General features: G+C 31.0%; 56 protein-coding genes, 1 rRNA gene, 2 riboswitches and 1 other annotated feature (1 of these 60 running past the window's edge). Of the genes, 9 read left to right on the top strand and 48 right to left on the bottom strand.

Features of this window, described 5'->3' with window-relative positions; genetic code table 11:
• On the bottom strand, positions 1-1,072 hold the 5' portion of the coding sequence (locus OCU55_RS21405; protein WP_261854324.1) for a multidrug efflux MFS transporter. It extends 119 nt beyond the left edge of the window; only the first 1,072 of its 1,191 coding nucleotides appear in the window; it begins with the start codon at positions 1,070-1,072; its stop codon lies beyond the left edge, outside the window.
• 233 nt (positions 1,073-1,305) lie between these two features.
• Between OCU55_RS21405 and OCU55_RS21400 the strand changes: the two genes are divergently transcribed.
• The gene (locus tag OCU55_RS21400; RefSeq protein ID WP_261854323.1) at positions 1,306-1,863 is read left to right on the top strand and encodes a TetR/AcrR family transcriptional regulator; all 558 of its coding nucleotides are present in this window, start codon (positions 1,306-1,308) and stop codon (positions 1,861-1,863) included.
• Between the two features lie 287 nt (positions 1,864-2,150).
• Here the strand turns inward: OCU55_RS21400 and OCU55_RS21395 are convergent, their stop codons facing one another.
• Complete coding sequence (locus OCU55_RS21395) at positions 2,151-2,807, bottom strand: uracil-DNA glycosylase (RefSeq protein WP_261854322.1); 657 nt, start codon at positions 2,805-2,807, stop codon at positions 2,151-2,153.
• Between the two features lie 222 nt (positions 2,808-3,029).
• On the opposite strand from OCU55_RS21395, the gene OCU55_RS21390 reads away from it, so the two are divergent.
• Together OCU55_RS21390 and OCU55_RS21385 are read left to right on the top strand one after the other, a co-directional pair.
• Complete coding sequence (locus tag OCU55_RS21390; RefSeq protein ID WP_261854321.1) at positions 3,030-3,905, top strand: PHP domain-containing protein; 876 nt, start codon at positions 3,030-3,032, stop codon at positions 3,903-3,905.
• A gap of 181 nt (positions 3,906-4,086) precedes the next feature.
• Positions 4,087-4,602 (top strand): hypothetical protein, encoded by a 516-nt coding sequence (locus OCU55_RS21385; protein WP_261854320.1) that lies wholly within the window; start codon positions 4,087-4,089, stop codon positions 4,600-4,602.
• Positions 4,603-4,749: 147 nt separating this feature from the next.
• On the opposite strand, the gene OCU55_RS21380 is transcribed toward OCU55_RS21385, so the two are convergent.
• The 3 genes from OCU55_RS21380 to OCU55_RS21370 form a co-directional block, all read right to left on the bottom strand.
• Positions 4,750-5,451, bottom strand: a complete 702-nt coding sequence (locus tag OCU55_RS21380) for a LiaF transmembrane domain-containing protein (protein WP_261854319.1) — start codon at positions 5,449-5,451, stop codon at positions 4,750-4,752.
• Position 5,452: 1 nt separating this feature from the next.
• Positions 5,453-5,908, bottom strand: coding sequence for a LytTR family DNA-binding domain-containing protein (locus OCU55_RS21375; protein WP_261854318.1), 456 nt, complete (start codon positions 5,906-5,908; stop codon positions 5,453-5,455).
• A 254-nt stretch (positions 5,909-6,162) separates the two neighbouring features.
• Positions 6,163-6,426: a hypothetical protein gene (locus OCU55_RS21370; RefSeq protein WP_261854317.1), complete on the bottom strand. Its 264-nt coding sequence runs from the start codon at positions 6,424-6,426 to the stop codon at positions 6,163-6,165.
• A gap of 152 nt (positions 6,427-6,578) precedes the next feature.
• Here OCU55_RS21370 and OCU55_RS21365 point away from each other — a divergent pair, with 152 nt between their 5' ends.
• The gene (locus OCU55_RS21365; protein ID WP_261854316.1) at positions 6,579-7,121 is read left to right on the top strand and encodes a tyrosine-type recombinase/integrase; all 543 of its coding nucleotides are present in this window, start codon (positions 6,579-6,581) and stop codon (positions 7,119-7,121) included.
• Positions 7,122-7,218: 97 nt separating this feature from the next.
• Here OCU55_RS21365 and OCU55_RS21360 read toward each other — a convergent pair whose 3' ends face one another.
• From OCU55_RS21360 to OCU55_RS21295, 14 genes are all read right to left on the bottom strand, one after another.
• On the bottom strand, positions 7,219-7,653 hold the full coding sequence (locus tag OCU55_RS21360; RefSeq protein WP_261854315.1) for a ParB N-terminal domain-containing protein: 435 nt from the start codon (positions 7,651-7,653) through the stop codon (positions 7,219-7,221).
• A gap of 21 nt (positions 7,654-7,674) precedes the next feature.
• The gene (locus OCU55_RS21355) at positions 7,675-8,622 is read right to left on the bottom strand and encodes a phosphotransferase family protein (RefSeq protein ID WP_261854314.1); all 948 of its coding nucleotides are present in this window, start codon (positions 8,620-8,622) and stop codon (positions 7,675-7,677) included.
• 246 nt (positions 8,623-8,868) lie between these two features.
• On the bottom strand, positions 8,869-9,132 hold the full coding sequence (locus OCU55_RS21350) for a CD3324 family protein (RefSeq protein ID WP_261854313.1): 264 nt from the start codon (positions 9,130-9,132) through the stop codon (positions 8,869-8,871).
• Between the two features lie 635 nt (positions 9,133-9,767).
• A complete protein-coding gene (locus OCU55_RS21345; RefSeq protein WP_183277052.1) occupies positions 9,768-11,258 on the bottom strand; it encodes an NCS2 family permease in 1,491 nt (496 codons plus the stop codon).
• 311 nt (positions 11,259-11,569) lie between these two features.
• Positions 11,570-11,672, bottom strand: a riboswitch (purine riboswitch).
• Positions 11,673-11,867: 195 nt separating this feature from the next.
• Positions 11,868-12,329, bottom strand: coding sequence for a YdeI/OmpD-associated family protein (locus OCU55_RS21340; RefSeq protein WP_261854312.1), 462 nt, complete (start codon positions 12,327-12,329; stop codon positions 11,868-11,870).
• Between the two features lie 74 nt (positions 12,330-12,403).
• Positions 12,404-14,644 carry an RNA polymerase recycling motor HelD gene (gene helD, locus OCU55_RS21335; RefSeq protein ID WP_261854311.1) on the bottom strand — a complete coding sequence of 747 codons (2,241 nt, stop codon included), beginning with the start codon at positions 14,642-14,644 and terminating at the stop codon, positions 12,404-12,406.
• A 185-nt stretch (positions 14,645-14,829) separates the two neighbouring features.
• On the bottom strand, positions 14,830-15,909 hold the full coding sequence (locus OCU55_RS21330; protein ID WP_261854310.1) for a helix-turn-helix transcriptional regulator: 1,080 nt from the start codon (positions 15,907-15,909) through the stop codon (positions 14,830-14,832).
• Between the two features lie 265 nt (positions 15,910-16,174).
• Positions 16,175-16,828 (bottom strand): YczE/YyaS/YitT family protein, encoded by a 654-nt coding sequence (locus OCU55_RS21325; protein WP_261854309.1) that lies wholly within the window; start codon positions 16,826-16,828, stop codon positions 16,175-16,177.
• A 21-nt stretch (positions 16,829-16,849) separates the two neighbouring features.
• Positions 16,850-17,287 carry a MarR family winged helix-turn-helix transcriptional regulator gene (locus OCU55_RS21320; protein ID WP_261854308.1) on the bottom strand — a complete coding sequence of 146 codons (438 nt, stop codon included), beginning with the start codon at positions 17,285-17,287 and terminating at the stop codon, positions 16,850-16,852.
• 204 nt (positions 17,288-17,491) lie between these two features.
• The gene (locus tag OCU55_RS21315) at positions 17,492-18,034 is read right to left on the bottom strand and encodes a ribonuclease FAU-1 family protein (protein WP_261854307.1); all 543 of its coding nucleotides are present in this window, start codon (positions 18,032-18,034) and stop codon (positions 17,492-17,494) included.
• Between the two features lie 285 nt (positions 18,035-18,319).
• Complete coding sequence (locus OCU55_RS21310; protein ID WP_261854306.1) at positions 18,320-18,670, bottom strand: PqqD family protein; 351 nt, start codon at positions 18,668-18,670, stop codon at positions 18,320-18,322.
• Positions 18,660-20,579 carry an OPT family oligopeptide transporter gene (locus OCU55_RS21305; RefSeq protein ID WP_261854305.1) on the bottom strand — a complete coding sequence of 640 codons (1,920 nt, stop codon included), beginning with the start codon at positions 20,577-20,579 and terminating at the stop codon, positions 18,660-18,662. Before OCU55_RS21305 ends, OCU55_RS21310 begins: the two co-directional genes overlap by 11 nt.
• 305 nt (positions 20,580-20,884) lie before the next feature.
• Positions 20,885-22,609, bottom strand: coding sequence for an NAD(P)/FAD-dependent oxidoreductase (locus OCU55_RS21300; RefSeq protein ID WP_261854304.1), 1,725 nt, complete (start codon positions 22,607-22,609; stop codon positions 20,885-20,887).
• A 305-nt stretch (positions 22,610-22,914) separates the two neighbouring features.
• On the bottom strand, positions 22,915-23,772 hold the full coding sequence (locus OCU55_RS21295; RefSeq protein ID WP_261854303.1) for a hypothetical protein: 858 nt from the start codon (positions 23,770-23,772) through the stop codon (positions 22,915-22,917).
• 280 nt (positions 23,773-24,052) lie between these two features.
• On the opposite strand from OCU55_RS21295, the gene OCU55_RS21290 reads away from it, so the two are divergent.
• A complete protein-coding gene (locus tag OCU55_RS21290; protein ID WP_261854302.1) occupies positions 24,053-25,450 on the top strand; it encodes a DUF4317 domain-containing protein in 1,398 nt (465 codons plus the stop codon).
• A gap of 245 nt (positions 25,451-25,695) precedes the next feature.
• Here the strand turns inward: OCU55_RS21290 and OCU55_RS21285 are convergent, their stop codons facing one another.
• The 6 genes from OCU55_RS21285 to OCU55_RS21260 form a co-directional block, all read right to left on the bottom strand.
• On the bottom strand, positions 25,696-26,067 hold the full coding sequence (locus OCU55_RS21285) for a DUF1304 domain-containing protein (RefSeq protein ID WP_261854301.1): 372 nt from the start codon (positions 26,065-26,067) through the stop codon (positions 25,696-25,698).
• 13 nt (positions 26,068-26,080) lie between these two features.
• A complete protein-coding gene (locus tag OCU55_RS21280; protein ID WP_261854300.1) occupies positions 26,081-26,830 on the bottom strand; it encodes an MBL fold metallo-hydrolase in 750 nt (249 codons plus the stop codon).
• A gap of 343 nt (positions 26,831-27,173) precedes the next feature.
• Positions 27,174-28,265, bottom strand: a complete 1,092-nt coding sequence (locus tag OCU55_RS21275) for a vWA domain-containing protein (protein ID WP_261854299.1) — start codon at positions 28,263-28,265, stop codon at positions 27,174-27,176.
• A gap of 300 nt (positions 28,266-28,565) precedes the next feature.
• Positions 28,566-30,323: a leucine-rich repeat protein gene (locus tag OCU55_RS21270; protein WP_261854298.1), complete on the bottom strand. Its 1,758-nt coding sequence runs from the start codon at positions 30,321-30,323 to the stop codon at positions 28,566-28,568.
• 421 nt (positions 30,324-30,744) lie between these two features.
• Complete coding sequence (gene mscL / locus OCU55_RS21265; RefSeq protein WP_261854297.1) at positions 30,745-31,149, bottom strand: large-conductance mechanosensitive channel protein MscL; 405 nt, start codon at positions 31,147-31,149, stop codon at positions 30,745-30,747.
• A gap of 193 nt (positions 31,150-31,342) precedes the next feature.
• Positions 31,343-31,492 (bottom strand): hypothetical protein, encoded by a 150-nt coding sequence (locus OCU55_RS21260; RefSeq protein ID WP_261854296.1) that lies wholly within the window; start codon positions 31,490-31,492, stop codon positions 31,343-31,345.
• A gap of 68 nt (positions 31,493-31,560) precedes the next feature.
• Here OCU55_RS21260 and OCU55_RS21255 point away from each other — a divergent pair, with 68 nt between their 5' ends.
• Positions 31,561-31,767: a hypothetical protein gene (locus tag OCU55_RS21255; protein ID WP_261854295.1), complete on the top strand. Its 207-nt coding sequence runs from the start codon at positions 31,561-31,563 to the stop codon at positions 31,765-31,767.
• 22 nt (positions 31,768-31,789) lie between these two features.
• Here OCU55_RS21255 and OCU55_RS21250 read toward each other — a convergent pair whose 3' ends face one another.
• The 5 genes from OCU55_RS21250 to OCU55_RS21230 form a co-directional block, all read right to left on the bottom strand.
• Positions 31,790-32,188, bottom strand: a complete 399-nt coding sequence (locus OCU55_RS21250) for a Uma2 family endonuclease (protein WP_261854392.1) — start codon at positions 32,186-32,188, stop codon at positions 31,790-31,792.
• A 52-nt stretch (positions 32,189-32,240) separates the two neighbouring features.
• Positions 32,241-33,326 (bottom strand): serine hydrolase domain-containing protein, encoded by a 1,086-nt coding sequence (locus tag OCU55_RS21245; RefSeq protein WP_261854294.1) that lies wholly within the window; start codon positions 33,324-33,326, stop codon positions 32,241-32,243.
• A gap of 226 nt (positions 33,327-33,552) precedes the next feature.
• Entirely contained in the window at positions 33,553-34,590 is a 1,038-nt protein-coding gene (locus OCU55_RS21240) for a DUF4179 domain-containing protein (RefSeq protein ID WP_261854293.1), read from the bottom strand.
• A 13-nt stretch (positions 34,591-34,603) separates the two neighbouring features.
• Positions 34,604-35,137 (bottom strand): sigma-70 family RNA polymerase sigma factor, encoded by a 534-nt coding sequence (locus OCU55_RS21235; protein WP_261854292.1) that lies wholly within the window; start codon positions 35,135-35,137, stop codon positions 34,604-34,606.
• Between the two features lie 315 nt (positions 35,138-35,452).
• Positions 35,453-36,286 carry a GNAT family N-acetyltransferase gene (locus tag OCU55_RS21230; protein WP_261854291.1) on the bottom strand — a complete coding sequence of 278 codons (834 nt, stop codon included), beginning with the start codon at positions 36,284-36,286 and terminating at the stop codon, positions 35,453-35,455.
• Between the two features lie 332 nt (positions 36,287-36,618).
• Here OCU55_RS21230 and rsmH point away from each other — a divergent pair, with 332 nt between their 5' ends.
• Entirely contained in the window at positions 36,619-37,683 is a 1,065-nt protein-coding gene (rsmH, locus tag OCU55_RS21225; protein WP_261854290.1) for a 16S rRNA (cytosine(1402)-N(4))-methyltransferase RsmH, read from the top strand.
• 147 nt (positions 37,684-37,830) lie between these two features.
• On the opposite strand, the gene OCU55_RS21220 is transcribed toward rsmH, so the two are convergent.
• Positions 37,831-38,613 (bottom strand): HAD family hydrolase, encoded by a 783-nt coding sequence (locus OCU55_RS21220; protein WP_261854289.1) that lies wholly within the window; start codon positions 38,611-38,613, stop codon positions 37,831-37,833.
• Positions 38,614-38,778: 165 nt separating this feature from the next.
• Here OCU55_RS21220 and OCU55_RS21215 point away from each other — a divergent pair, with 165 nt between their 5' ends.
• Positions 38,779-39,543 (top strand): DeoR/GlpR family DNA-binding transcription regulator, encoded by a 765-nt coding sequence (locus OCU55_RS21215; protein WP_261854288.1) that lies wholly within the window; start codon positions 38,779-38,781, stop codon positions 39,541-39,543.
• Between the two features lie 202 nt (positions 39,544-39,745).
• On the opposite strand, the gene OCU55_RS21210 is transcribed toward OCU55_RS21215, so the two are convergent.
• The 11 genes from OCU55_RS21210 to OCU55_RS21160 all read right to left on the bottom strand — a co-directional run bounded on the left by OCU55_RS21210 (position 39,746) and on the right by OCU55_RS21160 (position 50,133).
• Positions 39,746-40,273, bottom strand: a complete 528-nt coding sequence (locus OCU55_RS21210; RefSeq protein WP_261854287.1) for a GNAT family N-acetyltransferase — start codon at positions 40,271-40,273, stop codon at positions 39,746-39,748.
• Between the two features lie 46 nt (positions 40,274-40,319).
• Entirely contained in the window at positions 40,320-40,829 is a 510-nt protein-coding gene (locus OCU55_RS21205) for an HAD domain-containing protein (RefSeq protein ID WP_261854286.1), read from the bottom strand.
• A 181-nt stretch (positions 40,830-41,010) separates the two neighbouring features.
• Complete coding sequence (locus OCU55_RS21200; RefSeq protein WP_261854285.1) at positions 41,011-41,361, bottom strand: DUF2200 domain-containing protein; 351 nt, start codon at positions 41,359-41,361, stop codon at positions 41,011-41,013.
• Between the two features lie 133 nt (positions 41,362-41,494).
• Positions 41,495-43,126 carry a methionine--tRNA ligase gene (metG, locus tag OCU55_RS21195; protein ID WP_261854284.1) on the bottom strand — a complete coding sequence of 544 codons (1,632 nt, stop codon included), beginning with the start codon at positions 43,124-43,126 and terminating at the stop codon, positions 41,495-41,497.
• A gap of 239 nt (positions 43,127-43,365) precedes the next feature.
• Positions 43,366-43,631 (bottom strand) — a binding site (T-box leader).
• Positions 43,632-43,875: 244 nt separating this feature from the next.
• Positions 43,876-44,307, bottom strand: a complete 432-nt coding sequence (gene pth2 / locus OCU55_RS21190; protein WP_261854283.1) for an aminoacyl-tRNA hydrolase — start codon at positions 44,305-44,307, stop codon at positions 43,876-43,878.
• A 391-nt stretch (positions 44,308-44,698) separates the two neighbouring features.
• The gene (locus tag OCU55_RS21185) at positions 44,699-45,568 is read right to left on the bottom strand and encodes a methionyl aminopeptidase (protein WP_261854282.1); all 870 of its coding nucleotides are present in this window, start codon (positions 45,566-45,568) and stop codon (positions 44,699-44,701) included.
• Positions 45,569-45,589: 21 nt separating this feature from the next.
• Positions 45,590-46,270, bottom strand: coding sequence for a DUF5680 domain-containing protein (locus tag OCU55_RS21180; protein ID WP_261854281.1), 681 nt, complete (start codon positions 46,268-46,270; stop codon positions 45,590-45,592).
• A gap of 262 nt (positions 46,271-46,532) precedes the next feature.
• Positions 46,533-46,904 carry a nuclear transport factor 2 family protein gene (locus OCU55_RS21175; protein ID WP_261854280.1) on the bottom strand — a complete coding sequence of 124 codons (372 nt, stop codon included), beginning with the start codon at positions 46,902-46,904 and terminating at the stop codon, positions 46,533-46,535.
• 31 nt (positions 46,905-46,935) lie between these two features.
• On the bottom strand, positions 46,936-47,409 hold the full coding sequence (locus OCU55_RS21170; protein ID WP_261854279.1) for a flavodoxin: 474 nt from the start codon (positions 47,407-47,409) through the stop codon (positions 46,936-46,938).
• A 545-nt stretch (positions 47,410-47,954) separates the two neighbouring features.
• Positions 47,955-48,800: a sialate O-acetylesterase gene (locus OCU55_RS21165; protein ID WP_261854278.1), complete on the bottom strand. Its 846-nt coding sequence runs from the start codon at positions 48,798-48,800 to the stop codon at positions 47,955-47,957.
• Between the two features lie 355 nt (positions 48,801-49,155).
• Entirely contained in the window at positions 49,156-50,133 is a 978-nt protein-coding gene (locus OCU55_RS21160; protein WP_261854277.1) for an alpha/beta fold hydrolase, read from the bottom strand.
• 220 nt (positions 50,134-50,353) lie between these two features.
• On the opposite strand from OCU55_RS21160, the gene OCU55_RS21155 reads away from it, so the two are divergent.
• Positions 50,354-50,947: a TetR/AcrR family transcriptional regulator gene (locus tag OCU55_RS21155; protein WP_261854276.1), complete on the top strand. Its 594-nt coding sequence runs from the start codon at positions 50,354-50,356 to the stop codon at positions 50,945-50,947.
• Between the two features lie 163 nt (positions 50,948-51,110).
• Here OCU55_RS21155 and ade read toward each other — a convergent pair whose 3' ends face one another.
• The 6 genes from ade to rrf form a co-directional block, all read right to left on the bottom strand.
• Positions 51,111-52,856 carry an adenine deaminase gene (gene ade / locus OCU55_RS21150; RefSeq protein ID WP_261854275.1) on the bottom strand — a complete coding sequence of 582 codons (1,746 nt, stop codon included), beginning with the start codon at positions 52,854-52,856 and terminating at the stop codon, positions 51,111-51,113.
• 411 nt (positions 52,857-53,267) lie between these two features.
• Positions 53,268-53,367: riboswitch (purine riboswitch) on the bottom strand.
• A 243-nt stretch (positions 53,368-53,610) separates the two neighbouring features.
• Complete coding sequence (locus OCU55_RS21145) at positions 53,611-54,285, bottom strand: methyltransferase family protein (RefSeq protein ID WP_261854274.1); 675 nt, start codon at positions 54,283-54,285, stop codon at positions 53,611-53,613.
• Between the two features lie 160 nt (positions 54,286-54,445).
• Entirely contained in the window at positions 54,446-55,261 is an 816-nt protein-coding gene (locus OCU55_RS21140) for a MerR family transcriptional regulator (protein ID WP_261854273.1), read from the bottom strand.
• Positions 55,262-55,520: 259 nt separating this feature from the next.
• The gene (locus OCU55_RS21135; protein WP_261854272.1) at positions 55,521-56,117 is read right to left on the bottom strand and encodes a GNAT family N-acetyltransferase; all 597 of its coding nucleotides are present in this window, start codon (positions 56,115-56,117) and stop codon (positions 55,521-55,523) included.
• A 45-nt stretch (positions 56,118-56,162) separates the two neighbouring features.
• Positions 56,163-57,035, bottom strand: coding sequence for an AraC family transcriptional regulator (locus OCU55_RS21130; RefSeq protein ID WP_261854271.1), 873 nt, complete (start codon positions 57,033-57,035; stop codon positions 56,163-56,165).
• Positions 57,036-57,578: 543 nt separating this feature from the next.
• Positions 57,579-57,671, bottom strand: a 5S ribosomal RNA gene (gene rrf, locus OCU55_RS21125); the annotation flags it as partial.

Raw genomic sequence — 57,671 nt, 5'->3', positions numbered from 1 at the left:
CTAAGACTGAGCCTCCAAAAATGCCCAAATAACCGGCAGATATGGTAAATCCAAAAACTCTACCTGTAATAGAATTTGGAGTGATCTTTTTAACTAATGTATTTATAGATGGATTTAATCCACCAAAGGTAAGTCCTAATAAAAAACGTAATCCCATTAGCTGCCAAGGATTTTTTACAAAAGCTTGCGGCACGTAAATAAGTCCTGCTACTAAAAGCGCCCATAATATAACTTTATGTGCACCTATTTTATCAGATAACTTTCCTAATCTTGGAGCAGAAATTACATTTGCTAGTCCTGAGGCTGAAAAAGCTAGTCCTGATACCAAAGCAATATGATTTGTATCCCTACTTAATTGTGTAACATACACTGTTATAATTGGTTCTATAGTATATAATGCTAAAGTCGTAATAAAAAATGTCACTGATAAAGTTATAGTTAGACTTTTCTCAGGCACACTATTCCATATCTCTTTTGCACTAAGAGCCTTTTTATCACCACGTACAAAATCTTCCTTTACAAATAGAAACGTTGCTATAAATGCAATTAGCAGCATCGCTCCAGTTATAAAAAAAATAGGCTGTAGCCCAAAAGTATCCCCTATTAAACCTCCTATGGTTGGCCCGATAAGTGATCCAGCAATACTAGCAGTTGAAAGCGTTCCTAATGCATACCCAGCATTTTCTTTATCTGTCTGAGTAGCTATAAGCGTAGTGCAGGCTGTACTATACCCTGTTATTGCGCCTTGTAGCAGCCTTAACCCAATAAGTACATATACATTTGGGGCAAATCCCATTAAAGACACTATCACGGCCATTCCAAGACTAGCCCTTAAAAGCATAGGCTTTCTCCCAAACTTATCTGCAGCATTACCCCAAACAGGTGAAAAAATAGCTGAAATTATGTAGGTTATACCAAAAGCAATTCCTGAAAGCTTTGCAATTGAAGAACCATCAGAAATTCCAAGATGCTTTATATAAATAGGCATCACTGGTGCGATTTGACTCATCCCTATCCCTGTAACAAACATCCCAAACCAGCAAACTATTAAATTCTTTTTCCATAGTTTCATAAGATTCCTCACCTCTTATAAATTAAATTATTATATCTTTTAATTTGTTAATATTTTTTATACAAATGATTCACATGCATGTTTTTTTGTATTAACTTTACATTATTATTATAAACTATAATTTAAAGTTTGTAAACTGTATATTATAGTTTATTAACTGTACATTATAGTTTACAAACTCACTTTTAAATGCTAAACTATTTTTAAAGTAGAATTTATAGGGAGTGATATCAGTGCAAAAACGAAATTTGACTAAGGAAAAAATCATTCAAATAGCTTTTTCATTAGCAGATGAAATAGGTCTCAATCAAGTTACTTTTCAAAAAATTGCAGAAAAACTCGATATAAAATATCAATCATTATACAATCACTTTGATAATATGGATGATCTTAAAACAAAAATGACAATATACCTTTTTGGTGAGTTAAATTCCAAGCTGATGAATAGATTAATTGGAAAAAGTGCTGATGTAGCTATACGAGAGTTTGCTTATGTATATAAAGATTTTGCTTTTGAAAATAAAACTGCTTATGAACTTTTTATAACCATTCCAACTTTAGCTAATGAAGAAACTTACCGTTTAGCTAAAGAAACCAATAACATCATTCGCCAGATTTTATCTTCTTATATAAATGACGAAACACAGGTTGTACATAAAAGTAGAGAACTAAGAAGCATTTTGCACGGTTTTGTTTCCCTGGTACTTCTTGGTTATTTCCACGGTGATGCTAATTTAGATGATAGCTTTGATTTGATGATAGATGATTTTATATTATCCCTTTCAAGATAATTCTCATAAATTGATGAATACTAAATCCAGGAATCCTTTGGCTATGTTTAAGAAAATTGTTGAAATTGATTGGTTATACAGGAGACGCTATATGAGCGAGCAACTAGAATTAAATGATTTTTTCAGATGGAATGGCGTTAAAAAACTGTACTGTTCGAACGTAGTGAGTTTACAGTTTTAGCCATGTAATATGACAAAATCATATTAATTCTTTGCGTAAGCTCATTAAAGCGTCGGATGATTAACCATTCAATTTCAACACGGTGCTTTAACAGCGCCTAAACTTTTTATATCCTAAAGTATTCATTCATAACTTCTTTTATTGCTTTTATCCCCTTCTCAAACTCATTTTTCCCTCCCTGTGCAGGGTGCCTTACTTTGATGCAGCTAATCCCAAGTTTATTGAGGCTTTCCTCTGCCTTGTTTCCCATAGCAACTACCTTATTTATATTAAACATTTCAATAATCTTAATAAGTGCCTTCTCTCCTATTTGCAATTCTTTTTTTATGGGAGTCCTATTACTTTCCTCATTCCCTTCTTTATAAGGATGGAAAGGAAAAGCATTCCACGCTAACATAATTAGATCATATTTTACAAGAGTACTCCATATTATTGTTGAGGTTGCTTCTTTAAGCAATTTATCATTTTCTGATACTAACCTATATCCTTTTTCCTTTCCAAATAAATCTAGTCCATTTACATTATTCATAAGTAAATGCTCGCTAGTAAAGGGAACTCCTGTAAGACGGCTACCTCTGTACCCCACTGCTTCTCCAACAAGTATTATTTTAGGCTTTATTTTTCCCATCTGTTGTAAATATATTAATAGGTTATCTCTTCTTATATAGCTTTCTTTAAAATCATATGAATATTGATTATATACATTTGGTGTAACTTCCGTGTTTGCTAGCTCTTCAATAAATGCCCTGAAATTATCTATCATTTCTTCAATCCTTCTTTTTATTAACTAAACTATATATCATTTATAGTATTTCTCATTTTAAAGTATTTACGTATACTTTTTTCGCATTTTTATTTGCAGGAAGTTCCAAGCTTAACCTTATACTCTTTAAGTTAGAAACAAAAAATCTTTAGTTGTTGCCTTTAGCATATAAAATTAGATAGAATATATAGTATCTAAATGGAAATAAGGAGCGATATTACTATGATAGATCTACATATTCACACTACAACATCTGATGGCTCTGATGAACCTAAGGAAATTCTTATCAAGGCCCAACAATTGGGATTAAAATACATATCTATTACAGATCATGATTCAATAGGAGCCTATAAAAAACTGAAAGATATTAATATTCATAACTACTATAAAGGAGTACTTATTCCTGGTTGTGAATTTTCTGTTGTACATAATGGAAAGCCAATAGAGATATTAGGTTATGGCATAGACTTAGATGTAATAAACTCAACTGGAATTGTTTCAGATGATAAGTTTTACGAAAGAGAAAATGCTTACCTAAAAAAATTGATGGAGGTATGTCGAAACCTTAATCTTAAATATAGTAAAAACTTATCAATTAAGGGAAAATACTTTGCTACTCAGATAATGCATGCAGATTTAAAGAAATATGCTAAAAATGAAAACCGTGTTGATAAAACTGTATGGGAAAGTCTAAATTCATTTTACAGAACTTGTGTAAATAATCCTGATAGTCCATTTTTTCTAAACCAAATGAAAGATTATCTCACTGTACCAGAAGCTGCAGCTCTCATAAAAAAGGCTGGCGGAAAATCATTTCTCGCTCACCTTTATGGGTATTTTGTAGAAGATCATGCAGATTTTCTAGATTCTATAGTATCGTTAAATGTTCTTGATGGTATAGAGTGCTATCATTCACTTCATTCAATGAAAAGAACGAAATCTTTGCTCAAATATTGCGGTAATAACAATATTTATTCATCAGGTGGAAGCGACTATCATGGAACACTGAAGCCTAATGTTAAACTTGGAGAAAGCATATCAGATGTAAAAATCCCCTATGATATATTGAAACCATGGCTTCCAAGTAATTTGCTATAGAAAAATTAGAGTTATTTATGGGACATTTCAACCTATTATGTATAAAACAGATTTTAAAATTGATTCATTACTTTTTACTATCTTACTTAAGATAATCTTTAGCTTATTTTCTTAGTAAAAGTAGCACTTATCATCTTCAAAGAATATCATAAACTAAAATAATTATACTAAGAGGGGCCTCGTGAATTTTAATGGATGGAGCAACTTCGAAGATTTTGCAAGAGCTTGTGGTTATACTTCCTCCAGCAAATGCGGAAATAATAGCTCAAGTAACAATGGTACAACAAATGAATCTAATAGTTGGGCATGCCATGATATTCCAAATGGATTTCAAGGTTTAAATCCTGAACTATTCGTTACAATTGGAACAATACTCGGAGAAATAATGGCAGGCAATATTCCTTTTAATATTCAAAATGCATTAGGAAATTGGTTTGAATTACTTGGCCAAGTGATATTAACATATAACGCACAACAGCAGTATTTTCAAGGAGGGCCCGGATTATATTACGATCCTAAAAATTATAATATAAATAATCAATATTGTAATACATCACAAAGTAATTCTTCAAATACATCGAATCAAGGAAACTCTAAGAATAATCATGCTGAAGCGAATAAAATAAAAGAACTTGAAACTCATATTAAAGCTTTGATGGAAGAAATAGAATTAATCAAAAACAAAATGAATATTTAGCATAAGTTTTTGACAATTTTGATGGAAATATCGGATATGCTTAAAAATATTATTGAAATTGAACTAAATAAAAGGACTTACTTTAGCTCAGTAAGTCCTTTCATATCTATAATTCTAAAAATACTTTTTATTTTGCTCCAGTTTTACTTATATATAAATTATTTCAACTCCTGAAAAACTAATATCACCAACTAAAGTTAAAGTATTTGTTGTCACCTTATCACTTTTATTTTTTTCATCAATAGCACCAAATAAACCATTAGTTTTATCAACAACATTCCAAGTTTTAGGGACATATAATTCAACTCCTGAAAAAGAAGCATTAATTCTAACTACAGCATTGTCATTGCGCATAACTGCATTATCAAAATACACCTTCAGAGCTCCAAAAGAACAATTAAAATCTGCTTTTTCAAAATCATCTGCATTTATATATTTTGTAGTAGAATTAAATGAATTTCTAAATATAACATGACTTTCATCTTCTACATCGATTTCTTCAAACTTATTATCCTCATGATGATATTTAGTATGCTGAACCCATTTGTTATGATTATGAAAGATCATAGAAAGACCAATGCTGCCAAGCAATGCTGCAATCAATACAGTCCATGGTGTGATACTTGTAATCCCCAATTGTTCATCGTATATTATGCAAAGAAATGCTATAGGGAACAGAACCCCCGGAAAATTCATATGAAACAAACTTTTCACAATTACTACTACAAAGAAAACTGTTAACAACAAGCTAAATATATTTACATTAGGAAACAGTCCAAGCTTACTTATAACCAAGAAAATCCCACCTAATATAAATGCTAACCCCCAAAAAACCCTTTCTTTTCTCATCTTATTTCCTCTTTTCTAATAATTTAATTTTTAATGGTTTATAGTAATACCTCGAAACATATACTTGTTTATGTGTATTTTGAAATTCAACTTTACTTGATGATGATATGCTTTTTGTTATGGAGTAAATATGATTTGTATTTAAAATCGTTGATTTTGAAACTCGCATAAAATATCCTGGTAAGAATTCCTCAAGTTCATAAAGCTTATATCTTACATTGTATATATTATCAATGGTATGTGCACAAATCGAACTTTCTTCTGTTTCAAAAAACAAAATTTCCTCGAGTGAAAGATAATACTCAGTTTCGCCTCTATAAAAAATTATCTTTTTATTCTGCGACAAAATTTCATCTAGAGCAATTTGGATATTTTTAATCTCTTCACTTAGTTGATTACACTTTATAATCACTTCGTTTTCTTCAATTTTATTGTCTATCTCAATTCGTATTCTCATATTTTCACTCCCCACATTTTTTATTATATTCACTATATTTTTCATTGTAAATATAACTTAAGTAAGTGGTTGGTTATTGCTTGTAAGTGGTCTTACTTCTTACCTTTAAATACATCAGTTTATAAAAAACTAATGCATAAAAACAAAAGCGCCATTAAGTTTTTAGCTTATGGCGCTTTTACTTTCATTTTAATAATAAGAGCTATCAATCATATAGGATACTATTTCTCAGAAGCCCTCTCTGAAAAATTTATTCAATCTTTAATTGTCTTACTTACCTTTTTTCCTATATTCGTAATACAATCCTCAAATATAATTCTAAATATAAATTCAGTACTGTTATTACTTTTCTTTTTAATACTTATATTGTCTTTGCTTCTAAACTTTTTCATAAATATAATTATTAGTTTGCTAGTATTTTGGATTACTGAAGTTACCTCTCTCTTTTTCTTAAAGGACATCTTGCTTGATTTCTTATCAGGAAGAGTCTTTCCTATTGATCTATTACCAAAATTCATATAACGATATAGTCTACTAAATAAAGCAAGTTATGTTTTTAAATCAACTTATTTTTATAAATCATTAGTATAATACTTAAAAGTAGTATATGATTAAAGGATATGGCAGCCATAAAGTTCTAATTGAGCTTCCATTGAGAGGAAGAAACAATATGAAACTAATTCAGCCAATAAAGGATACTAACTTAATTAATACACTAAAATCAGAATTGCTTAAGGTCGGATATAAAAATTATTTACTATTTGATATAGCAATAAATACAGGCTTAAAGATTGCAGATATAATAAATCTTACAGTTTGGGATGTGAAAAACAAATCTCAAATTGAAGTTAAGGAAGTTGGAACCGGCAAGCGATTGAAATATGCAGTGTCTCCTGAAATTAACAAAGAAATTCAGGAGTTTATACTTGGTATGTCTGCAGGACAGCTTCTTTTTCCAAATAAAAAAGGTGGGAAAAATCCTATAACAAACAAGTACGCCCACAATTGCCTGAATGAAATAAGCGAAAAACTTGGTCTAGATAATATCGGTACCCATACACTCAGGAAAACCTTTGGGTATCATCATTATATAAAGCATAACGATATCAGCTTTCTGCAGAATTTATTTAGTCACTCAACCCCTGATATGACTCTTAGATATATTGGTATTGCTGATATTGAAGCCACCAACATTGAAGACTTTTTTCAATAATTATAATATAGCTTCTTGCATAAGTATAAGAATTTTATAATTATAAATAGCTTTAACCAATAAATATCATTGATTAAAGCTATAAATTAACCTTATCCTATTTAAAATCATTAATATTATCCTGACAATGAGTATTCCAAATAATAACCCAGCATTTCTCAATACCTTCTCTGTTCATAGCTTCAAGTCTATGATTTCCATCGTTTACTTTGAGTTCTTTTCCTTCATGTTGTGCTATTAAAGGTGGCATCTCCCAGCCATTACGAATAAGCTGCCTAAATTTATTTATTTCAACCTCCCATTCCTCTGGTGCATTAAAATACTCCATATTATCTTCTGGACCACAGCATCTTTTTAATTTATCAAGACTTATAAGTAAAGGCCCTGTCCAATTCCTTTTCTCTAGCTTTAGTCCTTCTGAAAAAGGAACATTATCTCCTATAGAATTTAAAAACAAATGCACCCATTCTTCTATCCTACCTTGTTTTGAAAATTCTATTGCTTCATCGACTGTAAATGTCATTTCATTCATATTGATCCTCCTTTAAAATCATCAGATTGTAACATCATATTTATTTAAAATAATTAAAATATTATCAAGAATAGACTTATATGCATCCTGTCTTCCAAGCTTTGCCCAGAACCTCATTCCATCTAATGAATTGCAAAGAGCTGCACAAAGAAATCTCTCTATAAAATTAGATGTATCAAATTTACGTTCTTTGTAGAAAGTATGAAATTCTTCTAGAAGATTATAATCAGGAAATTCTAAGATAAGAGTTGCAATATCAAAGATATAATCGCAATAACTTACTTTTCCCCAGTCAATTACTCCCTCAATCCTTGAATTATTAATAATTATATTATTATAATGAAAATCGGCATGGACTAAATATCTCCTACCTTCACAGTATTCCGCTAGTTCCATCATCTTTTCGTACAGTTTGCTAAAAATATCATAATCCAAAAAACTTTCCTTAAAAAGCTCATACCAACCTTGCCAAAATCCCTCTTGATCTTCCGAAAAGAAGCATTGCAAAAATTCAATGAATGTATTAAAAGTGCCCTTCATGTTATAATCCAGCCATCCATATCCTTCATAAGCTGTTATGTCAATTGAGTGGAGTTTGATTAGAGCCTCCATAACGCTTGGCATGGCCACTTTCAATTCTTTTTCTTTTAATGTATGAATTGGCTTTCCTTCCACCTTTTCCGAAATAGCATAGTAAAAGTTATTGTATATACCACTATACAGAAGATTGGGCAAAGGAAATTTTTCTCCTTGTAAAGTTTCCTGCACATACTTTTCAAGTTTAAATTCCATATCATTATCTGAAAAACGAATTACATACTTCTTATCTTTGTATTGAAAAAAGTAAACCCTCTTTATTTTGCCTGTAGGTGCTTCTTCTATCCTCTCAACAGGTTCTTTAAAAAGTTCTTCTAGAAGTTTAAACACTTCATCACTGTTCACTTGCGGCTTCACTAACATATCTTCCATTCTTCCCACCCCTTGCAAACTTTCTAATATATACCTTATTTTACTTGAGATTGGAGTCAATTCATATGTATGCTTTATGTATAATTGTTTAATACATAAAAGCTGTTCAAGAAGTTTTACTTTTTCCTGAACAGCTTTTTTATGGATGTACCACTTCGTAATAAAATTTATTATTTTTAAATTCTCTCACCAGAAGCCGTGAGAGTTTTAAAAATAGATTGCGGTTCGAAGTGGTACATCTTTCTATCACTTTTTATATACAATTTTTTTAATGGTTTCAATTGAAAGACAATACTCATCTGCCAATTGGTCAATTTTAAGTCCTTTTGAGAACTTCTCTTTAATTTCACAATTTCTTAGTCGTATTTCTTCCTTTACTCCAGATACTTCTCCCCATTCCTTACGCATATCTTTCACCTGTGGAATGTAAATTAAACTGCCACTAATGTATTTTTGTATCTCAGCTATTAATTCCTGTGGAAGTATCTCTATCCCATTTTTATAATCCATTCTAATCCGCTCCTTAAAATTAAAATATTAATTAAGGATGCAACATCTGCCTATAACTTGATTCTCTTCTTATTAGAATGAACATGGTGACTATATTATTCCATGAAAATATCACCCTGCGTTATCTTACAGACATTGCATGGAATGATGGTTTTGCTGTAGTAATTAAGAATAAGTTTCTCATTTCTAAATACCCTCTCTAATCCCTTTAATACATACTAAATAAGCACTTATATGCCTTTAGTATAATTATACCATATTTAACCACAAGCGAATATGTCGCCAATTATCTAAAAACCAATGTAAAACTCATACCTTCTCTTTCGCATTCTGCAAAAGTTTCTTTTCCTTTTGAAGCTTAAGCTCTTTTATCTTATGATAATCCAGATTTTCTCTAAGATTAAGGTGATCAATCAATGACTATGAACTTATTATAATTTACCAATTATTAAATAATCCTTAAATAGAAAAATATATTTATACAAAATAAAAATGCCGTAAAACCTAAGTTTTACGGCATTTTTTAACTATATTAATGTACCACTTTATATTAAAATTTATTATTTTTAAATTCTCTCACCAAAACCCATGAAAGTTTTAAAAATAGATTTTGGATCAAAGTGGTCCATCTTAAATTAAAGATTTCTAATCGCTAATAATACGAAGTTTAATATAAACAATCCAGTGAATAGATATATAACTGGATGTATTCCCTTTGTTTCCTTCTTAACAATTGCAATTATAACGTAGCTTATGAATCCAAATGCAATACCAGTTGTTATGCTATAAGCAAATGGCATAAGCGCAATTGTTAGGAATGCAACTGATGCTACACTTAAGTCTTTCCAGTCGATTTCGCCAATTGAAGACATCATTAGGATACCAACAACTACAAGCGCAGGCGCTGTAGCAACTGAAGGTATAATTCCTATTACTGGAGCAAAGATTAAACATACTAGGAACATAATTGAAGTTACAACAGATGATAAACCTGTTCTACCACCAGCAGCAATACCAGCTGAACTTTCAACGTATGTAGTAGTATTAGATGTTCCGAAGAATGCTCCAACAATTGTAGCACTTAAATCAGCAAATAAAGCCTTATCTAAACGAGATTTAACTCCCTTACCTTCAAGCATAAGCTTTTCGTCTTCTGCATCAAATATTCCTGCACGACGTCCAGTACCGATGAATGTTCCAAGTGCATCAAAGATATCTGTAAGTATGAAAGCAATCATAGCAGTGATTGCAAGAAGTAACTTACCGCCATCAGCAAAAAGTCCAGCAAAGTCCATCTTGAAAGCAGTATATTTAACTGCACCTATAGAAGTTCCTATACCACTAAGTGATATATTTGCTGAAGAGAAAAACTCTTGTGCATTTTTTGCATGGAAGCCGAAAACGCCAGGATTAACACCACAAGCAATTTCTATAAAAGTTAGAGCAGTTATTGAAGTAATACCTATTAAAATCGCTGCTTTAACTCTTAAAATCATAAGAACAAGTATTAAAATAATTCCAAGTAGTGCTAACTGTACAGAAGGACTTGAGAAGTTAACAAGTGCTGGTACAGCAGATGAATTTGTTATAACTGTTGCATCTGCAGGAGTTTTTCCTAAAAACAGGTATGTCCCAGGATCAGCAGTAAATTTTAAAAGACCACTGTCTTTTATACCTATATATGCTATAAATAGACCGATACCACCACCAATTGCCTTTTGTAAAACTGATGGTAAAGAACGTATAATTATCTTACGAAGTCCTGTAACTGTTATAATTATGTTTACAACACCACAGATAAATACCATTGCTAAAGCTTGTTGCCATGTAAATCCCATTGTTCCACATACTGTGAATGTGAAGAATGCATTTAATCCCATACCAGGAGCTAATGCATAAGGCACGTTAGCAAAAAGACCCATAACAAGTGTACCAACCACTGCAGATATAATTGTTGCAACAAATATACCTTGTGGGTTAAAAGGGTTGTCCGCAGTTCCTGCTAATTGCAGAATACTTGGATTTACGAAAATGATGTATGCCATAGTAAAGAATGTTGTAAGACCAGCTATGACTTCAGTTCGTACATTTGTACCATATTGTTTAAGCTTGAAAAATTTTTCCATCTCTATAACTCCCTAAAAATATTTTTTGTAAGAAAATCTAATGTTTAAATAATTCGATAAGATCACTTTCATTAGTATTGTTTCCACCTACGTTTTTTCTAAACCTATCTTAAAAAATTCTCATAAGTGCTACACTCTTCTTCTTTTCTACTCTTTTTAGAAAAACTTATTAAATCTAATATAATACCAAAGCTTGTTCAAAAATTAATTTTATTATTGATATAATTTCTTGAAAGAATAAAAAAATAGATTGAAACAATGTCTCAACCTATCGAAAATACTTAATTACGAGTTATATACTAAAAATTCAAACTCTTAATCAACTTCTCGATAGTCGGGTAATTAACGGTCACCCGGTAGAAACTGCCAACCCATATATGTCGGCGATATATCGAAGCTATTTAATTTTACAAAATGATTTCCTATTAAATTATAGTGTAATTTGTCGAATTTTACAAGAGGTAATAATATTTTTTTGAATAAATGCTTCATTTTATTTCACTGATTACAGTTTTCTCTAATAAGATATTTTTCAAAATTACAATATATTCATAGAAACTAAAAATATTATTCGAGCATGTTCAAAAATATAGTTATCTATATGTGATATTATCCTCTTAGCTTTTTTCCTTCTGAAAGTAAGGCCACTGACTTGTTTATACGATCAATTCTAGTTTCTTCACGTTTAGCTGAAGTGATCCAAGTTACGTATTCCTTCTTTCCTGTATATGAAAGAGATTTAAAGGTAATTACTGCAGCTTCACTTCCATTCATTGCAGCTTGAAAATCTTCTGGAACCTCCACCATACGTTCTTCTTCATCTTTTTCTATAGTAACAAATATTTCGTCACCAAAGCTTTTGCCAATTTTATTTCTAATATCTTTTGTTAATCCAAGCATATAACAACCACCCATATTTACCACAGAGCCTCTATACTCTATACCATCGAAGGTAGCTTTAACTTTCACACGCTTTGAACCAAACACCTCTTGAACATTAAATGGCGGCTCAACAAAACCTGCATCTTTATTTTCAACTTGCTTTATAATTGCTCTAAATTCCTGCTTCAATGAATTCACTCCCTTTTCAGTCGTTTAAGTGTATTGTACATGAGTTAAAATACTATCTATTTAAATTAATTATATCAAAAATTAAGAAGTGGTGTAAGCTTACCTGAATAATATACATCTAAAACATGAAGTGCTCTTGTGCAAGCTGTGTATAATAAAAGTCTTTCCTCTTCACTTTTGTAATTTTCATTTCCTACATTATATATAAGTGCCACATCAAATTCTAATCCCTTGGCTAGATATGCTGGAATTACCAAAATACCACTTACATATTCGTCATCATCCTTCATTATGCCTTTTACATCAACCTTATCCTTTAAGAAGTTAAATACTTCTTGAGCTTCTTTTTTAGTCCTTGTTATTATTCCAATAGATTTGTGTCCCTTTTCTTTATATATTTTTATATCACTAAGAAGTCTTTCCTTTATTGCTTCATCATTAGAAAAGCCAACTAATAGTGGCTCTTCTCCACTTCTTTCAACACATCCATCAGTAATTTCTTTATTTAAAAGTCTTCTTGAGAATCTTGTAATTTCCATGGTAGATCTATAACTTTTGCTTAAATTTATTATACAGGTATTATCCTCGGGGAATATATTTGCGATATTTTTGTACTCGCCTACGTTCATAAATGGGTTTATAGATTGATTGAGGTCCCCTAGTATGGTCATGTCTGCATGACTAAAAAGCTGCTTTAGTATTTCATACTGTAAAGGCGTATAATCTTGCGCCTCATCTATAATGACATATTTAATTGATGAAGTCTTAGGAAGATCTCCCAAAACACCCTTTAGATATAAAAGAGGTGCTTGATCTTCATAATTTAATAATTTACCTCTTAAATTTTCTAAAGTATATCGTTTAATCTCATGTATCCTTTGCTCACTGTACTCAGAATCTGATCTTTTAGCAAAATAGTCTAAGTTCTGAAAAAGCTTTTTATAAATATCTACTAAATCAAACTCTGTCATTTTATCAATTGAATAGTATAGCTCCCTCATTTCTGCTTTTACACGAGCTTTACTTTTCTCATTAATTTCATTTTTATCTATATATGAACCAGTCTCTTTTAGCTCATGGGAGACATCTTCTATCCAAAGCTTTTCATACGGTTCTATAAGGAAAAGTACTCTCTCTCTTATCTTTTGAAGCCTTCTTTTTAGTGGTAAATTAGAATAATCCTCAAAAAACAATTTATTTATTTCCTCAGAACTTACTATTAATTGTCCTCTTAAATTAATATCTGTAAATTCTCTATCAAGATTTTCAACATAAACAACATATCGCTTTAGCACATCTATAAATTCCATTGAAGCTTTATATTTAATATTATTTATTCTTTCTCCATAACTAGGTTCATCCTTTGAAGATAAGATATATTCCATCATCTCGCAGTAGTTTTCCTTTTTAAGTCCATTTCCTAGAGCATTATGCATATATTCCTTAAAGGTTGTTTGGTTCATGTTATCTTCCCCAAGTTCAGGTAACACATTAGAAATATAATCATTAAAGATTTCATTTGGAGAAAATATCACTATGTTTTGAGCTGTTATTTTATCTCTATGTTTATACAATAGATAAGCAATTCTATGAAGAGCAACTGAAGTCTTTCCACTCCCTGCAGGACCTTGAACAATTAAATTTTTATATTCTTCATTACGAATCACTTTATTTTGTTCTCTTTGAATTGTTGTTATTATGGTCTTCATCTTATTATCAGTGTTCTTACTTAAGATATCTTGAAGTATTTCATCATCTATTTTGATATTGCTATCAAACATATAGTCAATTTTTCCATTACTAATTTTGTACTGTCTTTTTAAGGTAAGTTCACCTTCCACTATCCCTTCAGGGCATTCAAACATAGCCTCTCCAATCTCATAGTCATAAAACATGCTTGAAACTGGTGCTCTCCAGTCATAAACAAGAAAATCGTAATTATCATCAGTAAGGTTTGAGATTCCAATATAAAACTTTTCCTCTCTTTCCTCTCCGTTTTCTAAAAAATCGATTCTTCCGAAATAAGGTGATTCAACTATTCTTTCATATTTTTCTTGGAATTTTCTAGTTAACTCATGCTTTCTCTTTTGGATTTTCATAGCATCTATAAATTCCATAAACTCTACAATCTGATCCATCCCATTAGCTATAGAAACTGAACCTATGTCTTGCCATAGTTGTCTTTGAGTTTCAATTGCATCTTTTTTGAATTTTTCTTTAAAATCCACCTTTTCATTGAACTGCTTTCGAGCTTCTTTAAGCACCGCTTCTAACCACTGATCTTCAAGTTTCCATTCTAAGTCGTTCCTTTTCATGAATACCCCTCCAATACCTCAATTATAGATGCGCCAAGCCTTAACCTAATCATAACTTAAAGACTATCGCTATAACATCTTAGCAAAATGGGGTAAAAAGAAACAGTCTATATTTAGATTTTTAAATATGATATAATATAAGTGAGGGGAGAAATAATTTATATTTCTCCCCATTTTAATTATTATTAAATCTCCTCAATCATCCATTTATACTGTAAATCTCCAAGCCCGTACTGAGGAAATAATGTAAGTAAATCTTTTATGAGATCTTCCTTATTAATATAATTTTTGATATAACGTTTAATATCACTATTCTCTTCTCTATAGGTAAGATATAAATTCATTGCTTGATAAGTAACCGGCAGCAACTTTATATCACACTTTTTTCTATAACACATTATGGTTTTATAGATTTCTGTATAATTCTCTATATCAATTTCAAAGGCATCAGGTAACATTGTATCAGTTTGCTCTTCCGCCATGCAGAAAAGCACATCACCTTTAAAATGAATTTGTTCCAAAAAGGCAAGTATCGTTATTAAATTCATCTGACAGAACATATCATCACCAAACCATAAAACAATAATGTCAAATTCTTCGTCAAACAGAGGTTTTAACGGCTCTATAACAATCTTTTTATATTCTTCAAGTGTAGATTTTAAAGAACGAGTCCTTTTTTCTATAAATTCCGGCGAGAAAATTTCTTCTGCGGTTTCTCCCCAGCACATAGCTTCATTAAATGGAACATAGGCTTCATTTTTATTAATCAACTGATTTTTTCGAAAAAAATTAAGCATATTTAGTCCATTTAAAATATGTAAGGTTTTAAATGGATAATCTCTTTTGATTTGACTTTGCACATTTTTAATAGTTTCATTTTTCATAGCTGTGTTCTCCTTGTTTTTGATTGGAGGATGACTATTTTTTTGATAAGCAGCAAGTGGCTTAGGATTTTCACGAAATCTTTTAGGTGATACTCCAAACATCAAAGAAAATGCTCTTGAAAATGCCTCTTGTGATGAATAACCATATTTTATTGCAATCTCAACAATTCTGTTATTTGTATCTTTAAGTTCATTCGCAGCACAAACAAGTCGGCGTTTTTGTCCATAACTTTTCATGGTTTCACCAAAATATTTATGAAAAATAACGGAACAATAATAAGGTGAAAAATTGCAATTACTTGCCAAGTCATTTAAAGAAAAGTCTTCATCTAAATTCTGTTCCACATAATCTAGTATTTTTTTCATATCACTAGTTATCATTTGGTATTCCTCCTTTTACAAAATAGTAACACAACCACAATATTTTCTTTTGATATTAGTTGTGGTATTAAAGGATTCAATTTCTCTTATAGTTAAATTTAATTATAACAGCTTTATTAGACAAAAAAATCTTTATATGATAAAACTCTTACCTATTAATTTAGGTAAGAGTTTTATAGTTTAAGTGCTTTACTTGGTGGCTTGCTTCCAAGATGCTCACACAATATTTTGCCATATCATTTCTATGCTATATTCATCATGAACTTTATCCTAATAAACACTGATTAATATATATAACCCCTTGTTTAATATTTCTATGACTTAATGATTTTACATCAAATTTAAATATCTTATAAACCATTTGAACACAATATCCTACTGTAAAGGCAGTTATAAAGGTTCCAACTCCAGCAAAACCTCCTAAAGACCAACCTATTATTAAAGCTCCCATCTCAATGAAAAACCTTATTAGGCTTATAGGTTTACCAGTAAGCTTCACTAACGCAATCATGAGCCCATCCCTTGGTCCACACCCCATGCCGCATCCTATGTATAAATAACTACCTACTGCACTTACAAACAAACTACCAATCATCATTATTGTTCCTGCAACTAAATTATTACAAACAGGAATGATCTTAATATATATTATCAAATCAATGAAGCATCCAATTACTATCATATTAGCAATAGTTCCGAGTCCAACTTTAATTCCTAATATACTTGCTATAATTACTACAACTATCCCAACTAAAATACTAGCCTGTCCAATAGTTATTCCAATTACGTTTGTTAAGCCTTGATGGAATACATCCCATGGACTTAGCCCAAGCTTAGAATTTAAAGCCATTACAGTTCCTGCTGCACAGCAGAAAAATCCTAGTGTTAATCTTAACATCATACTTAATAACTTTTTCATGCTTCCACTATCCTTCGTTCTTTATTTTATCCAATATTCTTCTATATTGTCGCTCATTCTTACTATTAATTCAGTAGCTAACCTCTTTTCTTCCTCGCTAAAACCTTTTAAGGATATTTCAAGTTGTTTTCTTTCTTCTTCAAGTATAAATTCATATACTTCTAATCCCTTTTTACTAGGATTTAATTTGTATTCTCTCTTATCTTTTTCATCTTGTTCTTTATTTAAGTAACCAATCTCAATAAGCTTATGAACCGCTTTTGTAGTTGTAGTTTTATCAACCTTTAACATATTTGATAAGTCTACAAAATTAATTCCTGGATTTTCACAAATTCTAGTCAAAAACATATATTGCCCTTTTTGTAGATCAAACTGCTTATATTTATAATCGGCTTTGGAGTTTGTAGCCCTATATATCGTTCCTAAAAATCTCAATACTCTACAATCTAATTCTTTCATTTTACTCCCTCATAACAGTTAATTATTAGTTGAACTTTCAACTAATAACATATCCTAATTTAGTTGAAAGTTCAACTTATATTTTCATTGTATATACATAAAAGCTCCTAAAACCATTGAAGTATCTAGACTTAACTAACTTTAATATTTTTAGGAGTAGAGTTGTTCATCCTTAATGAGCTTACGCAAAGAATTAATATAATTTTATTTCATTAAAAAAAATTCATTTAAATATTTATTACTAAAATCTGATAACTTATTTACATCTACTGCAATATTATTCATGATTTCTTTAGCTTCCGTATAAGCCATATCAAATTCCTGTTGTGTTATCTCACCTTTATCAAATGCATCCTTAAGCTCATTTTCATCAAGTAGAAGGACATTGGAATCAGGCAATACAACCACATCTAAAAATAGATCTTCAAAAAATGGAATTCCCTCATCAGTAAGACCTTTTTTTCTAGTAATATCAAAATACCACTGTACTATTTCTTTATTACTATCATACATGGTGGTCATGCAATAATTGCCTTTAAAAGGCACTATTTCAAGCCATATGTACCCATCATCCACTAAACAATAATCTTTTCCTAACATGTTTTTAATTAAAGGTTCTCTTACTTTTTCTATACGAGTTACCGATACATATCCTTCAAAATCATCATTTTTGAAATATCTCGTGGTAAATTTTCTTTTTAAGACTCTTGTCCAACCTGGTTTATTGGCATACTTCTCCTTAATCAAACCCACACACTTCCTTAATATTGATTTTCACATAAAAATATTAATCTTATTAATAAAACCATATGCTATATTATATAGTTTCCGATTTTGTTTATGTATGTTTACTACATATTTTACCATATCACTTATAAAAATTTATTAAAACTACTTAAAGAGGTGTTGGAAAAAGATTATTTACCTATAAGTTTCCTCATGCAAATATGCAAAAAAGTTCACTGAATAATATTACTTCAGTGAACCTTTTATGTTTTGCTGTCACTTAATTAGAAAGTGCCAGCAGATGTATTATAAATTTATTTTTTCTATATAGTGACAATTAGTGTCTATATGGTTTAGGAATAATAATAATCTTTCGTAAAGCGGGTGAACTGCATCACCATACTTTACTTCTAGACTTTCCCCGATATCTTTTACACTTTTCTTGCCATCTATCTGTAAAAATATCCAACTTCCATATTCATCTAGAGAAAGTTTTCTATACTCCGGAATTCTGAATTTAAGTTTTCTAAAGAAGTTTTGGACCTTATGATTTTGTTTTATCATTATAGTTACAACGCCTTCTTCATCAACCTCATATTCAATTGAGTCGGATATTTTATATATTATATTTAAAACATCTTCATTATTATTTAACATCTTTTGCCTTACTCTTCATTATAGGTATTATAGTAGCTATTACTAAAGCAGCTAGTACTATAAATGCCATTCCATTAGTACCTGCGAATCCAGTTGGTTCAGTACCTTTTAGAAGACCTGACACTTGGAATATTATACCTACAAGTCCTAGTATAGAACCTCCAGCAACTAGTCCTGAAGATAAGCTTATACCATTAGAAACCTTAGCCTCTTTATCTTTTTCAGACTTAGAAGTCTTTTCTACAAATAATCTAACTAATGCTCCTATTAAGATTATAGTAGTTGTAGATATTGGTAAATAGAAACCTATAGCTATTGCCATTATAGGAAGGTTTAATAGGAATAAGAATAATCCCATAACAACACCAACAAATATCATAACCCAAGGTAATTGACCTGACATTATACCAGCAGTTAATGTTGACATTAAGTTAGCTTGTGGTAAAGCAAATGGAACATTGTCTCCAGTCATTGATAGTTGGCCTGAAAGTAATAATATTGTACCAACAACCACTGCAACACCAAGAACTCCAGCTATAGCAAAGTACTTGTCCATTTCCTTTTTATCTCCACCTATTATATATGTAACCTTTTGTGATTGTGAGTAACCACCAGCTACTGATATAGCAGTAACTATAAATGTACCAAATAAAAGTAGAGCCTTATTACTAGCAACATCTTTCCAGCCCATTGCAACAAATAATGATGTTACAACAACTATAGAAGCTATAGTCATACCTGATACAGGAAGGTTTGAAGTTCCTATAGTACCAGTTAAACGACCTGAAACTATTACAAATAGTAATGATAAGAATAAAGATAAAACTGCACCAAGTAGTGCCATTGCTACATTACCACCAGATGCTAGGAATCCTGCTACAAAACCTAATACTATGCCACCAAGTAATAGTATGTTTGCAACAGATGAACCATTACCACCCTTTGATCCTTTAGCGTTAAGGGTTTCTTTTATAGAAGAAACTATAGTAGGGATAAGCTTTATAGCACCTATTATACCACCTGAAAGCATCATACCTGCTCCGATGTATTTTACATAGCTACCAGCAATATTCTTAACTTGCATTGCGTTTATAGCAACACTTGGATTATTCCATACGTTTACGCCATCTTTTCCAAGTCCAGCAAAATAACCTATTAAAGGCATAATACCAAAGTTAGATAATAAAGCTCCTGCAAACATTGTTATAGAAACTTCCATACCAACTATGAATCCAATACCTAATAATAGAGGATTAACCTCAATTTCAAACTTCCACTTGTAGAACGTTTCATTTACATAACTTACAACATTGTTAACTAAGTTCAAGAATGAGCTAGTTATAACAGTTATAATTCCACCTATTCCAAAACCAATCCCCATGAATTTCATTGAATCCCCAGCACCTTCTGAAGCAACAAGTGTTTCAGATATAGCCATTGATTCTGGATACATTAACTTACCGTGTTCTTCAACGATTAAGTAGTTGTAAACAAGTGAAGCTATTCCAAGACCGAATAAAACTCCAGCTGCTCCCACTGCAAAACCTTCAATAAAACTAACTTTAGCTCCTATTAAAAGAATTGCAGGTAATACGAAAATTACACCACTAGCAACTGATTCTCCACCACTTGCCATACCTTGTACTAAGTTTTTACCTAGTATACCTTTTTTCTTTGCAAATGCAGCTATAAAACCAGAACCTATTATAGATCCAGGTATACCTGCAGCAACAGTAAGACCAGATTTCATGCCTGAATAGGCAGTTGATGCTGCGAATAAAACTGCTAATATAATACCGATTGTTAACACTACAACGTTTCCACCAGATTTAGATCCCGTAGAAATATAAGGAACATAGTCTTTACCAGCTACGCCACCATATGCATCTTTTGATAATTTTTTATCCATAAGATGTGCCTCCTTTAATTTTGCCCCTAGATGATTATAACACGGTTTCTAAATAGTTGTATCTTTATGAATTTTTAAGGAGGAATTAATTCACTAATTAATTTGAGATAATTGCAAAAACTATACATTTACTTTTTCAATTATCAAATTTTTAACGCAAAATATTATTTAAATTTCAATTCAACATATATGAAATAGACCATTCTAATAATAATTTGTATCAATTAATTAGATTTAATCCTACAAAAAAAACAAGCAGTTGATACTAAAATAGTATCAATTGCTCAAAAATTGAAATATTCCATTCATCTGCCATGCATTTTGCAAGATATCGTTAAATCATTAGCAGCCTTCATCCCACTTTGTAAAGCTCCTTGCATCCATCTATGGACTGCAGATACATGTTCTCCGGCGAAAAACACTCTATTGTTATACTCAGGAAGAGTCATTGTATATGAAAATAATCTCTTTTGTTCAGTTTGAAAAAAGGTTAGCGCTCCTCTAAATGATGGCTCTTTATCCCATGCAACTGTCTTATGTCCCTCAATTATATTATCAAGATACCCCACAGACAGGCCATGTACCATTTCAATTTCTCTTTTTAATTCACTAAATAATTTCTCTTCAGGAAGATTGCTAAAGCGAATAGCATCTTGCCCAAAATTATATGAACCTAAAAGTACTCCTGGTTCGTTAGATGGCAGATTATTAAGTTGGTTTCCTATGCTATTTGAACTATTAATGTATTTAGCATGATCTGAAGGATACCAAATTGATGCAATTGGAAGATCAGTAAAAGATCCACCTCCAACAATACCTTGTTTTTCCCAGAATCGTTCCTTACATAAGAGCAGGGTTCTCTGTGAAGGAGTATAATGAACTTCTCTAATTGCTCTCATTTTCAGATTGCTAAACAAAGGATCAATATTAACGTTTCTAAGTGATGAGAATGGAATGGCACATACTACATAGTCAAATTTTTCTTTCAAATTGTCTTTAAGCTTTGTGTTTTCATAATTTATAACTACATTTTGACTTAAATTATCGAAGCCTATATCGTTAACCCAGCAGCCAGACTTATATTCTACCTTACCAAGCTCTGTTTTATCTATACCAAGATACTCTTTTGTTGGATTTTGATCATTAAAAGATTTGATAAATGCCTTTGGAAAATTCATCATTCCACCAGGTATCTCGTACAAGTATGCCAGATCTGCTGGATAACTCTCTTCAATAAAATCAACATAGCTATTATATATGTTTCCATAAAGTAAAGAAGAAAAGTTTGAAACGAGTGCGATTGCTTCCTGACTTAATCCAGTTGATTCCATCATCTTCATACTAGAGTTATCACTCCACATGAGTGTTCTTTCATTATAATAAGGCTTCACTTGTATGGTTTCAGCCCTTACTTCAGGTGAAGCATAAAGCAAGTGACTATCTAAAGCGATTTCCTGCAATCTCTGCCAGTTTGTATTTCGTTCATTCGGCTTCAGGTCAAATTTCGGATAAATATTTTTCATAACATTAGAGCCGTTTCGATCGTTTCTGGCTGTTGCATTTCTATAGTATATAAAGCTATTTTCGCTGTATTGTATAAAAGGTCTAGTTGGTAGCTTGAACAAGTTTAAATAATGCCATACAGTTTCATGAGTAACAGGTATTCTCATTGGTCCAAATTCATGATATAAATTTTCCTGCTCATTAAAGTAGTATGTATATACTCTTCCACCAACTCTGTCTTCTAAGGCTTCATAAATTGTAATATCAAAACCTATTTTCCTTAATTCAAAAGCTGCAGAAAGTCCTGCTAGTCCACCACCTAATATAGCAACTTTTACATTTTTAAATTCGCCTGGTTTAGCATAGTTTGTTATCTGTTCTGGTGGAGACATAATTTTCTTAACAAAATTAAAGTCTACAGACCTCCCTCTTTCTCCCAACGCATATTGGGACAGAAAATTTCTATCATTATCATTAGGATTGTCAGGCTGTGGTGGATAAAATAAAGATTGACTGTTTAGATTCATTTAATTATCTACTCCTATAAAAATTGCTAATGTTATTCTCCCAATTCCATAATATGTTAATAAGTTGCAACTGATGCCAAGTAAATTTGTACATATACTTTTATAAATAAAGTATCTAGGTTTATCAAGTATAAAAATCTTATACCTTTTTTACAGTAAAAAAACGATTATCCTTATTGAATAATCGTTTTTTAGAAGTAGCATAATATTGATTTTTAATGAAAGCGCTAACCACTTAATAGGTAATTAACTCTAAACATCACCCCAAATAAGTCCGCTGAAATTATTCAACAGATTATTTTTAGTTAATATTTCTCTGGTCTTACAGTGTATTTTTCAATCAAAATAAATATTGCTATAAAAATGTCATAAAGAATTAACGTGTAAACAAAATTCCATCCGTTTTCTATAACCAATATACCCATTTTTAAAAATATGCTTTGAGCCGTAATAGAAATAATAAACGGTAGAATACTCCAATACCATTTTTTAAGTATACACGTGAACACTACTAAAAGAAGTGATTCGATTAAATGATAGAAAAATATAATTATAATGCTTGATAAATATAAGTCACCAAAGAAATTATTTATAAATCCAATATGATAATATTGTTTTCTCATAAGCAGCAAAATTGGAGCTGGAATATGTACTATTATCATTGCTACAAAAAAGAAAGTTATAACCCTATTTAATCCATAGCATTTTTTATTTATTTTAGGAAACCACTTATTGTCAAATAATAAAATCCCCACAACTGCAATAATTGTCATATAGTATCTCCACCAGTGTTGCTCGTATAACCTTAGTTTTACAAATACATACTCTATTGCTGTAAAAAGAACTGCAACAAAGGAGATCCAACCGTACTTTAGTGAAAAAGCTACCATCACTGTTGCTGCAGCCGGATAAAGTGTAGTATTGAGTATCAAATGCCCTAACAGGTTTTGAGCCCATATATCCTGAACCACACCGGTTTTGTATGCGTAAGAATTAAATAAACCAAGCACGAGAAATTCACCATTCCAGGCAATACTTGCCGCGAATAAATAAAACACCAAAAATGTTGATACTTTATAAATGTGTCTTTTCATATATATAGCGTAGCTGGCACTAAGTATTCCGATGATAGCTAGACAAATAAACCATACTATATTTTGCATAATACACCTCTATGAGTTTACTTAATAAAGGTTATTATTTACTTTGCCTTAATCAAATATCCAATGCATAAACCATCTTAATAAATATTCTTTTGTCTTTATGTGATTTTTTCAATTATTTAATCACTTGCAGACTTGTCCATTGAACAATATACTATTATTAGATAAAATAATATTTACCATATATTTTCCATTTTAATTATTAACAAACACCAAAATAATCTATTTAATTTAAGAACTACTTACTAAATCAAATATTTAGCAAAAGAAAGGTATTATCATGAATAAAAAAGATATATTAGAATTAAAAAGACGTTTAAAAAAGGACGATTGTACTTTTACCAAAATGTGTGGCTGCTATGTTGATGGAGAAAAAAATGTAGTATTAAAATTTAGAGAAACTTTTTTGAATCTAAGAGAGGAAGAGTTCTTTAAATATTTGGAGATTGCTAAAAAGACCTTATCAGGAACTGTTGGTAATAATCTTCTTGAACTTAATTTTCCAGTTGAAGAAGGAAATAATATAAGCAGTAGACAACTTTCCCTAATGGAATTAAAAAGAAGTGCCTTAAAAAATGATGTACTGCTTGATGAATTTTACGACTTAATTATTGATAGTTATGAATACACAGGTAACTTTCTAATACTTGTTTTCCATGATGCTTACGATGTTATTATCAAAACCACTGACAACGGGAAATTAGATGAGTCTGAAGAAGTATATGAATATGTATTATGTGCAATATGCCCAGTTGAACTTACAGAACCAGGGCTTGGATACTTCGAAGATGAAAATAGAATCGGAGCTCGTATTAGAGACTGGGTGGTTGGCGCTCCAGATCTTGGATTTGTCTTTCCAGCATTTACAGACCGTAGTGCTGATATTCATTCTATTATGTACTACACAAAAAATGCAAAGAATCCACATCCAGAATTTATGGAAGAAGCTTTAGGTTGTAGTTCAAAACAAACTGCTACTGAACAAAAAGAAACCTTCAATACTATCATTCAGAGAGCACTTGGCAGTGATGATAAAAAATCAGAGCGTATTTTCATGGAAATTCAAGATACTCTTAATACTATGGTAGAAGATAACAACGCCATTAACGGTAAGGATGCTGAACCTATAACTTTGACTATAGATAATATCCAAGATGTTTTGGTTGAAAACGGAATTCCTGAAGAAATTACTAAAAAAATTGAAAAGTCCTACACAGAAGAATTCGGTGATACTCCTCCTGTAGTAGAACATTTAATTGACAAAAAGGTACTTGCTGCAAATGAGCAGAGAAAAAAGGAAGAAAGACTTGAAAAAAAAGTACGTATATTAGAGGAAAGACTTGAGCAAACGAAGCAAGTAGCTGAATTAGTATCAGAAAATGAAATAGCTCTGGATGCAAATACAGATATCCTATCAGAAACAGATCCAAACTCTAATCTAGAAGTAGATTCAGATATTAATTCTGAAGTAGATTCCGAGGTTACTTTAGAACAAAATACCGACTCTGAAATAGTATTAGATAAAAATACTGCTGAGAACTATGATATTGTACTTCAGGTAAAACCTGAAAAAGTAACTCAAATAAAATCACAGATAATTGATGGAAAAAAATGCATTGTTATACCTATTGAAGAAGATGAACAAGCTAATGTAAATGGTGTTAGTACTGTACTTTAAAATTAGTCAATCCTTCTTAGTATATACACGCAGAAAGAATGGAATACAATTTGTTAATCGTACTAGCAAAATTTTTTCAAAGAAACTGTGAAAGAGTACAATTCTCACCCATACAAATACTTGAAAGTAATTATTAAAGCAATAAAGCCATGCATTATATAGGAACTACTTCTCTATTTATGCATGGTTTTTTATAATTTATGGCTTTATACAATATCCATTTTCAACTGTATAATTTAAAACTGTTATATGCTGGCAACTTGTATAATCATAGCAAGTATTGCCAAACCACCTTGCTTTATTATGATTTTTTTATTAGCAGTAATAGAACCATATAAAGCTGCTATAATAACGCATGCTAAAAAGAAAATTCTTAAAGGTATTACCATTGCTTCAGGTACAAAAAAGCTCCAAAATAAACCTGCTGCCAGAAAGCCATTATATAGGCCTTGATTTGCAAATAATACTCTTACTTCTTTTCTTTCAAGTAGCTTACTATCTACCCCAAAAGCTTTTTTAGCTACTGCTGATTTTATATAAAACATCTCAAGCAACATTATAAAAATGTGTTCTGCTGCTACTAGAAAAACCAAAACTGCTATTATATTTTGTATCATAAAATACTCCTTTTTATAATTTCATAATTTTCTTTTCTTCTAAGCTTATAAGAGCTTCAGGAGTATGAGTGGAAAGATATACAGTAGGATTGTTGCTAATGAATTCTCTTACCTTTTCAAGAGTAATTTTTGCAGCTTCCTTATCTTCAAATACTACAGACAACTGATTTTCTACCAATGCAGCATCAGTATATGTTACATCACCATGAATCATATAAAATAATCCTTCTTTTTCAACTATTACAATACAGTTTCCATAAGTATGCCCTGGAGCAGATATCAAATATACCCCTTCTGCAATTTTTTCACTACTATCAAAATTGTGATATGTGCCGTCTTTAAACTCAGCTCTCACAATATTTTCACCATCCAATTTTAAAGCATCTGCCTCTGCTGGTGAAAGATATATTTTAGCATTTGGAAAGCTTCTAAGCTCACCAGAATGATCTGGATGTTTATGAGTCAATAGTATTTTTGATACTTGATCGGGCATATATCCAATAGAATTTAATGCCGCTAAATAATCTTTTATCTTATGTCCTTGATAAATTTTTTGTCCTTCTCTAGGCGGCATATCTGGAGTTTCTGCTGGAACCCCTGTATCAACTAAAATAACTTCCTTTCCTGTATCTATAACGAAGTTTTGAAGACTTGATTGGTATGTCTTACTTGCATCAAGTGTACTCTTGTCTGCACTTCCTCCAAAGGCAAAATCTTGTGTCATAAATCCACCTTCATATAATCTAACTGCTTTAATCTCCATAATTATTGACTCCTCCTATAAACTTAAAATATTTAAATTTTGTAAAAATTAAAATTCATGAATATAATTTTAAGAATCTATCGATCAACTTGTGATTTGTTGTTTAATCGATGTTTTAATTGTATACAATTAAATTGTATATGTCAATACATTTCCACAATATTATCTATTTATGTGCCAACTCGATTCTGATATTAATTTACTAACGCATAGGAGTTATACGCTAAGCCTTTCTTAATCACCATCTCATTTTCAAAATTTATAGAAATGATAGCTCGAAACACTGCCTATAAAAAATTTTAATTCAAAACCCATGGCAAAAACGCCATGGGTTTAATAAACTTTATCTATCCCAATCCTCTACTTCATAAAGCAAACTAGTATTAGCCATAAGCTTTCTATTATAGGAGGTAGATTGAATAAATACCTTGTACTTATCCATTAACACAGGCTTCAAGGTTTCCAGTACCCCTTTTACGTTTTCCTGTGGACTAAGTCTCAGCATATCCCTAACCTGTGCACCATTAAATATCTTTCCTGTTTCTTTTTCATACAACAATATTTCTTTATTAATGCCTACCTTTTCTGTTTTGGTTAGCTCATAAAAGCCTCTACCTACCTTAAAAGATATTCCTTGCTCTAAAATAAATTCTTTTATACTTTGATTTTCGTCTACATTTAATACCTGAAAACGTCCATCAGGTACAGGGTTTAACCCATCTTCACTTACATAATCATCTATTTCCTTATGACTTAGTTTTTGTATAGAACTTTTAATATTGTAATTCATTCTACCTTTTGACTTAAGCTCTTCAGCAAAAGACATAAGGCTGTCTTCCCCATCTTGTTTGTAACATATAGCCATTATTAAATCTTGTATGTTTGCAAACTGATCTAAGGTTAAGTAAAAACCACCAGTTTTATTTGCTATCTCCTCATAAAATGGTTTAGAATGTTTTCTTACTCCTGGCATAGCATGAATTCCATAAACATTTATGCCGCTCTCCAAGAGAAGCCCTAATTCATTTCTCCAATCGATTTTATTTATATTTGCAGGATAATTAGGTCCATGTGGTACATCATCCCCAATTATAACTAATACCTTGGAGGTTCCTGATTTCCAAGAAAGGCTCGTCCTTGCTTTATTTAACACTAACTCATAACACTCAGGCGCATCTCCGCCATATGTTGGTTCCACTTTTGTAATAAAGTCAATTAACTCCTTTTCATCACTTGAAAAGTCCTTTATTTTTATCACATAAGGTTTTTCAGCATCACAATAATCTCCGTGAGCTATTATAGATATTCTTAAACTAGGAATATCAGAAAATAATTTAGTAACTATTTGTTTTATAGTTCTTCTAACCTGTGTTAAACATGGATACATTGAACCTGTAGTATCAAAGCTGATACATACATCTATACTGCTCTCCATAAGCTCCCATCCCAATTAAATTATTACTCAATAAATATATTATAAAAATAATTTATTTATTCTTTAAAGAACCATCAATAGGTGTGGACATTATAATCTGGTAGTGAAATATGAATATTATTCTGAAGGAAAATTTAAAGTAGATAGTTAAAAATTATAGTATTATATTTTCTTTTGCATAAAAAAATAAGGAGCATTACTTGCTTCTTATTGAAGCACAGCTCCTTATTTTTATTTCACTAAATTTTTATAAATTTAACTTATTTTATTATTAATAATAACTTACTGAGAACTATCATATTATAACTTTTTAGAAATAAATACCAAATCAAAAATATCAACTACACCATCTTTATTGAAGTCAAAGCTTGAATTCCAATTTGCTTCTGTATTTCTTATCTCGTAGTTATTTGCAACTAATGCTACATCTAACATACTTATCGTTCCATCTTTGTCTATATCACATAAGTCTATCCACTTTGCATAAAGTACTGTATTTGTTATTACTTTATCTGTTGAAAAATCCCATGCATTTATACATTCTACTTCTTTATACCATCCACCAAAAGTATACCCTGCTCTAATTGATGTTATGGGTTCTGTTATTGTAGTATTATAATCTGTTGTTTTACTTTCTACTAAACTTCCACCTTGGCTATCAAAACTTATATTATAACTATTTATTTTCCATTTTGCATACAGTATTGTATCTGCTGTTACTGTATCGCTTGCAAAATTCCAAGCATTGATACATTCTACTTCTTTATACCATCCATCAAAAGTATATCCCGCTCTAATAGAGGTTATCGGTTCTGTTATTGTAGTATTATAATCGGTTATTTTACTTTCTACTTCACTTCCCCCTTCACTATTAAATGTTACTGTATGATTTATTGAGGGAAGCTCTTGAAATGTTATAGCATTACTAACTGCATAAATCTGTGCATAAGACCCTAGAACCCCTTTAATTTTAAAATTTAAATTACAACTATCGAATGTCAAAAAGCCAATATTAGTAACACTCTTAGGAATTGTTATTTCTGTTAGAGATGTACAATAGTAAAATGCATAATCACCAATACTTGTAACACTGTCTGGAATTATTATATTTGTAAAAGCATAGCAGTGTGCAAATGCATTAAAATCTATTATTTTAACAGTATCTGGAATTGTTATGTTTGCGAGAACTTTGCACATAATGAAAGCACGGTATCCAATTCTTGTCACGCCATTTGGAATTGTTATATTAGTAAGAGCTGTACAATTTTCAAATGCGCTGTTTCCAATATTCGTAAGACTACTTGGGAGTGTAACCCCTGTAAGAGCAAAACAATTGTAAAATATAAAATCACCGGTATTGGTAAGATTATTTGACAACCTTACACTTGACAAAGCTTGACAGTTGTAAAATAAATAATTTCCTACACTTGTTACACTATCAGGCATTACAGCAGTTTTAAGAACCTTACAGTCCTTAAAGGCACCTTCACCAATACGTATTACACTATCTGGAATTGTTATGCTAGTAAGAGAATTGCACTCCAAAAATGCATAAGTTCCAATACTTGTAACACTATTTGGAATTATTATTTCTGTAAATGCTTTGCAATCTTGAAAGGTAGAATTTCCTATGCTACCAAGATTGGTTGGAAGTGTTATATTTGGAAGTGATATACAATACGCAAATGCACTATCTCCTATACTTGTAACACTATTTGGTATTGTTACACTTACAAGTGACGAGCAATAATAAAATGCAAAACCACCTATACTTGTAACCGTATTTGGAATTGTTACGCTGGTCAATGATTTGTTTTTAAAAGCATTACTTCCTATACTTGTAACTATATGTCCATCTATGGAACTTGGTATTATAATATTTGTATCACTACCATTGTACCCAGTTATTGAATAGGTCACTCCATCATCAGACTGCCATGTAAAACCATTTTCATCTGTACCTGTTGTAGTTGCTGCAACAGATATCACATTAAAACTTACAATTAAACTCATAAAAACAAGTATTCCCGATATTAGCTTTATTCTTCCGTTTTTCATCTATATTCTCCTACTAAAAATAAAAATATTATACTATTCCTATTATCGTATTTTTCGTTCTTTTATTTAATTTTTTTTAATACCGGTAACCAAAAGCTTAAGAACAGGATTGATCCAAATACACGTTTTCCTTGAATTTATAAATACTTACTCTAATGAAATTAATAATAAAATTCGCCCATATTCACAAGAAACATGGACGAATGCATATAGAGATGTACCACTTCGATCACAAATCTATTTTCAAAACTCCTCTAGGTTCTAAGAGGAGAATTTGAAAATATAAATTTTATTACGAAGTTGTACATCCATAAAATATAGCTGTCAAAATTAAATTTAAGTAGTTCTAATAATTTAAGCCCTTGCCACTTAGATTTTGCTGAATATGTTTTTCAACTCTTGCTACTGGATCAGCTGACAATTAAGCTTCTTTACTCTTCAATAAATCTCTAATTTCTTGAAGCAATAAAACCTCTTCAGGTGTTTTAACTTCTGCTTTAACAACTTCAGCTTTCTTTTCTCTCTTAAGTTTATTTATTAATTTTATAAATAGGAAAATAGAAAATGAAACTATTAAGAAATCAATAATATTTTGAATAAAGCTTCCATAATTAAGAGTAAGCGCTTCTTTACTTCCACTAGCTTCCTTAATTACAAATTTCAAATATGTGAAATTAATACCACCAGTTAAAGCACCTATTATTGGCATAATAATATCATTCACTAAAGAGGTAACTATTTTACCAAAGGCACCACCTATAACAACACCAACTGCCAAATCAATTACGTTTCCTTTTACTGCAAACTCTTTGAATTCTTTGAACATATTATCATCTCTCTTTCAATTAATTTTAAATACTTCTAAATTGATACTAAATTGATACTAAATTGCACCAGAACTTACACTTTTAGATTAATTTAGCACAGCTTTTTTTTATTATATCATAATATTTTAGTTGTAATTTAAATATTCGACAATATCACTGCTACATATAAAGTTTGACATAGAGCATTCTTGCTTATTTTTTTATTTTCAGCATAAACTTTAATGGCTTTTCCGATAAACTTAGCTGTACCACTTCCATACTTCTTATCCCGACCTCTTCATGTATAGGGTTTGAAAGATATTGATCTACAGTATATGCCCTTGATTTTCTCCAATTTTTCAATCATTTCACTTTTTCTTTTAAAGTCTTATTTATAATTCTACATAAAAACATACTGGAGGTGAAACATTTTGAGATTTATTGATGCAAGAAGATTAGATTGGCCCGAAGCAAAAGCTAAAGGAAAAAAACACTTTATTTTAATGCGAGGAATACTACCATTTGTTATGACAGATTTGCTTTCTTTTGTAGTTAATATATTATTAAATAAACTATATCATGGCAAAGTGGAACCTCAGTTTTTGAAATTTTCCAAAAGTATAAGTTTTATTAACTAATATTTTTAGCTATCTTATATGGCTAAAATATATCCTTCAAATCCAAAGTAAAATTTTCTAAAACTTTAGATTTTACTGCTCCTATTGAAGTTTTCATATTTAGTTGTTCGTACATATCTTCATCATTCAAAGTATATATAGTAACGGATTCTAACATAGGATTAATTATCCAGTATTCTTTAACTCCATATTTCATGTATAAGTTCAATTTAGTTATCAAATCGTGAGATTGATTGGATTGACTAAGTATCTCCACTATTAATGATGGTACTCCTATATACTTTGTCTCTGTAAATCCATTTTTATCACATATTATACTTAAATCAGGTATTACTATCTTTGTTCCCTCAATTCCAGCCTTTTTTAATTCAATGTCATAAGGTGCCGAGAAAACTTCACAAGTTTTACCTTGTAAATAAATTCTATCACAAATAAACTCCTATAAAATCAATTATAATCTATACTACTTTACGTTATATATTGTAATACTTCTTATATATCTCCAATTGAATCTCTCTTCTCATAGCCCAAACATTGCAATCTTGATTGGATAAAAGCACAAGACTTATATCCTTTTCTGGGTAGTAAGAAAACATAGCTGCTACACCGTAATTACAACCATCTTTATAAATACAAAATGGCTCTTTTCCATCATTTATAATAAAAAATTCAAATGCGTATCCATTTCTTTTAGATAGTCCTGGTATTTGATTATTTTCTTTTGACTCATAAAAATTACAGTGTGGATGCATTAGTATATCTGAGTATTCTTTATTAAGAAGTGTACCATCCTGAATTGCAACTAAAAATCTATTTAAATCTTCTGCAGTAGTGTATGCGCCACTGTCAGCTGTTCCTATTGGAGGATAGGAGTAAATATTCTTTTTATAGCCAATGATATTTCCATCTTTTCCTGTAATATTTATATATCCTTCTGCTGTATTCTCATTAACCTCATCCATAGAGAAAAACCCTGTTCCAGGCATACCTACCTTTTCAAATATATTTTCAGCTACATAATCTTGGTATTTCATTCCTGTTATTTTTTCAATTGTAAGACCAAGAAGTATAAAAGAACAATTACAATATCTAACTTTACTTCCTGCCTTAAAATTAGGATCCTTATAAGCAAAGTTTTTCAAGAAATCTTTGCATTCTCGTATTGCATAGTTGGGGCTATGGATAAATAGTGCTGCATAGTCTTCTCCAGCTTCCTCGTCGGCATCATCAGCAATACCTGATGTATGATTTAATAATTGTTCAACCGTAACATCATCCGGAATTTTTGTCCCCTTCAGATCAATTATATTTGCGATTTTATTATCTAAACTCAATTTCCCTTGTTCAACAAGTTGTAAGATAGCTACCGCAGTAAAAACTTTAGTCACTGATGCTGTATCAAAGCTTGTATCAACTTCATTCTTTATTTTAAATGCTCTATTTGCATAACCATATGCTTTTTCAAATACAGTTTCCCCCTTAATTTTAAGCATACATACTCCACTGAAATTTCGTTCTGTTGCATAGTGATTACATAACTCTTCTATAAATTTGCTCATTCTAAATCCCTCTACTTTCAACTGTATAGATACCTATTTCAAAATTATCTATTTAGAATATTCATTGATATCATCCCAACTAATGTTAATTATAACTTTTTATGGTTAAATTTGTATATAATTTTATTTCTCCTTACAAAAATTGCCCTAACCAATTACAACAATGGCTAGGGCTATTACCTTCAATTACTTATGCTATTAAGTTAGTCTTAGATTATACCCCCTACTATTTCAATTCAACTGTGATGATTTTATCTTCCAGAATGTACTTTGTTCTACCATCTCCATCAACATCCGTAGTATTATTAGCTATCTTATTAAAGGTATATGGAATAATCTTTAGTTTAGTTACATCCTTAAAATCTCCAGATCTATAGTAAAATGCACCTTTCCCTATTTGCTCTTTCATTGGAAGTGACTTATTGTTTTCGTCAACTATATCATAATAATAATCTACATTTTTGGTTGTTTCCCATCCACTAAAACCTTTTGAAGTACCTGAAATAAGTACTCTATCAGGAGTAACAGTAACCTCTCCTATGGAAAGTTTACTTTCACCTATTATTATATCTTTATTAACTTTAATAACCTTAGAAGCATTTTTGTAGCTGGTTCCATCATAATCAAAACTATAAGTGAACTCTGAGTCACTAACTCCACATTCCTTTGCTAAAGCTGCAAATACTAACTTTATATGTTCTTTATTGCTTAATTGAAGATCCTTTCCCTCGATCTCAATAATTGCATTACTTTCATCCATTTTTCCTTCAACCGGTGTTACCGCATATCCAATATAATCAGAACTTCTTTCTACCTTTTTTCCATCAATATATACATCAGGTACTAGCTTCCCACTATTATCCACAGTTTCATTTACGCCCTTATTAATTTTGAAGTTAATAATAACTCTTGAACTATCAGTAAAAAACTCATTTAAAGTAAGCTTAGTATTATTTCCCTGCAGAGTTTCCCCAATTTTTGTTGAATACTTGTCCCCACTATCAAGTCTTAGCCAAGTATCAATATTATATTTAAAACTTTCTGCAGCTGCCAAAACCTTATCCCCATGTACACCTAGGTTAAATACCAAAAACAAAGCTGCTACAGCTGCTAAGAGCTTCTTTTTATCCCAAAAGACTCTTTTACTTTTAGATTTCATAAACTTTTTCATCATCTTTTTCTTTTCAAGTTCACTAACTTCTTCTATCATATATTGCGATAAATCTATCTCTACATTATTAAGTAAACTGTATTCATCTTTCATTGATTATCCCTCCTCAAGCTTTGGAAAACAAATTTCTTAGTTTGGTTTTTCCTCTTGAAATTCTGTTATATACTACAGATGGTTTTATATTAAATTCCTCACTAACTTCCTTTATGGATTCTTCTTTTACAAAAAGTTTTATAAAGAGTTGTTTATCCAAAGGACTAAGATTTTTAAGAAGCTCTTCTACTTCCTGCTCCATTTCATCCTTTAACACCTCTTCTTCTATACTGAAGGCACTCTCTAAATCAATCTCAGTTAAGTCTATATACTCAAGAGTTTTTAAATACTTTCGTTTATAATCAATGGCTTTGTACTTAGCTATTGCAGCAATCCAGTTTTTCAAGATATTCATATCTTTATTAAAGCTAGCTATGTTGTTCCATATTCCAATATATACATCATTTATACACTCCTCATGATACTGAGCAAGATTAAATAAATGCTTTTTAACTATAGCTTTTATTAATGGCGCATATTCATCGATGAGTAACTCCATACCTTTTTCATTTCTTTTTTCTATTAATGAGCAAATTTCTTCATCCATAGTAAAATTCTCCTTTCTGAAGGGCCCTTACACTTACTATTACGTATTAAATATAGTTAATTCTATCAATGGGTAATTTTTTATTTCAATGCTAAAGCATTTATCAAAATTAAGTGTGTATACATCCTATACTTTAATGAGCTTACGCAAAAAATTAATACTTAAATAGACCTTATCACTTAATGTCAAATGATAAGGTCTGTCCCAAATATAAAATCATTCCAATTTTCATTATATAAAATTTCTGATAAGTCATATAATCCATTTCATTTAATTACAAGTATGTGGCTCAAACAAAGACAAAAACTTCACTTTCTATCTTATATCTTTAATAACAAATTCATGGATTCTCACTGTTTTAAAACCTAGTTTCTCATACAAATCCTTTGCCTGATTGCCTTCAACTACCCATAGACTAACTTTTTCATATCCTCTATCTAACAGTTTATTAACAGAATAACTTACCAATTTTTTGCCATATCCCTTTCCTTGCTTGTCTATAGCTACCGCAATACTATCTATCTCATTATCATCAAGAATACTAACAGCCACTATTTCGTTATGCTGTTTTAATACAAATATGTTTTTTAAATTTTCTTTATATAAACTTTTCTGTTTTTCACTTGGAGAGCTCAAGGTAGATTCTAATCCAACCAATAAACGCATTTTATGAAAAGCCTCACTAGATATTTTTTGACACTGATAATAATCCTTATCTTGGTAACTCATAATTTGACAATTATCTACTGTCAGTTTCTCGCCAGTATAAACCATAAAATTGGAATAAAACCACTTCCTATATCCGTTCTTATACAAAAAGAGTTTTTCTGATTCATTAGCCTTAAAATCACATACTATTTCCTCAACTCCTGAATTTCTCATATTCTCTTCTATTGCTTTTAAAAGTATGGTTCCAATTCCTTCTTTTCTCCTTGATGGTTTAACATATAAAGTCATGCTACTCTTCTTATCTATACCATTAAATACACCTACAGCTAGGACTTCACACCCATCTCTAACAATAATACCATACTGTGGATAGTTCTCTAAGCATACAATTATATCCTTCCTCACAAAACTATCATCTGAAATTAGTTCATTTATCGCTGACTTATATTCATGTTTGTACTGTTCAATATATATATCCATTATTTAATCCCCATACCAAAATTTAACTACACATTCTGTATAAATATTAGCATAGTTATATTTGTGTATCAAGTTACAACATTTTTCTTTAACAAAACAATAGAACGGTATCATCGTCATATATGAATAAATGTTGATGTTTCAAAGAAACTGATAATACCAACAATTAACCCTAAAATAATCAGTTATCCTTTGTAAATTCTTTTTATTGAATTTTAGAATGCCTAATGTAAAACAGAAGCTAAACTATGGTATTGCTTTAACAAATCCTATCTGATATTATAAAATTTACAAGAAAACTATAAAAATATAATATAAAATGAGGGAAGATAATGGATCTAGATAACACATTGGATGAGAAAACTCCCAAGCACCAACGCCGTACTCGTTATAAAGGTACTCACCCTAAGAATTTTAAAGAAAAATATAAAGAACTGAACCCAGAAAAATATGCTGATGATATTGCAAAGATTATTCAGAAGGGTAATACACCTGCAGGCATGCATATTTCAATTTGCGTTAAAGAAATATTGGAATTTCTCCAAATTGCGCCAGGACAAACCGGTTTAGATGCAACACTAGGTTATGGAGGCCATACTTTAGAGATGCTTAAATGTTTAAATACAAAAGGTCGCTTATATGCACTTGATGTAGATCCTATTGAATTGCCACGGACCAAAAATCGTTTAGAACAATTGGGTTATGGTCCTGAAATTTTAGAGATTAAGCAAATGAATTTTTCTAAAATAGATCAAGTTACGCCAAAATCAGAGTCCTTTAACTTTGTATTGGCAGACTTAGGTGTTTCTTCTATGCAAATAGATAATCCTGATAGAGGCTTTACCTTTAAGTTCGAAGGTCCATTAGACCTAAGACTTAATCCGAATGTAGGCATCTCTGCAGCAGAGCTTCTAAAAGAAATGACCCTATTTGAAATAGAAGATATGTTGATTGAAAATTCCGACGAGCCTCATGCTGCAGTAATCGCTCGTGCTATTCTTTCCAGCATAAAAAAAGGAGTTGATATAGCTACAACAACACAACTCCGAAATATAATCAAAGACGCATTGAAATATGTTCCAAAAATCAAAGACAATGATATTAAAAAATCCTGTCAGCGAACCTTTCAAGCGTTACGAATTAATGTGAATCATGAGTTTGAAGTGCTAGATGAGTTTTTAGAAAAACTTCCTGATGTCCTAGCTAAAGATGGTCGTGTTGCCATACTTACATTTCATTCAGGAGAAGATCGTCGCGTTAAAAAATCCTTTCAACACTTCTTCCGTGAAGGCATTTATTCCGAAATAGCAACAGAACCTATTCGTCCATCAGCAGAAGAATGTCGTGCTAATGGTCGTGCAAGTTGTGCTAAATTACGTTGGGCAATCAAAGCGTAATATATAATTTTAGATCTTATATATGCCTAAAAAGACAAAAAACTGGATTCCGAGTTTTACGGAATCCAGTTTTTTTATTTGTTTTTCCAGCAAATTAAGAATACTAATCATTTAATCATTTTCCTTCGAAAACTTGCTGTATATATTTCACAGAATAAATCTTTCAATTTCTAGTGCTACACCATCATTATGCACAGTATCCGTAACTTTTTTAGCATAACTCTTAACGAGGTCGTCAGCATTTCCCATGGCTATTCCGCAACCTACTGTGGACAACATTTCTATATCGTTTTTCCCATCTCCAAAGGCATAACTATTTTCTATAGGTATATCTAAAAACTCTAGTACCTTTAGAATTCCTGAAGCTTTAGAGTTTGTTTTAGAATATAATTCGAAAGAGCCATCTGGATTGTCAAGATACGAAAACCTATCCTTTCCTAGAGATGCACAAAAATCAATTCCCTTTTGATCCTTGCATAACATTTCAAGCTTATAAGCTTCAACCTCTTCAAGCTCAAACTTACTTGTTAGATACTTCTTAGATATATTATAAGTATCATAAAAAGAATGTAGAGCTTTATGCTCATCCTTAATGTATGAGTATTGTTCTCCTTGCAGTATATATTCAATATTAAGTTCTTCAAACTTAACAACTAATTCCTTAACAACTTCTTTTTCAATAGCTTCTTTATGAATACATTTATCTCCAACCTTAACATATGCACCGTTAGTAAAAATGAAACCATCAAATCCAAAATTGAGCAATGCTTCATTTAAGAAAGCATAGGGTCTTCCTGTTGCAATAAAAACATAATTTCCCTTTGCTTGTAGTTCACGTATAGCTTTTTTAACTCTAGGAGTAATATCTGTTAATCCATTTAAACAATCAATCAAGGTACCATCAATATCAAAAAACACTGCCTTTTTCATATTACTTCTTATCCTCCTAAACACACTGTTATTTTCCACTATTATTTTAGCAACTATCATTTATTATCATTTTATTGCGTTAATTCCCATTTGTCAATATTTCAATTGCATTCTTATAACTTAATTGATAAAATAAAAACAAATGAGAACAACTTGGAGGAAACTATGTTTATTGAAGAAAGGCATAAACAAATCTTAGATATATTAGAAAACGAAGGAAAAGTGTTAGTAAAAGATTTAAGTTTGCAATTTGGAGTAAGTGAAAGCATGATTCGGAAGGATCTTCAAGTTTTAGAAAAAAATAACCTACTACAGCGTACCTATGGTGGTGCCATTAATATAAAGAGAACTATTGTTAACGGGGAAAGTTTCTCTGAGCGAGTTGAAAAGGACACAACTTTAAAAGCAGTTATTGCTGAGAAAGCTTATGACCTAATACAGGATGGTGATACCATATTTTTAGATGCCTCAAGCATATCCTACCTTCTTGCTAAACTGATTTTAGAAAATAATAGAAGTATTACTTTAATTACAAATATGGTTGAGATCTCATCAATGATTAGAACAGATTCTAAGGTTCATACCATTTTTATAGGTGGAGACTATAATCCTGTTATTGGTGGAAATGTAGGTTCTCACTCAAATGAGCAAATTAAGCTTTATCGTTGTAATAAAGCCTTTATTGGCTGCGGTGGAATTGACCTTGGTGACGGAAGTGTAAGTTCTTGTGAATCTGAGGATGCTGGCACTAAAAAAGCAATTATGGAAATATCCAAGAAATTATTTTTATTGGCTCCAAATGAGCGCTTTAATCTAGATGGAATCTATAACTTTTCAAATATATCAGATTTTCATGGAATTATTACTGAAGCAGAGCCAAGTGATGCTATCCTTAACTTGCTTCACCAATATGATATTAATTTAATATAGGCTTGTAGTATTGAGTTTCAATAATTTAATTAATAATATTTTTGTAAAAATAAGGCTTGCTTATATATTTAAGCAAGCACCTATCTTATACGCATATTGTTCAGCTCCGTTCAAAACTATTTACTTAATTAAATTCATATTTGCAAAACCATATAATATTTCTTTTGAAGTCAATTTATTTTTTATGGATATAAAACACGCATCATACTAGACATTCTAACTGACAGTCACATGGTTCTTTTTCTACATGTTCCTTATTATATTCTTCCGCTTCAACACATCCCATTGCCTTATAGAATGCTTGACTTTCTACTGCTGAATGGGCTGAAATATACAGCTTCTTTGCACCATGCTCTTTTGCCCATTTCTTCGCCTGTTTAAACAGTTCTTTTCCGATACCTTCCCCGCGCATATCTTCCGAAACATGAATACTGGATAAATCCAAATATTCTTTGTTTTTTCCAAAGAGATTAGGTTCAACTGATGCAAAGCCTTTCAACTCATTGTTACAGAATGCTCCAAGTACCATTCCACCTGTTAATACCGTATTTTTCAAACAAGAAATCAGTCCTGCGTATTCTTTTTCTGTCCACTCATCTATAAAAGCAATATCTTTTATACACCACTTTCCCTCTATTTTTCTCCAGCATTTTGTTACCCTTTGATGACGTTTAAAGTTAGAAAACAGTTTCATATTAAGACTTTCCGTTTCTATTTCAATATATTCCATAATAACCTCCAAAGCATATATAACTCTTGCAAACCCTCACACAAATTTAAATTTCTAGAGTTTTTAAATTAAGTAGCTTAATTGCCTCTAATACATTTTCCTTTGTCAATCCAACATTTGCATCTGTCTTTATTTGATGTACTTCTATCTCCTTATCATTCAAATCTAAATCATCAAGAACTAAGTACTCTTCAACGCTATCATATTTATTCAACCACAATAAAATTTCTCTTGCCTTTACCAAACTGAATTTTTTAGATTTTCTAATTTCCTCAGTTGTAAGATCAGGTGTTTTATCATATATAAATAAATTATGAGCTTTCAATATTTCATTAAAGTATATTGCTTCATCTCTAAGCGGCTTCATATTGTCATCAAACCAAAATCTCCATCCAGAATGTAAAACAATCTTAGCATCTGTTTCATGGATAATCTTAGATAACAGCAAAACTTTTTCACTATCAATAAACTTACCTTCACTAATTTCTCTTTCATTATCACTGTTCCAAAATGTTGAATTTAATACACCATCAATATCTAAAAATAATATTTTCATTCTTTCTCCATAACTACTTTAAATGAGATTTCTCTAGTTTTTATATAGAATCTACTAAGTAGCATCCTTATTGTAATTACAAAAATATATTTACCATTGATACTAATTTATTAAGAATAAAGATTCAACAAAAACACCGATTCTTTAATATATAAAATCAGCGTTTTTTTGTTTTTAATTATTATTTTCTCAAAATTTTATCCATCGCTTTTCCTTTTGCTAACTCGTCTATCAGCTTGTCCAAATAGCGAATTTCCTTCATAGTTGATTCTTCGATGTCTTCCACTCGGACACCGCAAACCACACCTTTGATCAAAGTCCTCAACGGATTCAATTTTGGAGCTTCTGCAAAGAAGGTCTCAAAGTCTGTCTGTTTACCCAGTTCTACTTCTAAATCTTCCTGGCTATATCCTGTCAACCAACAGATGATTTCATCAACTTCTGTTTTCATACGTCCTTTTTTCTCTGCCTTAGCAACGTAAAGGGGATAGACACTTGCTACACTCATTTTATAGATGTTATGTTTTGTCATGATATATCCTCGCTTATATGGTTTTACTTATTGTATCATTAAAAATAATGGTTTTCAAACTACAACATATAGCAGCCTCCTGATAAAGTAAAAATATCATAAGAGGCTGTTTTATCATTATTATAATATATATTTAATTTCTACTGTTCAACAAACTATTTCTCTCCTCTTCTATTAACTTTTTATCAAGTCTTTCAAATAATATTGTTATTTCCCCAATTGAACTTCCATGATTCGGCTCAATTACTTCCCATCTATCATCATTAAAATTTAACCATGATTTTATCTTTTCTGAAGACTCCGGTAGAAATGGTGATAATAAGTTTGCTATATTTGCTATTGAATATATACAGTTATATATTGTATTACCACAAAACTTAAAATTATCCTTCACAGTGATCCATGGTGCGTTTTCATCAAAGTATTTATTGATACTTCTTATAAACTCAAAAACTTTCTCAAGTGCAGCCTTTAAATTTCCTTGTTCAATAAGTTTTCCTATAATATCATATAAGATGACTATTTCTCTCTTGATATTAACATTCACTTCTCCACTCGGAATCTCATTATCAAAATATTTTTTTGCAAAAACTAAGGTTCTATTAACTAAATTTCCATAAGCCCCCAATAACTCACCATTGAAACTATTGACAAATTCTCTCCAAGAGAAATCCGCATCTCTTTTTTCAGGTGCATTTATTAAGAAAAAGTACCTTATAGCGTCAGGTTTATACCGTTCTATTATATCTGGTATCCATATAGCCCAGTTATTACTTGTCGATATTTTTTTACCTTCCAGTGTTAAGTATTCACTAGATACTATCCTATCAGGGAGCTTATTATATCCTATTCCCTTTATTAAAGCTGGCAAAATTATAGAGTGAAAAGGGATGTTATCTTTACCATGCACATAATATGAAATAGCACTTTCATCCCAAAACTCTTCATAGGATTTTTTATTTTCTACTGCCCATTTTTTACTCATCGTGAGATATCCTAATACAGCATCTATCCATACATAAACCTTTTTATCACTGAACCCTTTTATAGGTATATCTATTCCTAATGATAGGTCTCTTGATATAGCCCTATCACATAACCCTTCATTTAGGTATCTTTCTGTATTATTTACTGCATTAATTCTCCAATTACTTTGATTCTTATCTAGATTTTCTTTGATTGTGCTTTGAAATTTAGATAAAGAGAAATATAACTGTTTTGCGTTTTTTACTATTGGCTCATTGTTACAAAGTTTGCATTTTCGTTCCGAAAGTTCTAAAGGCTCAAGTAAAGTTCCACAATTATCACATTGATCCCCTCTAGCGATTGAATGACATTTTGGACACACACCTTCAACATATCTATCTGGTAAAAATTGATTGCAATGCTCACAATATATTTGCTCTACTTCTTTTTCGTAAATTAATCCTTTGTCATATAATAAAATTATAGCTTCTTGTACTTCCTTTTTATGAAATTCATCATCTGTCCTGCCATAATAATCATATGAAAAATTTAGCTTTTCAAAACACCTTTTAAATTCTGTATGATATTTATCAGCTATATCCTTTGGTGATACGCCTTCTTTCTTTGCTCTTATCGATATAGGTGTTCCATGACAATCGCTACCTGAGACATATAATACATTATCTCCTTTTGCCCTATAATATCTCGCTATCACATCTCCTGGCAGCAATGCTGCTATATGCCCTATGTGCAACGATCCATTTGCATAAGGCCATGCTCCTCCAATTAAAATATTCATTTTTTATTCCTCCTATTTTATATAATAAAAATATTGCTAAAGCGACCTTCTTTAGTAAAATTTTTTACCCTTCTGCCTTTCTTAAGCGTATGTGAAGAAATTTTAGCAGACGACATAAATTTTATTTTTTATTCTTTCTCTGATATATGCATTTAAGCCGTCTACACATACTTATCCACACTTTTATCTAAAATATAATTTCCTAAAGAATAAAAAAACTCCCGTCCTAAGAAATAAATCTTAGGAACGAGAGTTAAACTTCGCGTTACCATCCTAATTCGCACATCTTTCACAAAATGAGCCTCATCAAGTACGTCATATAAATAATATGATTATACTCTATCACTATAACGGGTGAACCCGTTGCAGCCTTAATTTTTTAAATAAAAAATCTCGGTGCACCGCTCTGAGGCCATTTTCACTTTAATATCCTTTGCTTCCTCTCACCAATAGAAACTCTCTGTATAAGTATTCTTAAAGTTACTTTCCTCTTCCTTGCATTTAAAATCATTATACTCCTATTAATTACATTGTCAATATCTTACATAGCTAATGTTTATTTTGCTTTTTTAACTTCTCTATAACATCAGTATGTTTTTCCCATTGACCCTCTCATGTTGTGTATAGTCATCTGCTTATCAAGTTCAATATGTCTACTTAATACAATATTCCAAGCTAAAACCACTTATGCAGAAGCATCTCATAAGGAATCATCTAAATCGAAAATAATTCATTTTTTATTCATCATTTTATAGCAATTTTAAGTCACCTGTTATCTCATCTATATCTTTATCCCATGCTTGACCTATAGCAAGGCATGTCTTAGTAGGTACCCCTTTAAACATAGTAACACCTGCATCTTCTATCATTAAAACTGGAAGCCCTTTTTCTTCGGCCTTATTATATATATCAATCAATTCCTCTTCAGAATTAACATATAGACACACTTTTTTAAAGCCTTCTTTAAACCAATTATCAATAGCTGAATATTCTTCAACCTTTAAGTTTAAAGAATATGCTCCAGCTTTTGAGTTATCCTCTTCTTCATTGATTATATTAGATACTTCCATCATCTGAAGGATCATTCCCAATGATGCATGACTTCCTTGGGCTATCATCTTCCCTTTGGTCATCTGTAAATCTTTTCTCATAACTATAACCTGCTTGGTTCTTCTATCCATAACATTTCACCTAACCTCTTAATGTTTTTTCTTTTAATAAGAATATATACTTAATTATTAGCTCTATATATAATTTCTTGTGTCAATTCATTTTTTAATATTTCTCTCAATGAAATCAATATGTAGTTCTATTGCATCATTATATATAGATATACCAGTTCTATAAAGTAAAAATATATTATATACCATTTAACTATTAATAGTATATAACTTGATTTATAAATTCTATTTGGAACTGGTTTATCTATAGTTTAAACCAACTCCCAGCCACCATGTTGTAATTATAGTATAGCATCGTAGTTAGAGTATGGTGATGCCTAATTTACTAAAATAGGCTACAAAAAAACACCTGTTTAAACAGATGCTTTTAACTGAATTGATTATAATAAAGTTATTTTGCAATGATTTCAATACCATCATCTGTTACAAGAATTGTATGTTCCCATTGGGCTGAAAGACTTCCATCCTTCGTAAGAGCAGTCCATCCATCACTTGGATCTATAAATAATTCATAGCTTCCTGCATTTATCATAGGCTCAATTGTGAATACCATCCCTGGAACTAAGATCATATCTGTTCCTCTTTTACCATAGTGAGCAACATAAGGTTCTTCATGAATATCCAATCCTACCCCATGGCCTCCAAAGTCCCTAACCACCGAGTATCCGTTTCCTTCTGCATATTCTTGAATTGCCGCCCCTACATCACCTAAAAACCCCCATGGCTTCACTGCTTGTAGTCCTTTTTCTAAACATTCCTTAGTTACTTCAACTAACTTTTTAGCTTCATCAGTTACATCTCCAATCATGAACATTCTTGAAGCATCTGAATAATATCCATTAAGTATAGTTGTTGCATCAACATTTATAATATCTCCACTTTTAAGTATTACATCTTTACTAGGTATTCCATGACATACCACGTTATTTATTGACGTACAGATACTTTTAGGAAATCCATCATAATTAAGAGTTGCTGGAATTCCTCCGTTTGACACTGTGTAGTTATATGCTATATCATCTATTTCCTGTGTTGTCATCCCCTCTTTAATACTTACACTAATTAAGTCTAAAAGTCCATTATTAATCTTTGCACTTTCTCTTATTCCTTGGATTTGCTCTTTTGTCTTTATAAGATCTCTTGTTGGTACTATATAGCCTTTGTCTCTTAAAGTAATTAATCTTTCATCAAAACTCAAGTGACATTTTTTATATTTTAAACCGCTGCCACACCAACATGGCTCATTTCTATTCATCATCATAATTCCTTCTCCATTTATTTATTATTTTATTTTTCCACCATGAAAAAAACATTCATAAACTTTATTATAATTAAAATATATTTCTTCATACCCCTGAAACCATTCAAATCCTCCGTTAATTATACAGTGATATTGATATTGACCTTTTTCATACATAATTGGTCCACGATAAGGATTTTCCTTTGATACTAAACTTAATACTTCCTTTAAAAACTTCCCCGAAAATGGCTCATCTAAAACCCTTCCTGAATAATTCATTGACCATAATGGAATATCCTTATTCCAAATCGCCTCTTCTCCTGAAAATTGTTTTCCTCCGAGATATGTGTCAATGTATTTAAAATCGCCTTCTACATACTCCAAATCATGAGAATTGGGCCTTGAAGCTTTAACTTCTGAACCATTTCCCGCATATGTAGATTTTTTAGCTCTCAATAAAAAATCTATTGCATCATCATTTATATTATTAACTTTATTGGATTCTATTGATAAATGACAGTTTTCCTCATAATCATTTACTAGTTTATCAATACTTATATTAAAGAATTCACTTAATGCTATTAGCTTAGCAATATCTGGATACGACTGCCCTACTTCCCACTTTGCAACTGCTTGCCTTGAGATTCCCATAATTTCAGCTAATTTCTCTTGTGATAACCCCATTGATTTTCTCAGTGTTTGCAATTGTTCTTTAAAACTCACTCATCTCACCTCATAAATTATTATACTGCCATTACTTAGGCACCTCTACCAACTAAATATAGCAATATTTGCAACTATAAGTAGCCTTTCAATTAAAGAGGGTGTCTCAAAGTACTTATATGACACCACTCTCTCTGTAATCTTTCAGTGTAACCGTATATTATTGTTTATCATTCATTTCATAATTGCATTCTTCAAAAAGTCTACTTTATTTGTGGTACGGCTCACCTTTAATAATCGTAAAAACAATCTACAGTTCTTATTAAAACACCCCATTTTCATTAGGAGAATTCTGTGGAATCTCTTGAGATATATCCCACATCTCGGCTATCTTTTCTCCTTCAAAACGATACATATGTACCACTGTCACTTCTTTACCTTCTGTTATCTGAACATGAGAAAGCAAAGTAACATATGGAGACTCAGCAACTGCAAGCTTTATCGTTAGCTTTTTATTAGGAAACATTTCATTACTTTGTAGCATCCCTTGCAGAAGTGATTCTCTATCCCCGCTAAAAAAAACATTATGATGTTTAAAGTTAGGTAAAGTATATAAGTCATAAACTTCACGAACTTTATCAGTTACAACTCCTTGAAGAAAAGCTTTAGCTATTTCTTTTTGACCGTTTTCCATAGTTTCGTTCTCCTTTATAATTTGTCTTTTATTATAATTGGACTCCACTTATTTTAAGCCAATTAATGATTTCTTCTGGTTTTCCCACACCATTCACAGCAAGCCCTGATAGCATGGTTGCTCCTGAACATTCATTAGCAATGTCCTTTTCAATTTGACCAAAGCCCCCGCCTCCATGCGTACAAAATGGAATTACAGTTTTACCTGAAAAATCATGTTGTCTTAGAAAACTCATCACTGGTGGAGCTACTGTTTTAAACCAGTTAGGTGAACCAATAAATATTGTTTCATAATCCTCTATTGACTCATTTCCAGATATCAGTTTAGGGCAATATCCCCTAGAAATTTCACTTCTTACTTCTTTTGCAGCAGTATTATAATCAAAGGAATATTTCTTTTCAGGAATTAATTCTATTACAGTTCCACCAGTTTGTTCTGATATTTCTAAAGCTAATTTCTTTGTATTTTGAAAAAGTGAATAATAAACAATCAATGTTTTGCTCATATATTTGGTTCCTTTCTTTTAAAGTTCTTAGCTCAACTATTAAGTTATGCCTGCATAAAATTCATAGGTTCACGATTTCCGAACATAAATAACTTAAGTTTTCGTAATTTAACCCTCTTCTTTCCATCTATCTTGTAGCTTATAGCATAAGCTATAAAAACTATGAATCACTATTGCTTTTAATTACATTAAACTTACATATATCCATATATTATACTACTTAACACAATTTTTCTATACGGTATGGCTACCCAAATATAATATATAAGTCGCTTAAACGACCTTCTTCAGTGAGTTTTTTGCATATATGCCTTTTCGGATGTATATGCGGAAACTTACACGCGAATAAGTTTATTTTTTATTGTGTAACAATAAAAACCTTGTAGAACCATTGAATTATCTATGCTTAACCGGCATAAAAGTTTTATACCTTCCATGACAGTAAAATAAAGACCATGCCTTAGCACAGTCTTCTATCTCATACTTTTTATGATTTTTTATATTATATTTTCATAAACTAAAAATATAATAATTATCATTATAGTCTATGAATTTATCTTTGACATTTCTGCAAGATAAGCTTCTAAGGATATATGTCCTCCAGCAAATTGCCCTTCAAGTATTGTAAGCTTTTCAGTCTTTGTTAAAGATCTATCACTATCTATATGTATAGCATTTTCTTCGCCTTCTAAAGGCTCTAATATATGCTGAAGTTTATCGTAGGCTTCAAAATATCTAAGTCCAAATATCCTCTGTGAAACTGCGTTAATATGAATACCATCTGGATTTGGTGTTAATCCTGATGCAGTTACAAAATAACAATTCTTATTTGCCTTAGCAAATTCCATTATTACCTGAGTTACTTCTGGATGTTCAGGAAAATAACTGCCTAGAAAACCACTATCTAAATACTCACCTATTCCACCCATAATAATAGGTATATTAGGCTCATCAAGCTCTCTTCGAAAAGCTTCAATAACTTTTAAGAACTTATCGTGATAAAGTTTGTAACGTCCTGGGGAGCATTCATTTTCACCTTGATGCCATAAGATTCCATCAAGCTTGCTGCTTTCTTTCGCTAGCTTTGCTTGTAATATAGCGTGCTTAAATAGCGTTCCCTCTTCTGACCAATCATCTATACTTGTAGAACCTTCGGCACAAGGTATTAATCCTATTTCTTCGTTTTGGTTTTTCTTACACCATTCAGCGGCAAAAGAAGCTGCAGGTCCAACTCCTGAATAAGGTCTATCGAAGTTTATAGGTTCTGTCATAATCTGCCATCTTCCATTACGGAGCATCTTTATACGTTCATTACAAATCATAGGAACCTCTTTTAAGAATCCACGGCCAGCCATATTTGATTGACCAACCATTAAAAAAGAATGTATCATAATTATCTTTTCCTCCTTAGTTTTATGTTCAGTACTTGTTTTTCATTAAATATATATAGATAAACCACTTCTTATTGAAATCTATGAAAATAAGGATTCGTAGGATCATCGAAATCTTTGTTTTTAGTCTAAGGATTGAAGTGGTACATCTTTACATTTGAATATACTTTTATTTTATAACCAAATACACCAATATTCTAGCTCAAAAATAATATAGAGTTGTTTTTGAGTTATGATTTAATTAAAGAGTTCCTATATCGAACTTAGTTTATACTTATTCAAAAATCATACACCTATGACTTTCAGCATAGATAATTTAATAGTTGAGTTAGAAACTTTATATCCAGTTATTTCATCATAGACTTTTCATAAATGAAATTATAGCTGCACTAATTTCCTTTGGTTTCTCTTGTTGAGCCCAATGTCCACAATCCTCAATAAAGATATTCTTACGAAGATTTGGAACTAGTTTATGCATATCTAAAATTATTTGATCCATTCCCGGCATACTTAAACCAACATCTCGACTCCCTACTATAAATTGAGCTGGAATTGTTACTTTCATACCATTAAAGCAACTTAACAATTCTCTATTTCTATCTAAATTGCGATAATAGTTTAATCCACCGCTAAAACCTGTTTTCTTGAAGGCTTTTTCATAAACCTTTAAATCTTCTTCCTTAAGCCATGAAGTTATTTTAGGCATTGGCAATGCTGAAAGTAAACCCTTTTCTCTTGATACCATGCTAAATGGATTAGGAGTTCCATCGTTACCCTTACGTGGGCCTGCATCTCCAGAAGCTGAGTAGAACAAATTATGAACTGTAGAATATATATCTTTCTCAAATTCTTTTTCTGCCACTCCTGGAGTTTGGAAATATAAGGTGTAAAATAACTCCTTGTCGCTCTGTGGAAAAACAGTAGTTGGAGGAATTGGAGGTTGAGGCATCATTGGCACAGTTAATGCTACTATTCCGCGGAATCTATCTGGTCTTAATAATGCTGCATTCCATGCCACTGTCGCTCCCCAATCATTTCCTACTATAACTGCTGTCTCTTCATTTAGTGCATCTAACAATCCAACTATATCTCCAACTAAATGGAGAATCGTATATTGATCAATATCCTTTGGCTGCTCTGTATCACCAAAACCTCTCAAATCAGGTGCTACTACATGAAAACCTTGTTCAGCTAAAACTGGAATCTGATACCTCCATGAATACCATGTTTCTGGAAAGCCATGAAGCAATACTACAAGTGGTCCTTCACCCTGTTCTGCTATATGCATTTTAATACCATTTGTTTCAATAATTCTATGTTTTAAATCACTCATTTTACTTCTCCTTATACATATGCTTTATAAATTTTAGTATAATACTTGCTTATTAAACAGCAGTTGCTCGGCCGATTTGTGCATGTTATGATTATAATGTACTACAATTTGGAGTTCAACCAACAAAGTTGCTATACTGTTGGCTCTTTAATATAGACATAATTATGATTTGAATTTTATACAAAATAGATGCATGTTAATATGAGAAAGGAAAAACATGATGTCAAAATCTCAAAAAAATGATAATAATATACTAAATACTAGTAATTTAATTCAAGCTTCATTTCTTGCATTAGCAAATGAAAAATCCTTTGAAGATATAACTGTTAAGGATATTTCTGAAAGAACACCAGTAAATCGCTCAACTTTTTATTCTCATTTTGAAGATAAATTTGATTTATTAAATTCCTTTGTATCTGATACATTAATGGCATTTATATCTGAAAAGATTCACTCTTACACAAAGCTAACGGAGGATACTTTACTAGATTTAATTCTTATCCTGTATGATTACCATGTGTACATAGGGACTAACTATACAAAATTATATAAATCTGCAAGTGTATTAATTGATATCAAAGTCCAGCTTAAATTACAAGATATCATACTAAAGATGCTAAATAACATTAAACCTTTTTCAAACATTGAACAAGATAAATTAGAATTGCTTACAGTTATGCTTAGCAGCGGCATATATTGTTCTACTAAGCGTTGGTATAGTAAAGGTAGCTCTAAAAACACTTCTTCATTAGTCAAAGAGGTCCTTCCTTTTATGACTGCGGGATTAAAATCTGCAATTGATGAGGTGAAATAATTATAAAAAAGTCGCTGAAGCGAATGAATTTATATTTAAGCTTTCTAAGCATCCTTATAAACAGATATATATGAAATATTCCTTATTAAAGAATAAAAAAAGATCCACAACAAATTAGTCGTGGATGTCTATGCCTATAAATACTACTACATAATCATGATTTTTAAGCTTGCACCTGTATATGAGAAAATGTCTTAAATTCAAACAATCCTGCATCAGTTAATTTAATTTCTGGAATTACCGGAAGTGTTAAAAAAGATAATGTTAAAAAAGGATTAAAGTCTTTGTAGGCTCCTATTACACTAAGAGATTGATTTAAAGTGTGAAGCTGCTCTTGAACTTCTAGATAGCTATTTTCAGACATTAATCCTCCTATAGCAAGAGGCAATGATGCTATAACTTCTTTTCCTGAAGCAACTGCAATTCCTCCCCCCATCTCAATAAGACGATTTACTGCTAAAAACATTTCTTCATCAGAGGTTCCTACAACAACTATGTTATGAGAATCATGCGCAACAGTTGTTGCAATAGCTCCATTTTTTATACCAAAACCTTTGACAATTCCAAGTCCAATATTCCCTGTTGAATGATGTCTTTCTATTACAGCCATCTTTAATTGATCCTTTGAAATAGAAGGAGCAAACATTCCTTTATCTATATCCACCTTTTCAACTCTATGATATGTTATTAAACTATTAGGAACTATCTCTATTACATTGCATAATTCAGAAGATAAAGGTATTTCCAAAGCATTTCCCTTTAGTTCTTTCATATTTATCTTAGGTAATTTCAAGGCTAGAGCTTTACTAATGTCTTCTGCTTTAAAAGCCACTTTATTTATTTTCCCACTATCTACAACAGATTTTCCTTTTTTTATAACCTTATCAATTGAAATACTTTTTAGGTCATTTAGTATTAATAAATCAGCCTGATACCCAGGTGCCACTGCTCCAAAGCTACGAAGTCCAAAAAATTCTGCTGCATTAATTGTTACCATCTGAATAGCTGTCACAGGATCTAGTCCTTCTTTTATTGCAAGCCTTACATTATGATCTACGCTACCCTCTGTAATCAAATCATCAGGTAATTTATCATCTGTAACAAGAATACATCTTCTTGAATTTATTGGAGTAATCACTGGAAGCAGCTTTTTGAGTTCCTTAGCTGCCGTTCCTTCTCTAATCATTAAATACATGCCAAGTTCTAAGCGATCCTTTGCTTCCTCTAGATTTACACATTCATGATCTGCGTATATACCCGCAGCTACATATATGTTTAGTTCTTCTCTACTAAGTCCTGCTGCATGACCATCTATAATACTTCTATTTGAATGTGCATCAGCAATTTTCTTTAACACGCCTTCATTTAAATTCACAATAGATGGGAAGTCCATAACTTCTGCAAGTCCTAAGACCCTTGGGTGTGAATAAAAAGGATTTAAATCTTCTGAATTCAGTATTGCTCCACTACTTCCAAAGGACGTTGCTGGAACACAGGAAGGAAGCATAATAAATATATCTAAAGGCAATTCTTCTGATGCATTTAACATAAAGTTAATCCCATCTGTACCTGCAACATTTGCAATCTCATGTGGATCTGCCATTACTGTAGTAACACCATGCTGAATAAGGACCTTTGATAGTTCATGAGGTGTAAGCATTGTACTTTCTATATGCATGTGACCATCAATAAATCCTGGAACTATAAACTTGCCCTCAGCATCTATAATTTCATTTCCTTCATAGTGACCAATGCCAGCTATAAATCCATCTACAATGGCTATATCACCTTCTGTAATGTTACCAGTAAAAACATTCACTATTTTGCCATTTTTCACAACACAGTCCGCTTTTATCTGCTTACTCGCTACCTTAATTCTTCTCTTTAAAAAATTCATATCCATTTTCACAAAATACACCCCTTACTAAAATCATTAATTTTATCTAAACCACCAAATTACTATGTACTTTATATTTGTGATTCTTTTTGCATATATTACTTCTCTTAAGCGTATGTAATGAAATCTTGATAGGTCTAATTAATTCTTCTTTGTACTCTTTATAGATGTCCAAATTTATATTTTTAATTTCTCTCATCAGTACCTGTAAGAGTTTTAAATATAGATTTCGTATCAAACTGGAACATCCTTAACTCAATATATTACCGATTTCTACACCTCAGACTATAATTATTTATCGATATATCTAAAGTATAATTCTGAAAAATTGCGTTGTTAAAGTATCGTAAAACTAACCACTTAATTTCAAAAATAATCTTAAATACCACCAAAAATATAAAAAAATCCTGATTACGAAGAAAATGAGTCAACAATTTTCTTCGTAATCAGGATTTTACGGCTCCTGGTAGAGACCCTCAAACCATATTATTGAGGTTATACGAATGATTTTCTCTATTAATTTTTACTTATTATAGCTTAATATATAAACATTGTCAATTCTTATTTATATTCTTCAATAAAAACTCATATACTTCAATAAGTCTATTTTAAATTCAAACATTAAGCCATAAATTTAAAAAATTTTAACTATATAAATTTATACCATTAGACCTTTTTTACTTTATAAAATTATAAAATTTAAAAAAGAAACCATTATAACTTTTTAAAATTTTACGCATAAAACTCGAGTTTGAAGGCAACTTAATTACCAAACAAAAGGGATTAATCTATATGGAGTTTTTAAAGAATACTCTTTATACCCCTTAAGACTTCTTGAAAGAACCTCTTCTTCACCATTTATTCTAAACACCATCAAAGGTATAATTAGCAGCATTGGTATTAAAGCAAAATATGATCCAAGTGCTAGAGGCATAAATAGTGAAATTATTACCATTCCAGAATACATTGGATGTCTAACTATTGAGTAAGGACCAGTTGTAATAACCTCCTGCTTCTTCTCCACCTGAATAACCGTTGAAGCATAAGTATTCACCTTGAATACATAAAATATAAAAATATATGTTGCAAAAACAATTAAGTTGGCCAAGAGGATAAACCATACTGTTTCATGAGACCAATTAAAACGAAAATCAATACCAGGTAAAATAAACCCTAAATAATATAATTTTAAAAATGCAGGAGCTTTTTTTGTAGTTTCCTTTTCTTTTACCTTTGCTCTTCTCTCTAAAAATTCTGGATTCTTTTTTGAAAAATACACCGTAATAAAAAAAGTTATTAATGAAAATCCACTCCATAAAACCCAAGCTTCCCAGAACTTTAAGGTTCCTGCTGGAATAAATAGAATAAGCCACATGATTGCAATTAATACTACCGGAACTACATATACCTTTGCTTTAGATTGTTTTTTGTTATTTTCCACAACGGTATCCTCCTTCTTTAATGTATGTACCACTAAACTTATAAATTATGTTTTTAGATTTGACTCTTTTTAATATTATTTTTCAAATTGAAACATAATTACTTGAGATACTGTATGAGCGAGCAGTTAGAATTAAATTATTTTTCAAATGGAAGTTTGCTTATGGTCTATAATTAAGATATTTTTGTATGAGTTGCTTATGTTTCATCTGAGCTGGTGAAAGCACTTTCTTAGTCATTTCATTTAATAAGTTTTCATTAGTTGCACCAAAACCAGATTTATTATAAAGCATTTCTTTTAAAAAGGGTGCACTCTTTATAAATTCCGCACCTTCTCTTGCTAAAACTTCCACTTCAGGATCATCTTCAGACATATCTTTCAGTGTTGAAAGACGTTTTCCAAACTCGATAGCCTTTTTATATTCCTCAGGATGTAATTTAAAATATTCTGCTATAGTTCTAAAATTATCCTTTTGTTCTTCTCCCCATTGAAAATCTTCTAAAATACCAAACACTTCGCTTCTTTGTTTAAATAATTCTGGATTTTCCTCCATATTACTCCTGACATGCTCCGGTTCTAATATATCTGTAACAATTTCAAAGATTTCTGACTGTGAAGTGATTTCTCCATTAAGAACTTCTTCTTTATTTAACCATCTCTCTATTTGGCACAATTGAACTTCTATGTTCTTTTTTTCTTCCAAAAGTTCTGATTGTAGAGATTTCAGGACTTCACCTAACGTATTTCGATTATTTTTATCTCCTAGAATTTCTTTTATTTTCTTTAAATCTAGGCCTAGATTTTTTAAATGCTTAATTTTTCTCATCCTCTCGAGGTCTTCAGCACCGTATATACGATACCCATTTGAGGAGTTTTTCTTTTCTGGTAGTAAGCCAATTTTATGATAATACAAAACTGTTTTTAATGTACTTCTAGTTAATTTAACAAACTCACTTATTTTAATTTGATTATCCATCTTGAACCTCCTTGATTGCATTATAAACCTCACCCTAAGGGTGGAGTCAAATTAAATTTATCCTATATTTAATAAAAAAATCCTGATCACGAGAAAAATACGTAAACAATTTTCTTCGTAATCAGGATTAAATAGATCTAGTAGATGTCTTAAGACCATATTATTGAGTTTATTCATTATTTGGATAAGTTCTAATATGAAGTAATTTATATATATGTCTTAAGTCTGTTAAACATACTTCTCCACAGACTTAATTGAATTATAAATCTCTCGCATGATAAGAATATTTAATACTATAGTCTTCCTTGAGAAAACCGTATATCTCTAGATCTACTACACCTTTTCCAGACCATAAACTAGCTTGTCTAAGTAAGCCTTCCTTCATGAATCCATTCTTTATAAGCACATGTTTTGAGGCCATGTTTTTAGGCATAACCTCTGCCTGAATACGATTAATATTTGCAGTTTCAAATAAAAACTTAATCAATAAGCTTAGAGCTTCAGATGCGATACCATTGCCCCAGTATCTTTCTGCAAGAAAATACCCTACAGTGACCATATCAACCTTTTGATTAAAATCCATTGCTTCAATAATTCCAACTAGCTTGTTTCCATGGTGTTTAGAAAATATGCCCCACTTAATCCTGCTCTTTTTATTATAATCTCTTTCAAAGTGACCAATCATATTTTTTACTGTATAAATATTGTTCTTTGGAATAATACCGCAAAACTCAAACACATTTTCATTATTATAGATTTCAAATACTTCTTTGATATCTGTTTCTTCAATTCTTCTTAATATTAGATTTGAGGATTCCAAAATGGGAAAGTTCCCAAAAATCATTTCCATATTCATATTGACCCTTTTCTCCTTTTCTATATATTATTCTAGATGAAAATCTCATTTAACTGGTATGTATATTTTCATTTTCATCATGTCAGGATATATTGAACTACACACATCAGTTACCTCGAAATCCGGTCCTTCTCTTCTTTCATAATTTGAATTAGGCATCCATGTTTTATAGATATATCTCCAAGTGTTTTGAGCTATTTCTACCGAACCACAAACATTAAATACAGCATACTTTCCTTCAGGTATTTCTAGATTAACAAAACCATCCTCTAATCCATTACTTGGACACCTTACAGCTTCTCCAACAATAAATGAAAACTGACCATCATCTTGATAATTACAACTTATTCCATGAGAAAATGCTGGTGCAATTCTCTCAGAAATTCTCATATAATATTCATTTTTACCAAAGTCATCATAAAAACGTGGAATCTCACTAAAATATTGCTCATCAATAAGATTTGTTTTGTATTCATATCCAGCTATATAAATTTTATTACAATTAATGATTTCAGGTTTATCAATTTCTAAATCTCCCTGTATCTTTTTCTCATAATCCATAAAGTTGATTTTATGAATAAGATTTATGCTGATTTCCTGTGACTTTCGATACTTATAGGGAGTTATACCAAAACTGCTCTCAAATGCCCGTGTAAAAGCTTCTTGAGAGCCATACTGAAAAGTAATTGATATTTCTAGTATAGTTTTATCTGTTCTTTTGAGCAATATAGCAGCTTCTGTCATCCTTCTTTTTCTTATATAACTCTGTACAGAAAAACCTGAAATTGCTTGAAATATCCTTTGAAAATGAAAAGCCGAAAAATAAGCTTTTGATGCTATATCTACAATATCAATATTTTGATCAAGATTCAGTTCAATAAATTCAATTGAATTTTGTATCCTATGATAGTAGTTCATTTCTTTCTTCTACCTCCTGTAAAAAAATCACTTAAGCTACTTTCTTCAGTAATCTTTTTGTGCATGTGCCTTTCTGAATACACATTTGGAAAATTCGGCAAGCGATAAATTGGTATTTTTTATTCTTTAAATCACATTATGTCTTAAGTATTTACTCATCTTTATCCACAAATATAATTGAGTTATAAATTGCTAAAGAATAGAAATCCTTTAAATTTATTGTACAACATCTTCAAATGGTTTTCTTGATAATCTGTGCTATTAATTTCAGATTATATTTTTTTATAAAAAAATCACTGAAGCGACCCTAAATTCTACTCTTCCTCAGTGAATTTTTTTGCACATCTGCTTCTATAAATGTAAATAAGGAAAATTTGTCAAGCAAATAAATTTTGTTTTTTTACTGTATAGTCATAAGAAGCTTGTAAAATCATTAAAATGTCTGTTATATATTAGCCTAAAATTTTTATATTTTTATAAAAATATAAATAAAAAAAGACCTCACTTATCGTGAAGTCTTTTCCGTATCATAAGATACTAATTACCTAGCAACCACCTACTCTCCCACACAGTCGCCCATGCAGTACCATCAGCCGTCTAAGTCTTAACCTTCGTGTTCGGTATGGGTACGGGTGT

Source organism: Clostridium folliculivorans (genome assembly GCF_024341905.1).
Taxonomy (GTDB): Bacteria; Bacillota; Clostridia; order Clostridiales; family Clostridiaceae; genus Clostridium_AR; species Clostridium_AR folliculivorans.
Note: the sequence above shows the minus strand (reverse complement) of the source record. Positions and strands in the feature narration are given on the sequence as shown.

What these genes read in the sequence shown, in the direction of transcription:
- metG (WP_261854284.1), bottom strand. Translation starts at nt 43,126, where the DNA reads ATGAATATTTTAATTGGAGGAGCATGGCCTTATGCAAATGGATCGTTG.
- OCU55_RS21215 (WP_261854288.1), top strand. Translation starts at nt 38,779, where the DNA reads ATGTTTATTGAAGAAAGGCATAAACAAATCTTAGATATATTAGAAAAC.
- OCU55_RS21245 (WP_261854294.1), bottom strand. Translation starts at nt 33,326, where the DNA reads ATGAGCAAATTTATAGAAGAGTTATGTAATCACTATGCAACAGAACGA.
- OCU55_RS21175 (WP_261854280.1), bottom strand. Translation starts at nt 46,904, where the DNA reads ATGGAAAACGGTCAAAAAGAAATAGCTAAAGCTTTTCTTCAAGGAGTT.
- helD (WP_261854311.1), bottom strand. Translation starts at nt 14,644, where the DNA reads ATGAAAAGGAACGACTTAGAATGGAAACTTGAAGATCAGTGGTTAGAA.
- mscL (WP_261854297.1), bottom strand. Translation starts at nt 31,149, where the DNA reads ATGTTCAAAGAATTCAAAGAGTTTGCAGTAAAAGGAAACGTAATTGAT.
- OCU55_RS21300 (WP_261854304.1), bottom strand. Translation starts at nt 22,609, where the DNA reads ATGAATCTAAACAGTCAATCTTTATTTTATCCACCACAGCCTGACAAT.
- OCU55_RS21365 (WP_261854316.1), top strand. Translation starts at nt 6,579, where the DNA reads ATGAAACTAATTCAGCCAATAAAGGATACTAACTTAATTAATACACTA.
- OCU55_RS21355 (WP_261854314.1), bottom strand. Translation starts at nt 8,622, where the DNA reads ATGGAAGATATGTTAGTGAAGCCGCAAGTGAACAGTGATGAAGTGTTT.
- OCU55_RS21140 (WP_261854273.1), bottom strand. Translation starts at nt 55,261, where the DNA reads ATGGATAATCAAATTAAAATAAGTGAGTTTGTTAAATTAACTAGAAGT.
- OCU55_RS21200 (WP_261854285.1), bottom strand. Translation starts at nt 41,361, where the DNA reads ATGACAAAACATAACATCTATAAAATGAGTGTAGCAAGTGTCTATCCC.
- OCU55_RS21375 (WP_261854318.1), bottom strand. Translation starts at nt 5,908, where the DNA reads ATGAGAATACGAATTGAGATAGACAATAAAATTGAAGAAAACGAAGTG.
- OCU55_RS21170 (WP_261854279.1), bottom strand. Translation starts at nt 47,409, where the DNA reads ATGAGCAAAACATTGATTGTTTATTATTCACTTTTTCAAAATACAAAG.
- OCU55_RS21290 (WP_261854302.1), top strand. Translation starts at nt 24,053, where the DNA reads ATGAATAAAAAAGATATATTAGAATTAAAAAGACGTTTAAAAAAGGAC.
- OCU55_RS21305 (WP_261854305.1), bottom strand. Translation starts at nt 20,579, where the DNA reads ATGGATAAAAAATTATCAAAAGATGCATATGGTGGCGTAGCTGGTAAA.
- OCU55_RS21395 (WP_261854322.1), bottom strand. Translation starts at nt 2,807, where the DNA reads ATGATAGATAATTTCAGGGCATTTATTGAAGAGCTAGCAAACACGGAA.
- OCU55_RS21330 (WP_261854310.1), bottom strand. Translation starts at nt 15,909, where the DNA reads ATGATAACTAGTGATATGAAAAAAATACTAGATTATGTGGAACAGAAT.
- OCU55_RS21135 (WP_261854272.1), bottom strand. Translation starts at nt 56,117, where the DNA reads ATGAATATGGAAATGATTTTTGGGAACTTTCCCATTTTGGAATCCTCA.
- OCU55_RS21295 (WP_261854303.1), bottom strand. Translation starts at nt 23,772, where the DNA reads ATGCAAAATATAGTATGGTTTATTTGTCTAGCTATCATCGGAATACTT.
- OCU55_RS21350 (WP_261854313.1), bottom strand. Translation starts at nt 9,132, where the DNA reads ATGGATTATAAAAATGGGATAGAGATACTTCCACAGGAATTAATAGCT.
- OCU55_RS21210 (WP_261854287.1), bottom strand. Translation starts at nt 40,273, where the DNA reads ATGGAATATATTGAAATAGAAACGGAAAGTCTTAATATGAAACTGTTT.
- OCU55_RS21165 (WP_261854278.1), bottom strand. Translation starts at nt 48,800, where the DNA reads ATGATACATTCTTTTTTAATGGTTGGTCAATCAAATATGGCTGGCCGT.
- OCU55_RS21360 (WP_261854315.1), bottom strand. Translation starts at nt 7,653, where the DNA reads ATGAATGAAATGACATTTACAGTCGATGAAGCAATAGAATTTTCAAAA.
- OCU55_RS21235 (WP_261854292.1), bottom strand. Translation starts at nt 35,137, where the DNA reads ATGGATGAAGAAATTTGCTCATTAATAGAAAAAAGAAATGAAAAAGGT.
- OCU55_RS21320 (WP_261854308.1), bottom strand. Translation starts at nt 17,287, where the DNA reads ATGAAAGAATTAGATTGTAGAGTATTGAGATTTTTAGGAACGATATAT.
- OCU55_RS21345 (WP_183277052.1), bottom strand. Translation starts at nt 11,258, where the DNA reads ATGGAAAAATTTTTCAAGCTTAAACAATATGGTACAAATGTACGAACT.
- OCU55_RS21285 (WP_261854301.1), bottom strand. Translation starts at nt 26,067, where the DNA reads ATGATACAAAATATAATAGCAGTTTTGGTTTTTCTAGTAGCAGCAGAA.
- OCU55_RS21390 (WP_261854321.1), top strand. Translation starts at nt 3,030, where the DNA reads ATGATAGATCTACATATTCACACTACAACATCTGATGGCTCTGATGAA.
- OCU55_RS21205 (WP_261854286.1), bottom strand. Translation starts at nt 40,829, where the DNA reads ATGAAAATATTATTTTTAGATATTGATGGTGTATTAAATTCAACATTT.
- pth2 (WP_261854283.1), bottom strand. Translation starts at nt 44,307, where the DNA reads ATGGATAGAAGAACCAAGCAGGTTATAGTTATGAGAAAAGATTTACAG.
- OCU55_RS21130 (WP_261854271.1), bottom strand. Translation starts at nt 57,035, where the DNA reads ATGAACTACTATCATAGGATACAAAATTCAATTGAATTTATTGAACTG.
- OCU55_RS21380 (WP_261854319.1), bottom strand. Translation starts at nt 5,451, where the DNA reads ATGAGAAAAGAAAGGGTTTTTTGGGGGTTAGCATTTATATTAGGTGGG.
- OCU55_RS21230 (WP_261854291.1), bottom strand. Translation starts at nt 36,286, where the DNA reads ATGGATATATATATTGAACAGTACAAACATGAATATAAGTCAGCGATA.
- OCU55_RS21240 (WP_261854293.1), bottom strand. Translation starts at nt 34,590, where the DNA reads ATGAAAGATGAATACAGTTTACTTAATAATGTAGAGATAGATTTATCG.
- OCU55_RS21220 (WP_261854289.1), bottom strand. Translation starts at nt 38,613, where the DNA reads ATGAAAAAGGCAGTGTTTTTTGATATTGATGGTACCTTGATTGATTGT.
- rsmH (WP_261854290.1), top strand. Translation starts at nt 36,619, where the DNA reads ATGGATCTAGATAACACATTGGATGAGAAAACTCCCAAGCACCAACGC.
- OCU55_RS21325 (WP_261854309.1), bottom strand. Translation starts at nt 16,828, where the DNA reads ATGAAAAAGTTATTAAGTATGATGTTAAGATTAACACTAGGATTTTTC.
- OCU55_RS21185 (WP_261854282.1), bottom strand. Translation starts at nt 45,568, where the DNA reads ATGATGATGAATAGAAATGAGCCATGTTGGTGTGGCAGCGGTTTAAAA.
- OCU55_RS21310 (WP_261854306.1), bottom strand. Translation starts at nt 18,670, where the DNA reads ATGTTAAATAATAATGAAGATGTTTTAAATATAATATATAAAATATCC.
- OCU55_RS21370 (WP_261854317.1), bottom strand. Translation starts at nt 6,426, where the DNA reads ATGAATTTTGGTAATAGATCAATAGGAAAGACTCTTCCTGATAAGAAA.
- OCU55_RS21155 (WP_261854276.1), top strand. Translation starts at nt 50,354, where the DNA reads ATGTCAAAATCTCAAAAAAATGATAATAATATACTAAATACTAGTAAT.
- OCU55_RS21275 (WP_261854299.1), bottom strand. Translation starts at nt 28,265, where the DNA reads ATGGAGAGCAGTATAGATGTATGTATCAGCTTTGATACTACAGGTTCA.
- OCU55_RS21280 (WP_261854300.1), bottom strand. Translation starts at nt 26,830, where the DNA reads ATGGAGATTAAAGCAGTTAGATTATATGAAGGTGGATTTATGACACAA.
- OCU55_RS21160 (WP_261854277.1), bottom strand. Translation starts at nt 50,133, where the DNA reads ATGAGTGATTTAAAACATAGAATTATTGAAACAAATGGTATTAAAATG.
- OCU55_RS21270 (WP_261854298.1), bottom strand. Translation starts at nt 30,323, where the DNA reads ATGAAAAACGGAAGAATAAAGCTAATATCGGGAATACTTGTTTTTATG.